This window comes from Hoeflea prorocentri, assembly GCF_027944115.1.
Lineage (GTDB): Bacteria > Pseudomonadota > Alphaproteobacteria > Rhizobiales > Rhizobiaceae > Hoeflea_A > Hoeflea_A prorocentri.
The window spans coordinates 4,526,713-4,581,098 of the sequence record NZ_JAPJZI010000001.1; the positions used below are offsets into that span (position 1 = coordinate 4,526,713).

Sequence of the window (54,386 nt, forward strand, 5' to 3'; positions counted from 1 at the left end):
TCTGGTCGTAAGCGCCCTGATCGTCCTCGAAGGTGACAAGCTGATCGGAATAGAGGGATTTGTCGGATTCTCTGCCGGTCACGATGACGTTGCCCTTGTAGAGCTTGAGCCGCACCTTGCCTTCAACGTCCTTCTGGCTGTGATCAATCGCCGCCTGGAGCATTTCGCGCTCGGGCGAGAACCAGAAACCGTTATAAATCAGCTCGGCATAGCGTGGCATCAGCTCGTCTTTCAGATGCGCTGCACCGCGATCAAGCGTCAGCGATTCCATTGCCCGGTGGGCGGCGAGCAGGATGGTGCCGCCGGGGGTCTCATAGACACCGCGCGATTTCATCCCGACAAAGCGGTTTTCGACAAGGTCCAGCCGTCCGATGCCGTTGTCGCGGCCATAATCGTTGAGGCGGGCAAAAAGCGTTGCGGGCGACAGCCGTTCGCCATTGAGGGCGATCGCATCGCCGGCGGCGAATTCAATTTCGATGTCGGTTGCGGCATCCGGTGCATCCAGCGGAGAAACGGTGCGCTGATAGACATAGGCCGGCGGTTCCTCCCAAGGGTCTTCCAGCACCTTGCCCTCGGAAGAGGAGTGCAGCATGTTGGCGTCGACCGAGAAGGGCGCTTCGCCGCGTTTGTCCTTGGGGATCGGGATCTGGTATTTCTCGGCGAATTCGATCAGATCGGTACGCGATTTGAATGACCAGTCGCGCCAGGGTGCGATGATCTTGATATCCGGATTGAGGGCGTAGGCGGCCAGTTCGAAACGAACCTGGTCGTTGCCCTTGCCGGTCGCGCCGTGGGCAATGGCATCGGCGCCGGTTTCCTTGGCGATTTCAATCAGACGTTTTGAAATCAGCGGACGGGCAATCGATGTGCCGAGCAGATAGACGCCCTCATAGGCGGCATTGGCGCGGAACATCGGGAAGACAAAATCGGCAATGAACTCTTCCCGCACATCCTCGATATAGATTTCCTTGATTCCGAGCATCTCTGCCGTTCTGCGCGCCGGCTCCAACTCATCGCCCTGGCCGAGATCGGCCGTGAAGGTGACGACCTCCGCGTTAAGTTCTGTCTGCAGCCATTTGAGGATGATGGAGGTGTCCAGCCCGCCCGAATAGGACAGGACCACCTTTTTCACATCTGTGGGAACGCTCATTGTTGTTTCCGTTTTGATAAAATTGGTGCTGGCGCCGCCAGTGCGTTCGACTATGATCGCCGCGGCTGTCGTGCGCCTCTTTACAGGGTGTACCGGCAGCAATCAATTGCGCATAGGAAATGGTTCGGCATGGATTTTATTCCCGACTTTCCCGTCATTGCCGCATTTACCGTCGCTGGCGTACTGCTGGCGATCACCCCGGGGCCGGATATGACACTGTTCCTCGGCCGGGCGCTGGCGGAAGGTCGGGGGGCCGCCATCGCGGTTATCTCGGGAACGCTGAGCGGCGTTGTGGTTCACACGGTTCTCGTCGCCTTCGGCGTTTCGGCGCTTGTGGTGGCTTCGCCGACTGCTTTTACCCTCCTGAAAACCGGCGGTGCGGCCTATCTCTTCTGGCTTGCCGTGCAGGCGATCCGGCACGGATCGGCGTTCCGCCTCGGAGAGCCGATCGATAAAAGGCGTTCGCTCCTGGCCAATTGGAGCCACGGGCTCCTGGTTAATCTGCTCAACCCGAAGATTATTATCTTCTTCATGACCTTCCTGCCGCAATTCGTCTCTGCGGACGATCCGCATATCCGCGGCAAACTTCTTTTCCTTGGCCTCTATTTCAACGTGATATCGCTGCCGCTGCTCATTGCCATGGTGTTCGCGGCGGACAGGCTGGCTCGCTGGCTGAAGGGAAACCGGCGCGTGATGCGGTCGCTGGATTATTGTTTTGCCGGCGTGTTTTCGATTTTTGCTGTCCGGATCCTGCTCACGCAAGGCCGGTAATTTACTTGCCGCCGGACATCCAGCTGCCGGCATTGCGGCCGGCGATGAGCCAATAGGTCAAGCCACCGAGCATGCCTGCCGCGATGTTCATGACAAAAAAGTCGAACCCGTCCCGGCCCGAGCCGGACCGAAGGAACATCACGACAATCGGGGCGATCGCCGCCATGGCTCCACCGCACAGGGCATAGAAGAGCCAGTCGCGGCGCTGGGTGAATTCGCTGTAGAGGATCACGGCAATAGAGGGAAAAAACGCCACATAGCCCGTCAGGCTTGCAAAGGCGAAAGCCGCCACGACGAGGCCGGCGCCCAAGCCGGCATCGGATATCCGGTTCGCCTCCTGCAGCGTGACGACGTGCGTGAGAAGCGCCAGTGCCGTGCCTGCGACCAGGCTGGCCACAATGAAGCCCGCCGTGATCATGACGAGACGCACAAACAGGAGAGTGAAACGATCCATGATCAGGCCTCGCCGTGACCGGCAATCATCATGGCTTCCAGCGCTAGGCGTTCGGTCTTGCGCAAGCGTTCGGACTCCGATTTGAGCTGTCCGCAGGCGGCGAGGATGTCGCGGCCGCGCGGGGTCCTGATCGGCGAGGCATAGCCGGCCTTGTTGATGAAATCGGCGAACCGCTCGATATGTTCCCAGTCCGAACATTCATAGGCGCTGCCCGGCCAGGGATTGAACGGGATCAAATTGATCTTTGCCGGAACGCCTTTGAGCAGCTTGACCAGATCGCGGGCATCCTCCAGCGTGTCGTTGACGCCCTTGAGCATGACATATTCGAACGTGATGCGGCGTGCATTTGAAAGCCCCGGATAGTCGCGGCAGGCCTGGATGAGTTCCTTGATGGGGTATTTCTTGTTGATCGGGACCAGTTCGTCGCGCAGATCATCGCGCACGGCATGCAGGGAAATGGCCAGCATGACGCCGATTTCCTCGCCGGTCCGGTAAATCTCCGGCACAACACCTGAGGTGGACAGGGTGATGCGCCGCTTCGACAGCGACAACCCTTCATTGTCGGAGGCGATCAGAAGCGCCTTTTTCACATTATCGAAATTATAGAGCGGCTCGCCCATTCCCATCATGACAATGTTGGAGACCTTGCGTCCCTCGGCCGGTACGATCGCGCCTTGCGGTGTATCCTTGTGCGGAAAATCGCCGAGCCGGTCGCGGGCGAGCAGGAGTTGGGACAGGATTTCCTCTGCGGTCAGGTTGCGGACCAGCTTCTGCGTTCCCGTATGGCAGAAGGAACAGGTCAGCGTGCAGCCGACCTGGCTGGAAATGCATAGCGTGCCGCGGCCTTCCTCGGGGATATAGACTGTCTCTATTTCCACCGGTTTGCCGGCTCCACGCGGCGGAAAGCGCAGGAGCCATTTGCGCGTGCCGTCCTCGGAAATCTGTTCGTCGGCAATTTCCGGGCGCGAAACAGTGTATTTTTCGGCAAGCGCAAGGCGCAGCTCTTTTGAGATATTGAGCATGTCGGCAAAATCGGAGACGCCGCGCACATAGAGCCAGTGCCAGAGCTGCTGGACGCGCATCTTGACCTGCCGATCCTTGACGCCGATGGCTAGCAGGGCCTCACCAAGTTCCTCGCGGCTCATGCCGATCAGCGGCTGCTTTAGCGCATGCGGACCGGCCGCGTGACGCGCGGAGAGCGCATCGCGGGTATCGGTGTCCTTCAAATCGATCGTTTGCGGCATGTCGCGTTTTCCGGGTTTTGGAGCGGCTGCTCGTATCATTTAACGGCGCGCACGTCACCCTTTTTACAGCAAGCCCGTAACAGCGAAAGGCCGGCATAAAGCCGGCCTCGTCGGTCCACCATCAAAGACGGTTATTTGCAGTTCTGAATTTCGTTGAGCGCTGCAGTCACGCCCGAAAGCGAAAATGTATAGGTGGTGTTGGTGCCGCGCCGCGACGTGGCCCTGACCGTCATGGACGATCCGGCGCGCATGGCGCTGACCAGAGCCGGTTCCTCGGCGGCGTTTTCGACCCACGCTGAATCACCCTTGGTGAACAGGGTGTAGTTCTTGCCGTCAACATTGACCGTAACCTTGGACTCTTCCTTCAGCGGGTAGCCCATCATTGCCTGCGGTTCGTAGCTGACATTCTGCCCCGGACGCTGGGAGATCAGGAAGAAGATGTCTCCGTGATTGACGTTTGACGGCTCCTTGCGGGTCGGCAGCGACAGGATGTAGCAGACCTTGCCGTTCGGTGCGTTGTAGGAATAAGCACCCCAGGCGTTGAACTGGCTGATGCGGGACGGCGACTGTGCCGCAGCGGCGCCGGCCATCACGATCGACAGTATGAGGGCGGGCACGAATTTCTTCAAAACCATAATAGACCTACCGGTTGTCTCCATTGCCTTCATGGAAGGCCATGCCTTGAACACGCTTGTTTGGCAACAATTTGACTCAATTTGCGCAAAATTGGGTTACCAAACCGTCAACAGGGAGCCGTAATCGACGACAAAGGTCGGCGCAGGACGAGTTACGGAACGCTCCGATACTCAACTCTTTATATACGATATCTCACGTGATGAACTAAAATTGCTGCGCTTCGGACCGTCAAGTTTTCGCACTGCCGTCTTCGTCTTCTCCCGCGAGAGCGGCGCGCGCCGCTGCATAGTGGGCCGGCGTGATGTGCGCACGCACCGTCGCAAGCACCGCCGCCAGAACCGCAACGTCGTCGGAAAAGCCCACGAAGGCCAGAAAATCGGGAATGCCGTCCAGCGGCAGAACGAAATAGGCGAGGGCCGCGAGCAGGATGCCCCGCACGCGATTGGGCGTCTTCAGGTCCAGTGCACAGAAATAGGCGGCCGCGACGTCTTCCATGAACGGGACCTGGCGTGCCGCTCGGCGGGCGGTCTTCCAGAACCGGTCGCGTACGCGGCGCTCGCGATCCTGCCTGGTATCTTCATCGCCCGGTTCAAGAATTTCGCCAATTTTGACGTAGTCCATAGGCCGCTCCTCCTGATGCGACGGTCAGGCCAAGGATATGGTCGTTCACAAGGCGTTGTTCAAGAACATTTGTCTGATTGTGATCACGCCAAAGGCCCGCCGTCGTTCGGTTTATGGCCTTTGCCGGACGGAAATCGGGCCCGGTGAGCCCGATCCGTATTTTGGCGGCGAAGGAGGATCTGAAAACCGCCTATCGGATGCTTTTCAACAGCTGCGGCGCCATTTGCGACCGCATCACCTAGACAGACTGAAGCTTTGATACAGGAATCGCACGGTCGGATGCGACATTGCCGGTCATTGTTGTCTGCGCCATGGTGATGTTGACGAGATGCACTTCATCATCGGCCACTGGCATGTGCTCGACGCCGCGCGGGACAACCAGCATCTCGCCCTCAGCCACCTTGATGTCCCGATCGCGGAAACGGACGGTCAGGGAGCCCTTGATGACGATGAAAAGCTCGTCCTCCTCGTCGTGGGCGTGCCAGACAAACTCGCCCTTCAGCTTGGCGAGGCGTATATGCTGTCCGTTCGATTGTGCGGCGATATGGGGCTGCCAGTAATCCCCTATCAGCGCGAATTTCTCTTCGAGGTTGATCTTTTCCATGTCCGGAACTCCCTTTGAGCCGGAAACGTTAGCCGCACTTGTTATTTCATGAAATCTAATTTCAGTTATATATACTATTATGTATCCTAATTTTATGCGTAATCTCGATACCCAGCTTCTGCGTACATTTGCGACGACTGCAGAAACGGGCAGCATGACCCGGACGGCGAGTCTGCTCAATCTGACGCAAGGGGCCGTCAGTCAACACATCAAGCGGCTTGAAGAGCAGTTTGGTCAGCGGCTTTTCAATCGCCGGCGCAGCGGGCTGACCCTCACGCAGGCGGGAGAGCGCCTTGCCGGCCGGGCACGCCGCTTGCTTCAAATCAATGATGAGCTCTGGGTCGATATGACCACGCCATCCTTTGCGGGCCGCGTTGTTCTGGGCGTGCCGATTGATCTGATTTCCGGGCGCCTGCCGTCGATCCTGCGGATGTTCGCCCAGGCCTATCCGGATATCGATATCGATCTTCGGTGCGGAACCTCGCCGGAATTGCGGACGCAGTTTGAAGCCGGCGACATCGATATCGCGTTAATGGAGGAGTGCGCCGTCCGGCCGTTTGGAGATCTGCTCTATCGCGACCGACTGGTTTGGGCCGGCGCCGGAGACGGGCGCGCCGCGTATGCCGATCCGCTGCCCCTGTCGCTGGTCAGCCAATCCTGCGCTTTCCGAAGACATGTGATCGATGCACTGGTCAGCTCCGGCCGCCGCTGGAAATGTGTCTATGAGAGCAACAACCTCGATGCGACGATTGCGATGATGCGCATGGATCTGGCTGTTGGAAGCTTTCTTGAGTCGTCCATGCCGGACAAACTTGCCCGCGTCGGCAAGTCCGCCGGTCTTCCCGACCTGCCGATGTTCAGTGTGACGTTGTCCGTGCGTGCTGCATCGGGCGGCCATCCGGCGGCGGCCCTTGCACGTTTTCTGCAAAAGGGACTGTCAGCCACTCACCCGAGTGCCGGGTCCGAAGGCTGAGCAGCCTCACTCATCCTTTGGAAACAGTGTGTTGGACTTGCCAACGACACCCATGGAAACGACCAGAATGCGAACGGGACCGGTTCCAAGGTTCTTGCCGTTGTGCAGCGTGCCGACTGCTTCCATGACCGCTTGCCCCTTACGGTAGGTCTTTTCGACTCCGCCCGGATAGCTGACGGTCAATTCGCCATCGAGGATGTAGCCATAGGTTGGAACGGGATGGAAATGGATGCCGGTTTCCTCGCCGGGCATCATGGTCACGATTGCGGACGTTACCTTGGCTTCGCCCTTTGGATAGGCATGGGGCTGCCCAAGAACCGTTGTGGTTGTGTCAAGCAGTGGGACAACGCGCTCATAATTGTCCTTCGCACTCGCCGGGACGGCAAGCGCCGCAGTGATTGCAAACAGGGCAATAAAGGCTCGTGCTTTGGGCCAGGCGGTCATGGTGCACTCCATCGTGAGCCGCACACCTTGGTCAGAGCATGCCTCCGGATGAGTTCGATGTCGCATGGATCGGTGCTTGCTGGGGCTGTGCGGCAATCAGCGGATAGGCTTCTTCGGTCACATAGGGGCCGCCTCCGACGGATTCGCGCGATGACAGCACGACAAAACGCGAAACCGTGAACGGATCGGTGCGGAAGTTGCTGCGGGCCGAAAGATACTCCACCACGTCGTCAACGCGTGCGCCTCTCAGGCGGGCCAGTGTGACATGCGGCGTAAATTTACGCGGATCGGCTTTGAGCCGAAGCCGCTGGCATATGCGCTCGATCTCGGCCTGAAGCGCGATCAGGTCGGGCGAGGCGGAAACGCCGGCCCAAAGTGAATGCGGCTTTCTCGAGCCGAAAGAGCCCATGCCAATCAGCGACAATGAGAACTCCGGCCTGTGGACCCGATCCAGCGCATGGACGAGTTCGTCGGCTGTCGGTGCGTCAACATCGCCGATAAAGCGCAGGGTGATGTGGTAGTTTTCTACATCGATCCATCGGGCGCCGTGCAAACCGCCACGCAGGAGCGACAAGCTGAGTGCAGCGTCACGCGGAATCTCGAGGGCAACAAACAAACGCGGCATGGTAGCCTCCCCGATTCGTATGCAGGTCCAGCGAATCACGAGTGCCGGTCAAGGGCAAGTCCCGTGATCACTTAAAGTGGATAATCCCGCAAATTGCGTCCTAAGTAACCAAAATCATTCGTGATTTGTTGTGATCGATCCGTCGTCAACTGCCGTTTTTCTCGCGGACCGCGGCGATCAGCTCTTCCGCATAAGGCAGGAAACGCGCCACCATGACATCAACGCCCTTGGCGTTCGGATGCATTCCGTCACCAATATCGAGGCCGGTTTCAGCGGCGACGCCGTCCAGAAAGAAGGGATAAAGCGGCACGCCATGCTGCCTGGACAACTCCGGATAGATGCGGTTGAAGGCCTCGGCATAATCGGCACCCATATTCGGCGGTGAAAGCATTCCGACCAGCAGCACAGCAATGCCGCGCTCCTTCAGCCTTGTAATCATCGCCTCGATATTCGCGCGGGTCTGATCGGGGCCGATGCCGCGCAGGGCGTCATTGGCGCCCAGCTCCACCAGCACCGCGTCCGTTCCATCAGGCACCGACCAGTCAAGACGCGCCAATCCGCCGCTTGAGGTGTCGCCGGAGACGCCGGCATTGGTGACGCTGATATCATAACCCTTATCGACAAGCGCCTGCTCGAGCTTTGACGGAAAGGCGTCGGCGGGCGGTAGCTCGTAGCCTGCCATGAGGCTGTCTCCGAGACCGACAATGCTGACTGTTTCAGCCCGGACCGTTGCGGATGCAAGCAGTATCATGCTGCAAAAAATCGCGAAAATTTGAACTGCCGCTTTAATTTTCATGGGACGCTTCCTATTTCCCTGTGAATGCCCGGGGAGGACCGGCTGATATACTGCTTTCCACAAATATAGCGAGCCGTTGCTTTGACAAAACCCATCATCGAACTGAAAAAGGCCGATTTGACGTTAGGCGACGGCGCATCGTCGGTCCATGTGCTCAAAGGTATCGATCTCACCGTTGGTTCAGGCGAGTCGGTTGGCATTGTCGGTCCATCCGGGTCCGGCAAGTCGACGCTGCTGATGGTTCTTGCCGGACTTGAGAAGATCGATTCGGGTGAAATTCATATCGCCGGCAACCCGATCCATTCGATGAGCGAGGATGAAGTTGCCGATTTCCGTGGCCGCAATGTGGGCATTGTGTTCCAGTCTTTCCATCTCATTCCCAACATGACGGCGCTGGAGAATGTCGCCGTGCCGCTGGAGCTTGCCGGTCGTTCCGACGCGTTTGCGATTGCCCGAGAGGAACTGGCGGCTGTCGGACTGGCGGAGCGGTTGACCCATTACCCCGGCGAGCTTTCGGGCGGCGAGCAACAGCGTGTTGCCATTGCACGGGCCCTTGCCCCGTCTCCTGCCATGCTGATTGCCGACGAGCCGACAGGCAACCTCGACACGGAAACCGGACAGCAGATCGCCGACCTTTTGTTTGCCCAGCGGGAAGAGCGTGGAATGACGCTGCTTCTGGTGACCCACGACAACAAGCTGGCGGATCGTTGCGAACGCCAGATCCGGGTGAGGTCGGGCGAAATCCTGCGCGAGGACGATCTCAGCGGACAAGAGGCGGAAGTCGCGTGAGCAACAGTCCGGCCTATCAACGCATGCACGGCGCAGATCTGAAACTGGCCCTGCGGCTGGCGCTGCGCGAAATGCGCGGCGGACTGTCCGGATTTTACATATTCCTGGCCTGTATCGCACTGGGCACGGCGGCCATTGCCGGTGTGAACTCCGTCTCACGCTCCATCACCTCGGCCATCACGGAAGAGGGGCAGGTGATCCTTGGCGCCGATATCCGGTTTGAGCTGCAAAACAGGCAGGCCAACGAGGCTGAACTGGCCTTTCTCGACGATCAGGGCGATATGACCGTCACAACCGGGCTGCGCTCCATGACGCGGCTGCCGGACGGATCGGATCAGACCCTCGTCGAGGCCAAGGCGGTCGATGGGCGTTACCCGCTCTATGGGGAATTGCAGACGACACCGCAACTCGGATTTGAAGAGCTTTACGGTGAAAGTGACGGCCGTTTTGGCGCTGCCGTCGCACCGCTTCTGCTCGAACGGCTGGAGATTTCGCTCGGCGATACAGTGCTTCTCGGCAATGCGCAGTTTGAGGTCCGTGCGGTGATTGACAGCGAACCGGACGCGCTGTCCGACGGGTTCGGTTTTGCGCCGCGCCTCATCATGTCGGATGCAGGCCTTGATGCGGCGGGCCTGATCCAGATCGGCAGCCTTGTCGAATATGCCTACAAGATCCGGCTTGAACCGGGCGCCCCGGACTCAGCCATCAGGCAGTTGCGGGCCAGTGCCGACGAGGCTTTTCCGTCCGCCGGATGGTCGGTACGCAGCAGAAGCAATGCAGCACCGGCGCTCACCGCCAATATTGTGCGGTTTTCACAATTCCTCACTTTGGTGGGCCTGACGGCGCTGATCGTCGGAGGTGTCGGCGTTGCCAATGCGGTGCGCGCCTATCTCGATTCCAAACGCGGCGTTATCGCGACCTTCAAATGTCTTGGAGCCTCCGGCGGATTTGTCTTTTCCGTCTATCTCGTTCAGATTCTCATCATAGCGACAATCGGTATCGCGGCAGGTCTGGTGCTGGGCGCTCTGATGCCGATCCTCGCCAGCGCCGCGCTTGCCGGCATATTGCCGGTGTCGTCCGATACGGTCGTTTATCCCGACGCTCTGCTGCTGGCCGCTGTTTTCGGATATCTGACGGCGCTGGCCTTTGCGCTTCTGCCGCTCGGCAGGTCGCGCGATGTCCCTGCGACGGCGCTTTTCCGTGAGCAGGGTTTCGATGCGCATGGCCTGCCGCGCAAACGCTACCTGTTGGCCGCTGCCGTGCTGATCGCCGCCCTGATGGCGCTTGCCATCGGAACGTCCTACGACCGGTTTATCGCCAGCGTTTTTCTTGGTGCCATCGCCATTGCCTTCGTCGTTTTGCGGCTGGTTTCCGGGCTGATCGAAGCGCTTGCGAGACGGGCGCCGAATGTCAAATCCACAGCCCTGCGGCTGGCTATCGGCAACATTCACCGTCCCGGCGCGCTAACGCCATCGGTTGTGCTGTCGCTGGGGCTGGGCCTTGCCTTGCTGGTTACGCTGGCGCTGATCGACGGAAATCTGCGACGTGAGATCAGCGGCAGTCTTCCGGAACGGGCGCCGAATTTCTTTTTTGTCGACATCCAGAGCACCGAAGTCGACGCGTTCAGCGATCTGGTTGAGGAGGTGGCGCCGGGTAGCAAGATCGTGCGCGTGCCGATGCTGCGCGGCCGGATCCTTGAGTTCAACGGTGTGGATGTGCGTGAAATCGATGTACCGGTGGAGGGTGCGTGGGTGCTGCGCGGCGACCGCGGCATCACCTATGCGAAAAACATTCCTGAAAGCTCAAAGCTTACGGAAGGCGAATGGTGGGCGCCGGACTATTCCGGCGAGCCGCTGGTCTCCTTCTCCGCCGAGGAGGCCGGCGAACTCGGCCTCAAACTGGGTGATCTTGTGACCGTCAATGTCCTCGGCCGTAACGTGACGGCCCGGATCGCCAATTTCCGTGACGTGGAGTGGGAATCGCTGTCGATCAACTTTGTCATGGTGTTTTCGCCCAATACTTTTGCCGGGGCGCCGCATGCGTGGCTGGCGACCCTTACCGATCCGGAGACCGGCCCCATGGATGAGGGAGAGGTTTTGCGGGCGGTCACGAACACCTTCCCGACGGTGACCAGCGTCCGCGTCAAGGATGCGCTTGATGTGGTCAACCGCATCGTCGGCCAATTGGCAACTGCTATCCGCGCTGCGGCGGCCGTGGCGCTGGTGGCGTCTGTCCTTGTCCTTGCCGGTGCGCTGGCTGCCGGCAACCGGGCCCGGGCGCATGATGCTGTGGTGCTCAAGACGCTGGGTGCGACCCGGAACACGCTGATCAGGGCTTTTTCCTACGAATACATGATCCTCGGCCTTGCGACGGCTGTGTTCGCGCTGTTCGCCGGAGGCGTTGCAGCCTGGTTTGTCGTGTCGCGAATTATGACACTGCCATCGCAGTTCCTGCCGGATGTTGCGGTCATAACGGTGGTCGCGGCGCTGATTGTGACAGTGGGCATCGGGCTTGCAGGCACGTGGCGTGTGCTTGGCCAAAAAGCCGCGCCGATATTGCGCAATCTGTAGGTTTTACCGTGCCTGTTGATGGGATTTGGCGTTAACGGATCGTTGATTGTGCGACCAAACGTCCGGAAAATCGTACACGCAGGCCTTGTCGTCGGCTCTTTGATTCATCATATTCAGTGAAACTATGCCCGTCTCGAGCTGAATCGGGCAGGCTTTTGCACGAAACGAGGCTATTCGAGAGGTAAATATGGCAGATCTTCGTGATTACCAGGTACGCGCTCAGCATGCTGGCGCGCAAGCTGGTGCTGCTATTGATGAGGGCCTGCGGTCCTACATGCTTCGGGTCTACAACCTGATGGCAATGGGTCTGGCAATTACTGGTGTTGCCGCATACGGAACGTCGATAATGGCGGTAACCGGTGGATCGCTTGCCGATGGAGGCACGCTGACGTCCTTCGGAACGGCTCTTTATGCAAGCCCGCTGAAATGGGTTGTCATGCTGGCGCCGCTTGCGATGGTCTTTTTCCTGAGCTTTCGCGTCAACAAGATGAGTGTTGGTGCTGCCCAGACCACATTCTGGGTCTTCGCTGCGTTGATGGGACTGTCCCTGTCATCGATCTTTTTGGTATTTACCGGTGAAAGCATCGTACGCACGTTCTTCATCACAGCCGCAACCTTCGGCGCGCTGTCGCTTTGGGGCTACACCACCAAACGCGACCTGTCGGGCATGGGATCGTTCCTGTTCATGGGACTGATCGGCATCATCATTGCGATGATCGTCAATATCTTCCTGGGATCGACGGCACTACAGTTCGCCATTTCCGTGATCGGCGTGCTGGTGTTTGCGGGCCTCACCGCCTACGACACGCAGCAGATCAAAGAAATGTACTATGAAGGCGACGGCACAGCGGTTGCCGGCCGCAAGGCCATCATGGGCGCGCTGCGGCTCTATCTCGACTTCATCAACCTGTTCATGTTCCTGCTCCAGTTCCTCGGGAACCGGGAATAGGATTAAAGACAGTCAAACGGAAAGGCGGTCTTCGGGCCGCCTTTTTTGTTGAAAAGGACAGCTTCCTTGTTCATAGGGAAAGCATGACCTACACGCTGCGCGATGCAACATTTTCCGACCTTGAAAACATAACCGAAATCTATCGGGACTCCGTTGAAAACGGTGTTGCCACCTATGAGTTGACGCCGCCGAACCTTGAAGAGATGACACGGCGTTTCGAGGCTCTCAAAGAGCAAGGTTACCCCTTTATCGTGGCCGATGACGGCAGGGGCGCACTGTTTGGCTATGCCTATGCGGGTGCGTACCGCACCCGGCCGGCCTACCGCTGGACCGTCGAAGACTCAATCTACCTTCCGCAATCGGCGCGGGGGCGGGGCATAGGCAAGGCTCTGCTTGGTCTACTTGTTGCCCGTTGCGAGGCCCTGGGTTTCCGGCAAATGGTTGCCATTATCGGCGGACCTGAACCGGCTTCAGTTGCCCTCCATGCATCGCTCGGTTTTGAGCATATCGGCACCATGCATGCGACGGGATATAAATTCGGCCGATGGCTGGATACCGCCATCATGCAGATCGCGCTCGGCACGGGGCAGGACACCCATCCCGATCCGGACGCATATCCCGGAACGCTGTTCGGCCCCTAGAACCTGCGCGGGCCGGGTCCCGCCTTATCTGCCGGTTTGCTTCACCTTATCTTTGATGGTTTGTTTGCGGTCATAAGAACCGGTATCGGCAAATCAGGGAGCGAGGCTTTGAGCGAACAATCGATTTGGACGCGGGCACGGCGTTTGTGGGGCTTGCCCCGCAGCAGCAATCCGGCAACCGGTGACGCCGACCACAGATTCGCCGAGGCTGCTCTGGAGCGTCACAAACGCGAGGGCATGGTGCTTGCGTTCAGAACCCGCTTCGCCGCGATGGTGCTCATCGCGGTGATGCTTCCGTTCATCAATTTCAGCATTGAAGTGATCTATTATCAGGCTCTGGCGCTGAGTTTTATACTGATCGGCTGGGCCCAGTTTCGTGTTGCCCGTGTCGGCGTTTCGCGCGCGGAGCTTCTGCTGCTTTGGTGCGACCTTATATTGATGGCGATTGTGCTGCTTGTGCCAAACCCGCTCTCGGACAATGAGTGGCCGCTCGCCATGCAGTACCGCTTCGAGGGTTTCATGTATTTCTATGTGTTGCTGGCGCTTGGCACGCTTGCCTATTCCTGGCGCACCGTGCGCGGCATCGGTGTGATGACCGCGGGCTTGTGGATGATTTCGTTTGGCATCGTCTGGCTGGTTTCGAGTGAGGACGTAGCGCTTACCGAAGCCGTCAATGGCGCGTTCCTGCCGGACGGGGAGATGGCAAGGTTGCTCAATCCCAACAATCTGCTTGCCTATATTCGCGTCCAGGAAGTCATTGTGTTCCTTATCGTGGCGGTGACGCTTTCGGTCACCGTGCGGCGCTACAGTAACCTTCTGATGGGTCATGCGGCGCTGGAACGCGAGCGGGAGAATCTTGCCCGCTATTTTTCGCCCAATGTGGTCGAAGAGCTGTCGCACAATGACGAACCGCTGAAGAAAGTTCGTACGCAGGATATTGCGGTGCTTTTTGTCGATATCGTGGGATTTACCGAATATGCCGCCGACAAAAGCTCCGAGGACGTCATCGGAACGCTGCGTGAGTTTCACCAGCGCATGGAGGAGGAGGTCTTTAGCCACAACGGGACACTGGACAAATATCTCGGCGACGGTCTGATGGCCACATTCGGCACGCCCATCGCCACCGATCGCGACGCTGTGAACGCGCTTCGGTGCGCCCGTTCCATGATGCAATCGATGGCAAGATGGAACCAGGAGCGTAGTCTTGCCGGGGAGCCACCGCTCAGAGCCAGTTTCGGCCTCCATTACGGCCCTGCCGTGCTTGGCGATATCGGCTCGAACCGGCTGGAATTCGCGGTCATCGGCAATACGGTCAACGTTGCGAGCCGGGTTGAGGCGCTGACGCGCGGGTTAACGGCGGAGCTTGCCGCTACCGACGAACTTCTGGAGCGGGTGCGTGAAGAGGATGGCGCCGATGGCGGGCTCGTCTCCGATTTTACGCGTCACGATGACGTCGCCATCAGGGGGCTTGAAAGCGGTGTAACGGTCTGGACGCTTCCGCCGAATACCAATGCGGCAGCCGGTCAGGGCGCGGCCGGCTGATACAAGGCCGGTCAACAGCAATCAGCGAACGAGCTTCGGCTTCTTGTCGAAAACCTTCAGCACCTGCGCAAGATCATGGCCGCGCTTGACGATGATACCGCTGGCGGCAATGACGCTGAACGCGCCTTGCTTGCGGGCAAGCTTGGGGTTCTTCTCGATGCGGAACAGCGGCACTTCGCTGGTGCGGCGGAACACCGAGAAAACCGCCTTGTCCTTCAGGTGATCGATGGCGTAATCACGCCACTCGCCTTCCCCGACCATGCGCGAATAGAGGCGCAGGATGGCGTCTAGCTCACGGCGATGAAATGTTATGGGAAGCTGCTCTTTGTGATTTCGGAATTCTTTAAGATCGACCAGAACCGACGCTGACACGCTCTCTGGTTCACCCGGATTTCCGTCCATGCCTAATCCTTTGTGCCTGCATGATTGCACAGCGTTCTGTGAAAGAACGGTGTCAGTTTGCCAAAAGCAGGAGGAATTGCAAGTCCGCTGCGCCTTGCGCGCCGCCGCGTATCAGGTGCTGCCGCCGTTCATCACAACCGTGGCGCCGATGATCGCTCCTGGAACACCCTTGGATTTCATCGTCTGCAGAAGGATTGCGCAGCCCTTGTAGCCACCGGCGCTCATGACGGACCGCGGAACATCCAGCTCAATGGCTTCGCCTTCCCACATGGCAACGGTCTGGATATCGCGCACGGAGTTCCAGTAGGTCAGTTGCCTGCCGCGGTTCTCGCCACGCTTGACGTCAATGGTGTTCTTCTCGTCGAAATAGACAATGACAACATTCGCCTTTCCCTGACCGGAGCCGATGCTGATCTTGATCTTGTCGCCATCCGTCGATGCCGCGACGGGAACGGTAAGACCGCGTCCGCTGTCGTCAAAGGCGGCGACCTTGTGATTGATGCCGTTTTTGTCGGAACCGTTGATATGGTCACGGCCGTTAACGATTACCTGCGGCGTGTAGACACTCTTGCGGCCGAGCGTCTTGGCATAGCCGTATTGTCTTTCGGTGCTCTGTTTCGAGCTGAGCGTGTCTTCCCAACCAAGGTAATTCCAGTAATCGACATGATAGGCGAGCGCGACAACATCGCCCTGCTCAACCAGTTCTCCCAGAACCGCGTCCGCAGGTGGACAGGAAGAGCATCCCTGGCTCGTGAAGAGTTCGACGACGCCGGCCGGTTTTGTGTCGCCGGCATTGGCAATCTGGCCGGAAAAAACCGAAATCGCGCCAACGGCCATTGCAATATGAAGAAGGGTTTTCAGGGTTTTAGCCATAATGTCGCCTGTCTGCCAATCGCTTCGCCCTTTCCGGCCACGATTGTTCCAATGCCGCTTTAAAACAAGATAGCCCCCATCACAAACTTGTAACGGTGCGGCTGATCAAGATAAAGTCACGTTCCGGTGAAACGCGGCAGACAAAAGCCGCCGGCGCCTTTCGCGTATTCCGTTTTGTCACGCATTGCGGTTGGACTTGAGATAATTGCGCGAACAGGACTGCCAGGCCAATTGAGGGACGTTGGATGCGTAGAATAGTGTTGCCGATGATTGGTCTTATAACGCTGGCAGCGTGTGGGGAAGGCGATAACAGGACGGGCGATATCGAGCCGGTCGTCAGAGGTCTCAAGACCTGTATCGTCGAAGATGTCGAAGACACAACGATCCGCCACTATCCAAGCGTCCTTCAGCCATCGTCGACGACGACGCTCTCCTTTGAGGTGACCGGCCGGCTTCTCCAGGTCAATCTCGATGTCGGCCAAAGCGTCAATGAAGGCGATGTGATTGCGGAGATCGATCCGAAGTCGTTGCAAATTCAGGTCGACAATGCCGAGGCCGCGCTGCGGCAGGCCGAATCCACCGCCCGCAATGCGGAAGAAGACTTCAACCGCAAATCCCAGCTTGTGGATCAGGGTGTGGTGACAAAGGCCGATGCGGATCAATCCCGAACGAATATGGAGACCAGCCAGGCTCAGGTGGTGCAGGCCGCCAAGCAACTTGAGACGGCGAAAGAGAACCTTGACAAATCGGTTCTGAGGGCTCCTTTCAATGGGATCATCAGTTCCGTCGATGTTCAATCCTTCACCAATGTCACTGCAGGCGCTCCGGTCGCGACCATTTATGCGGACGACCGGTTTGAATCCTCATTCACCGTGAGTTTCGATGTGGTCAATCGCATTGCCGTCGGCAAAAACGCTACGGTCCGGCTTGCGGACGATCCGGCAGTAGTCCTGCCCGGACACATCAGCGAGTTGGGTTCCCGGGCCGACAGCGTTTCGGCCTTTCCTGTTGTCGTTACGCTCGATGAGACAAATGAGTTGCTGAAGGCGGGCATGGCCGTTGAAATCACACTGGAGTTTCCGGTGCCGCGTGGCGGCGGTTTCACGCTGCCGCTGACAGTCATGCCGCTTGAAGGCGATTTCAAAGTGCCCGAAGACCCGCAGGAACCGGGTGCGCTCAAGCTCTTCGTCTATGACGATGCGAGCGGCACCGTAAAGCTCAGGGACGTGCTTATCGGCGGACTTCGTGACAATCAGCTCATCGTTGTCGACGGTTTGCAGCCCGGCGACCAGGTCGCTTGCGCCGGCGTGTCCTTCCTGCGCGACGGGATGAAGGTCAAGCCGTTGCAGGGCGACGGGGCATAGGGACCTGACATGGATTTCCTGACCCGCTTTGGCATCTCGAAATCGCGCCTGACCATTCTTGTCATGATCGCACTGATCCTGCAGGGGCTTTTGTCATATGGATCAATGCCGAAGCGCGAGAATCCCGCGATCACCATCCGCAGTGCGCTGATCAGCGCGCAGTTCCCGGGCATGTCTCCGGACCGGATGGAAAATCTCATCGTCAAGCCGATCGAACGCAAGGCGCGGGAAATCGGTGAGATCGAGGATATCAACTCGCTGATCTCCACCGGCAGCACGGTGGTTACGGTAAACATCTACGACCATGTGCCCTCCAGCCAGTTGAGTACGGTTTTTGAAGACATCCGCAACAAGATGGATGATCTCAAACCAAACCTGCCAAGCGGGACCGAAGGCCCCTTCGTCAACACCGATTACGGCGATGTGGCGATTGCCACGATTGCCGTGACCGGAGAGGGGTTTGAAAACTCCGAGTTGCGCGATTCCGCCGATGATCTGCGGGAATATCTCTACGAGGTCGACGGCATCTCCAAGGTCTCGCTCTTTGGCGTGCAGGAAGAGCGCGTCTGGCTGGAGCTCGACACCCGCAAACTGGCGGCGGTCGGCGTTCAGCTCAGTCAGGTTCTTGACGATTTGCAGTCGCAGAACGTCATCCTGCCGGCCGGCGAGATCGACGCCGACGGGGTCAATCTGATCCTTGAGGCCAATGGAGACCTCGCCTCGGTCGAGGAAATCGGCGACGTGCTGACCAAGGTGCAGGGCCTTTCCGGATTCGTGCGGCTGAAGGATCTGATGAATGTCCGGCGGGGCTATCAGGATCCGGTCAACAAACCGGTCTATTTCGACGGTCAGGAAGCCGTCATCGTCAGTGTCGAGATGACCGATACGGAGGATATCCAGAAAATCGGTGCGGCACTGAAAACGGCGGTTGCCCAGTTCGAGCAGACTCAACCGATCGGGATCACCTATAAATTCTCCACCTTCCAGGAGACCAATGTCACCACATCCATCAATGCGGCGTTGATGAATGTGCTTCAGACCTTTGCGGTCGTGCTGGTCGTGATGCTGATTTTCCTGGGCTTCCGGGGCGCCTTGATCATCGCCTGTATTGTACCGTTCACGGTGACCTTTGCACTGGTCGGGATGCGGCTGATGGAAATCGACCTGCAGCAGATTTCAATTGCGGCGGTCATTATTTCGCTCGGCCTGCTGGTCGATAACGGGCTTGTGGTGGTGGAGGACATCGAGGGCCGCATCAAGCGCGGCATGGAGCCTGAGGAAGCAGCGCTCGGCGCTGGGCGGCAGTTCTTCATTCCGCTCGCTGTTGCCTCGATCACAACGGTCTCGGCCTTTATCCCGATGCTGATCCTTGACGGTGTGGAGGGCGAGTTTGCGTTTTCGCTCGGTGCGGTCGTCGGTATCATGCTTGCCGGTTCATGGTTCACCGCGCTTTACATTCTGCCCTCCCTTTGTGTGTGGTTCGCCCGGCGAAAGAGCAAGGATGTCGCCGCCGGTCCGAACCTGATGGTGCGCAGCTACGGAGCGATCATTGGCCGAACGCTCACCTTCGGACCGTTCATCATCATTGGCTGCTATCTGGCTGTTGCGGCCTCGATCAGCCTGTTTTCCAGCGTCAAGAACGAGATGTTTCCCCTGTCCGAGCGGGCGGAATACATGATCTATCTCAATATGCCGAAGGGCACGGCCATATCGGCCACACGCGCCGAGGCGCTGCGGGTCGAGGAGTGGTTGCAGGACACGTCGCAAAACCCTGAGGTCGTTGATACGACGGTGTTTGTCGGCGATGGCGGACCGCGGTTTTATCTGGCGCTCAACCCGGCGGATACGGACCCGGCAAGCGCCTTTATCCTGATCAACACCGAAACGTTCGAGGGTGCGGTGACGGCAGCAGCCAGGGCAACCCGGCACCTGATCGAGAATCACCCGTCGGCGCGTTTCAAGGTCAAGCGGCTCTCTATGGGCGGGGGTGAATCGGGCATTGTCGAGGTCAAGCTCTCGGGCTCCGACGCCGAGAAACTGCTGATGCTTGCCGATGAGGTCGAAGTCGCCTTCGACGCGGTTCCGGGTATTTCGCAGAACGAAAACGACTGGGGCAACAAGACGCTGAAGATCGTGATCGATGTCGATCAGAGCAAGGCCCGCGAGCTTGGTGTTTCGTCGCAGGAAATCTCCGACGTGATGGATACGTTTTATTCAGGTACGTCATTTTCAACCTATCGCGAGGGCGATCAGTCGATCCCGATCGTGGTGCGGGCCGAGGAGAGTTTCCGGCGCAGCATTGAAGACCTGGCAAGCCTTTCGGTGCCGGCGGACGGGCGGCTCGTGTCGCTCGATCAGGTGGCCACATTCGATCCGCAGCTGGAGTTTTCGCAAATCCGCCGCGAGAACCAGATCAGAACGATCAAGATCTCCGGCAAGAGCGATACGCTTGCCGCCGACCGGGTTCTGAGCCTGATCCGGCCGACACTCGACCAGCTTGATCTTTCCGGCGGTTACCGCCTTGAGATCGCCGGTGAGACGGAAAACAGCGCCGAGGTCAACGCAACGCTTGCCGCCGGCATGCCCCTGGCGCTGTTGGTGATGCTGGCCGCGCTGATGTTCCAGTTCAATTCGGCGCGGCGCGTGCTGCTGACCTTCATGACGGTGCCGCTGATTATCATCGGCGCACCGCTTGCGCTGCTGATCACAGGCAAGCCGCTTTCGTTCTTCGCCATTCTCGGCATGATCTCGCTTGCCGGCATCATCATCAACAATGCGATCGTCCTGATCGATCAGATCGATATCGAGCGCAAGACGGCCGACTTGAAGGAGGCGGTTGTCGAGGCCGCGAAGAAACGGGTCACGCCGATCCTCTTGACGTCTCTGACCACGATTTTCGGCCTGATGCCCATGGCCATCAATGGCGGTGCGCTCTTTGAGCCCATGGCGACCCTGATGATCGGCGGCCTGGCCGTTGCATCGGTGCTCAGCCTGTTCTTTGTGCCGGGCGCCTACTACCTGCTCTTCGGCGGGTTGTGGAGCCGCAGCAAGACAAAGGATAACGTAGCCGCGGAATCGGCCTGAAGGCCGCTTACGGTGATGCCAGATCGCGGCTTTCCCTGCGCACGGAGACGGGCGCCTTGCCGTAGTGCTTGTTGAAGGCGCGACTCAGCGCTTCGGGGCTGCCGTAACCGAGGCGCCGGGCGACCGACTGGACACGTTCTCCGGAGGCAATGTCCTGTCGCGCCAGCGTCATGCGCCAGCGGCGCAGATAGGATTGTGGCGTCTCGCCGACTTGCTCCGCAAACTGTTCCGAAAACCGGCTGAGCGACATGCCGGCGATTTCGGCCAGTTCGCCGTTTCGCCAGTTGCGGCCGGGCTTGTCATGCATGACGACGAGGGCACGGCTCAGGCGCGGATTGGAAAGCCCGGCAAGCAAGCCCGGGTTTGTCGCACCACGCTCGATCTGCTGGCGAAGCAGGCGAATGAGCAGGACTTCGCAGAGCCGGTTGAGTGCCGAGGCCGATCCGCAGCGCGCGTCATGGGCCTCGGCGACCACCATCTGCAATAGCAGTGCTGAATTGTCGTCACCGCTCGTTTCCATGACCAGCCGTTCGGGCAGCGCCGCGACCAGCGGGTTGCTTTCCCCGCCCCAGTCGGCGCGGGCCTCGATCAGCCGCCGTTCCATCGGGATGTCACTTGGCGCGGCCCGGACCGAGGGCCAGAATTCGACCGCACATGGTGTTTTCGCGGAGCGGCCGCCATAGAAAATCAGATTGCCGGTTCCGGGCTCCGCCATCTCCACCGACATCTGGAAATGCTGCATCAGTGCCGACAGCCGGTCGTATCTGCTCATGGTTGTTCCAGTGAGATTGGGTGTTTCGATCAGATTATTCGGATTTTCCATACCATAACAATTGATATGACAAAACCAGATTTGATGAAGGAAAGAGATTGTCATGTTGATGCCAAGACAGAAAACACCCGATCTTGTGGTTCCGATGCTCTCTGGAGAGACATTCGATCTTTCGAAGGAACAGTCCGAGCGCGGGGTTGTCATCTGCTTTTACCGGGGCCTGCATTGCCCGATTTGCGCCACCTATCTCAAGGAACTCGAAAAGCTGACGCCGGCCTTTGCCGAACGCGGCGTGACGACGCTTGCGCTTAGCTCGGATGGCCGTGAACGCACCGAGGGCATGGCAGAGAAAATCGAGGCCAAGGCGCTGCGCTTCGGTTATGATCTCGATCTGGCGAAGGCCCGCGAATGGGGCCTTTACATCTCCACGTCGCGCGGCAAGACGTCGATCGGCATTGAGGAGCCGGCACTCTTTTCCGAACCCGGCCTGTTCATGGTGACGCCGGAACAGACGCTTTACTACGCCTCGGTCCAGACCATGCCGTTTGTGCGCCCGCATTTTTCCGAGCTGGTCGGCGCGCTCGATTTTGCCATTGAGAAAAACTATCCGGCCCGCGGCGAATATGCCGGCGAGGTCTGACGACCTCCGTCAGCCGCTGCGATTCCCGAGGCGCGGGATTGCCGGCGACTGATCGGGCCACCCCTGGCTTGCCTTGAAAGCTCCGCAAAACAAAAAAAGCCGCCGGGTGAAGCGTCACCCGGCGGCTTTCTTTTCTTGGACTGCCTGTCTTTAGGCGGCGAGGTCGCGCAGCACCGTCTGCAGGATGCCGCCATTGTTGACGTAGTCGACTTCATCCAGCGTATCGATGCGGCAGATGATCGGAACGTCTTTTTGCGTGCCGTCGCCATAGGTGATCTTGGCGATCTTGGTTTCCCGGGGCTTGATGTCTTCAAGACCTTCGATGGTCACCGTCTCGTCGCCCTTCAGGTTGAGGCTTTCCCAGCTTGTGCCGTCTTCGAGCACAAAGGGAATGACGCCCATGCCGACGAGGTTCGAGCGGTGGATGCGCTCATAGGACTGGGCGATCACCGCACGCACACCCAGCAGGTTGGTGCCCTTGGCCGCCCAGTCGCGTGATGAGCCGTTGCCGTATTCGACACCTGCAAAGATGACCAGCGGCACGCCTTCCTGCTTGTAGAGCATGGCGGCGTCGTAGATCGACATCTCCTCCTTCGACGGATAGTGGATTGTGTAGCCGCCCTCCTTGCCGTTCGGTCCGAGCATGTGGTTGCGGATGCGGATATTGCCGAACGTGCCGCGCATCATGACCTCATGATTGCCGCGCCGCGTGCCGTATTGGTTGAAGTCGGCGACGGCGACATCATTGTCCATGAGATACGAGCCGGCCGGCGACTGCGCCTTGATCGAGCCTGCGGGCGAGATGTGGTCGGTGGTGATCTTGTCGCCAAAGAGGCCAAGCACGCGGGCTCCGACAATATCCTTGATGCCGCCGGGCTGCTTGCCCATGCCGACAAAATAGGGCGGGTTCTGCACATAGGTCGAGGTGTCGTCCCAGGCATAGGTCTGGCCTTCCGGCACCTTGACGTTCTGCCAGTTCTCGTCGCCCTTGAAGACATCCGCATATTTGGATTCGAAGAGTTCGCGCGTGACGTTTTCGGCGATGAACTTCTGAATCTCGTGCGAAGACGGCCAGATGTCCTTCAGGAACACCGGATTGCCGTCCTGGTCCTCACCGATCGGTTCGGTGGTCAGATCCTTGGTGACGCTACCGGCGAGCGCGTAGGCAACGACCAGCGGCGGCGAGGCGAGATAGTTTGCCTGTACGTCGGGCGAGACGCGGCCTTCGAAGTTGCGGTTGCCGGAAAGCACGCCGGCGGCAATGAGGCCCTTGTCGTTGATGGTCTTGGAAATGGCCGGGGGCAGCGGTCCTGAGTTTCCGATGCAGGTCGTGCAGCCGAAGCCGACAAGGTTGAAGCCGAGCTGGTCGAGATCGTCCTGCAATCCGGCATTTTCCAGATATTCGGCAACGACCTGCGATCCGGGCGCCAGCGATGTCTTGACCCAGGGCTTGGTCTTCAGGCCCTTGGCGAGCGCGTTGCGCGCCAGAAGCCCGGCGCCGATGAGGACGGACGGGTTCGAGGTGTTGGTGCAGGAGGTGATGGCGGCAATGGCGACATCGCCATGGCCGAGATCGTAGTCCTCGCCCTCGACCTGGTAGCGAGCGTCGGCATTGGCCGTCTTATTGTATTCATCCGCCAGCGATTTGGCGAAGCCCGCGGCAATGCCTTCCAGCGGAATGCGGCCTTCCGGGCGTTTCGGACCCGCCATGGACGGAACCACGTCGCCGAGATCAAGCTCGAGCGTATCGGTGAAGACCGGATCGTCGGCGTTTTCATCACGCCACATGCCCTGTGCACGGCAATAGGCTTCGACCATGGCGATGCGGTCGCGGTCGCGGCCCGTCATCGTCATATAGCTGATGGTCTCGTCGTCAACCGGGAAGAAGCCGCAGGTCGCGCCGTATTCGGGGCCCATATTGGCGATCGTCGCGCGGTCGGCGAGGGTCATGTTGTTAAGGCCGGGGCCGAAGAACTCGACGAATTTGCCGACAACGCCCTTCTGGCGCAGCATCTGCACGACGGTCAGAACGATATCGGTAGCGGTGATGCCTTCCTTCGGCTTGCCGGTCAGGCGGAAACCGATGACTTCCGGCAGCAACATGGAAATCGGCTGGCCGAGCATCGCGGCTTCGGCCTCAATGCCGCCAACGCCCCATCCGAGGACACCCAGGCCGTTGATCATCGTGGTGTGGGAATCGGTTCCGACGCAGGTGTCGGGATAGGCGACGGTTTCGCCGTCCTCATTCTTGGTCCAGACGGCCTGGCCGAGATATTCCAGGTTGACCTGGTGGCAGATGCCGGTGCCGGGCGGCACGACGCGGAAGTTGCGGAAGGCCTGCTGGCCCCATTTGAGGAAGCGGTAACGCTCGCCGTTGCGCTGATACTCCAGCTCCACATTGCGGGCAAAGGCGGTGGGCGTTCCGAATTCGTCGACGATTACCGAGTGGTCAATGACGAGATCGACCGGCACGAGCGGGTTGATCTTTTCCGGATCGCCGCCGAGGTTCTTCATGGCGTCGCGCATGGCCGCAAGGTCGACAACGGCGGGTACGCCGGTGAAATCCTGCATCAAAACGCGGGCCGGGCGGTAGGCGATTTCCTTGCCGGCCTTGCCGCGGTCCTCAAGCCAGGCGGCGACGGCCAGGATGTCATCCTTGGTGACGGAGCGGCCGTCTTCATTGCGAAGCAGGTTCTCCAGAAGCACCTTCTTGGAAAAGGGCAGGGCGGAGATGCCGCTAAGGCCGTTCTTTTCCGCCTCCGTCAGGCTGAAATAGGTATAGTCCGCATCGCCCACTTTCAGTGTGCTGCGGCAGTTGAAGCTGTCGAGTGATTTTGTCACAGGCGGCTCTCATTCGTGTTGGTTCACCGACACTTCGAACGAACGCCTTTATACGCGCAAGAGAGCACGAGAAGCCTGCGGGTACGGTCATTTCCGCTGTCCGTCCGCGGTTTGGTCTGTTAGACCCTCTACCAGGTTCGGCGGATATATGATGTTCACGCCGACCGCTGGCGTGGTTGCAGGCCTTATAGATAATTTTATAGAACGGTTCTAGACCGTTTTCGGTCCTTATCGGAGATTTTTCCCTCATGCACGATCGCGCCGAGAAAGTGAGCTGACCCATGCGGCTTGTCGCCGACAATGTCTGCGTCGCGCGCAGCGGCCAGGTGTTCTTCTCCGGTATCAGCTTTTCGCTCAATGCGGGCGAGGCGCTGGTCGTCTCCGGGCCGAACGGTGTCGGCAAATCGACCTTTTTACGGGTGGTTGCCGGTCTTCTGCCGGATGCGGAGGGCCGCATCGAGTTGGAAGGCGGAGGCGGTGAAAACGTTGCCGAATCGGCGCATTATCTCGGCCACCGCAATGCCATGAAACGGGCCTTGAGCGTGCGCGAGAACCTGGAATTCTGGCGCGATTTCATGGGCGTGTCCGAGGCCTATCAGACCAAAGTATCATCCAATGTGGAGGAGGCGGTCGCCAAGGTCGGGCTCGACGGCATCGACCATCTGCCCTTCGGCTATCTCTCCGCCGGCCAGCAACGGCGCATCGCCATGGCCAAGCTCCTGATCGCCTACCGGCCGCTCTGGATCCTCGACGAGCCGACTGCGGCGCTGGACGTTCAGTCGCAGGACATGTTCGCGCGCCTCATCGAAGCGCATCTTGAGGGTGGCGGGCTGGTGATTGCCGCAACCCACCAGCCGCTCGGATTGACCGATGCGCGCAGCCTGGTGCTCGATCCCGGTTCGCGCGCGGCCTTTGGCGCGCGTGACCCCTTTGCCCCGGAGGATGCGGCCTGATGTGGGCATTGTTCATGCGGGATGTGCGCCTCTCGATCCGGGCCGGCGGCGGTGCGCTGATCGGCGTTCTGTTCTTCCTGGCGGTCGTGTCGGTCATTCCCTTCGGCGTCGGGCCTGACCTCAACCTGCTGGCGCGCATCGGCCCGGCGATCCTTTGGATCGGCGCGCTGCTCGCCTCACTGCTCGGCCTTGACCGCCTGTTCCAGACGGACCGCGAGGACGGCTCACTCGACCTCATGCTGATGCAGGAAACGCCGATGTTTGCAACGGTCCTCATCAAGTGCCTGGCGCACTGGACCGCGACCGGCCTGCCGCTCATCGTCGCCTCGCCCGTGCTCGGGCTTTTCCTCAATGTCGGCGAGGTGGCGACCCTCGCCATTGCCGTCACCTTGCTTGCCGGAACCCCGGCGATCACCTTCATCGGCGCGGTGGGCGCGGCTGTTTCGGTTTCTCTGCCACGCGGCGGCCTGCTTGTCTCCGTGCTTGTCCTGCCGCTGGCAATCCCCGTCCTGATCTTCGGCGTCAGCGCCGTCTACGGCGCGATCGAAGACCCGGCCCCCTTCCTGCCGCCGTTTCTGATCCTGTGTGCCATCACCCTGTTTTTCTCGGTGATCGGGCCGCTTGCTGCTGGCTCAGCGCTCCGGGCGTCTTCGGATTAGGCAGTGGATGCGTGATAGGTCGCCTTCGGCCCAAGGCAGACATTTGCACGCGCAGATCTAATGATATTGCCTGCTGCAATGCAGCGAATGGCAGGACTGAGCCCAGTCTGGACGTTCATTTTTAGAACCGCGTCATCCTCCCACCACAATCCAAGAGGAAGGAATCAAGCAATTCGGTTGGCTCTAGGATCATGATTTAATGAGAAGAATTTTTAAGATCACATCAATTGCGGTGCTACTGTTCCTCGTGGGTGTGATTGGATATGGAGCATTTGGCTATTTCGACGCGCTTTCGGATTCAGAAGAACTTGAAGCAAGAGCCGACGGCCTGATTGCAGAAGACTTGGGTGGCTCTTCTCTCGGTGAAGAGCGCTATCGTCAACTGTTAGTGGTCCAAGACCCGGCCTTTGAGCAGCACAGTGGAGTAGATATAACAACACCCGGTGCAGGTATCACGACCGTTACGCAGTCGCTCTCCAAGCGGGTTGGGTTTGAGAATTTCACCCCCGGTATCGGAAAAATCCGACAGATTGGTTATGCGCTTGGGTTAGAGAGCCGGTTGAGCAAAGAGCAGATCATGGCGCTTTGGCTCGATACACTTGAAATGGGGCGCGGGCCGGAAGGCTGGGTCACTGGATTTCATCGTATGAGCGAAGCAACTTTTGGGGCAGCGCCCGCCAAGATCGAAGACGATGAGTATCTATCCATGCTTGCGGTCCTCATTTCACCGGGCCGCTACACTCTCGGTACTGATGACCAAGCACTACTGGAAAGGACAAATCGCATCCGCCGTTTGGTTTCGGGAGATTGCGCTCCCAATGCCAATTCCGATGTTTGGCTTCAAGGTTGTAGCCAGTAAATCAAAACGGCGGCCTTTTTCGCAGAACCGCCGCGAATGCGGTGCGCAGCGACAGGCAGCAATGGGCCCTTCTCGAATTCTTTCAGCGTTGCAGCGGATGACACTTTCGGAAAACTGGGCCAGACTTTAGTTTGCATTAATATTAGTGTAAACTTATATCCTGGAAGCTTGTGAGGATACGGGCATGGAACTCGACAACGCTTTGGGTGCGACCTTTCGTGAGGTTGGCAGTGGTGAACGCGACGGAAAACCGACGCACATCGTCCGCGCAAGCCGAAGCTACGCAACAACTCCGGACGATTTGTGGCACGCGGTGACCGACGCGGAGCGCATACGGCGTTGGTTCGCGAATGTAACCGGCGACCTGAATGAGGGTGGGCGTTTCTCGATTGAAGGAAATGCGGACGGCGATATCGTTGCCTGTGAGCCGCCGAGACTCTTGGTTCTGACATGGGAGTTCGGCGGCAATACGAGTTGGGTCAAGGTGGTGATTGAACAATCCGACGACGGGGCATTGTTGACGCTTGAACATGAGCATCCGACAGACGAAAGAAGTCAGGCCCATTGGAATGCGTATGGTCCGGGTGCGACAGGCGTGGGTTGGGAACTGGCAATGCTGGGATTGGACGTGCACCTTGCAAGCGATGGCAGTTCAACCCTTGATGCCGGAATGAAATGGGCCGAGGGGCCGACGGGAAAAGCAATGTTGCGTTCGTGGGCCGAGGCATGGGGCATGGCGCACGCCGACGCAGGGACAGACCCGCAGGTCGCAATGAACAGCGCGGAAAGAACTGCCAGGTTCTACACGGGTGAAAGCCAGTGAACGCCTTCGACGTATTGTCCGATCCCGTACGCCGGCGAACTCTGGAGCTTATCTCGCAAAGGGAACACGCGTCTGGCGAAATCGTCAAGGTTGTCGAGTCGGAATTCGGTATCTCTCAATCGGCTGTCTCCCAGCATCTGCGCGTCCTGCGCGAAACGGGTTTTGCAATTGTACGGAAAGAAGGCGCCAAACGCTGTTACGAAATCAATCCTGCGGGTTTTGCCGATGTGGACGCCTGGCTGGATCAGCTTCGGTTTTTTTGGGCCTCAAGAATGGAGGCTCTTGCCACCGAGGTGGAACGCGGCAAGCGATCTGACAGGGGCGCAGGCTGAATTCATCGCGGCTTCTGGAACGCCGCTTCGAGCCCAACTTGACCATTGCCGCACACTGCATAAGTGTCAGGTGGAGAAATTGAATGAAGCTGCCCAAACATGCCGCAAACCATCGAAACAGACCGCTTGCTTCTTTCGGCCCCCAAACTGTCTGAAGTGCCGGCGCTTTTCAGTTTCCTGGGTAACAAAGTCGCCATGAAACACACCCATTGCGATGCCAGTCTTAAGGAATGTCGGCGCAGAATTGCCGTTCATGAGTGGAGGAGACGCCATGACGGATTTGCTCCCTGGACAGTTCGTATCAAACAAACAAGAGTACTGATCGGTTGGGGCGGGCTATATGACGATCCGTTTGATCCGGGCTGGGGTATTGAACTGGCTTACTATTTTGATCCATCCGCTTGGGGAAACGGCTATGCAACAGAGCTTTGTCATGCGGCGCTGGAGTTTTCCGATCAAAGATTGGAGCTTGAGAAAGTCTCTGCATTCGCTCCTCCAGATAACTCCGCATCAAATGCGCTGCTTAAGAAGATGGGATTCGAATACGAGCGATTTGTAATTGAAATGGAACGCAACCTTTACACTCGCCGAAGACAGGCTTAGCGCAATATCTTCATCAAAACGGTCATTCGTTCAATCGCGGCAACCGGTCGATCCGAGCCCAATATTGCTCTGGGCTTGATTGTCAGCTCTTGTTTACTCACCAAAACTCGCCCGAAACATCTGATCGCCAGCCTGCTTGAAATCATTCGACCAATCAGGTTTGCTATCGCTTGAAATTCCGATCTGGGGGCAGACAACTGAAAGCGATCGACAAATTTCTTCCCAAGGGACTTCTTGTGCTCTCGGCTGTCCTGCTGATATGGGGCTTATCGGGACTTCTGGAATACGCCTTTTCCGGTGTGAATCTGGGCTTGCAAAACAGCAACTTTCCACCTGGTCTTCAATTCATTCATTTTTTTGCGATTTCGCTGACCGGGGCAATTTTCGTTTTTGGTTACCTTAGTCGCTGGCCCCAAACACCCTATGCCACAATGACTATGTATGCCGTGCTGGCGGCTTTGTGCTTTGTCGAGACGATCGATTTTCAAGCCTTTGGCGGCGGGGCCGGAGGCGTTGCAATCATGCTGCTGGAGTTCACCCTTTATATCGGGCTTTCAGTTTACCTTCTTCGCTCAACATACATCCGGGAACACTTTCGCCTGGCTTTGCCGCGGAGCGATACCCAGACCTGACCAGCCCGCCGAGCGCACACAAATCCTGCGCTATCACCTCTTCTGCTCCATCATCGGCCCGCTTCCCGCCTGCTCGGTGCTGATTGCCCTTGCGTGGATTGTGACGGCAGCTAAATTCTCACCGTTGCACCGGCAGAAGAAAGGCAGAGCGGATGCTGTGTAAGATCGGCGAGGTTGAAGTCTGGAGAATCCTTGAAATCAACGGCCCGTTCCTGACGCCGGAGGAGCTTTTTCCGACGGCGGGGCCGGATGTCAGGCGGATCGTCGAGGAGCATGTGGAGGGCGGCGTTTGCGTCCGGTCGGGGCGGCTGATTCTGCCGGTTCAGGGATTTCTTCTGAAAACGCCGTCTCACACGATCCTGGTGGACAGCTGTGTGGGCAATGACAAGACCGTGCCCGGCACGCCCGATTGGCATAAACGCTCGGACACGCGGTTCATGGCGGCCCTGACCGCTGCCGGCGTTGGCACGGACGATATCGACTATGTGCTGTGTACCCACCTGCACCCGGATCACGTCGGCTGGAATACCAGGCTTGAAGACGGGCGCTGGGTGCCGACATTCCCGAATGCCCGTTATCTGCTGCCCGCCGCCGACGAGGACGTGCAGCGCGCGCGCCACGCGGACCTCTATGTTGAAAGCGTGTTGCCGGTCATTGAGGCCGGGCAGGCCGAGCTGGTTGAGGCCGGGCATATGCTGGGTGATCACGTGACCCTGGTCCCGACACCTGGCCACACGCATGGCCATGTCTCCGTGAAGGTGAAAAGCGGCAATCATGAAGCCCTGATCACCGGCGATGCCATGCACTCTACCGTGCAATGCCGGTATCCGGACTGGCACTTCATATACGATGCCGATGCGGAGATGGCCGTCGCCTCGCGCAGACGATTGCTGGAACAGGCCTCCGAAACAGGCTGCGTTGTTTTAGGAAGCCATTTCGCACTGCCCTCATTTGGGCATGTCAGGTCCGACAGGGACGCCTTTTTGTGGGAAGACCGGCTTTGGCGCAAAAGCTGATCTCGCGCGGCGCTGATCCCTTGGCCAATATTCCCTGGAACGAGACGCCGGCATCACAGGGATGCAGCCCGGGCGGCCCGGCGCTCTGATCCCGAAATCGGCGGTTTGAATGCACCCATGGTCAGTTCAACCAGGAGCGGGATAACGTTCAGCTGGCCGATGAACATTTCCTTGTGCTCGAGCGTGACGAATTCGGGGTTGAGGTGTCCGCTTGGCACCGACGCTTCAGCAAGTGCCAGAAGCTCGGGCATCATCGGAACAAGGAACACAAAGGCGTTGGTTGCCAACACGGCGGCGGCCAGAAACTTGATCCTCATCCACCATGCACGTTCCCGGCAGAAGAAGAACAGAACCAAATCACAAAGGATCTTCAGCGTCAGACCGGGTAAAATGAGGATGTAGGCGCTTTGAAGCTTGTATGTGTAGACCGTCACCATCGTGTCCGGTGCCGCATTGGCAAAGAGCACACCAATGACGATGTGTGACAGTATGCCCCCAACATAGAGGATGTTGCCGATCTCGTGAGCGAATTCTACGAGTTTTCGGGGCATGTGCGATGGTATCATCTCAGACGCCGCCAACAACCGCCAGGTAAGCGAATAAAATGAATATTGCCCCTGCAATAAGGGTGCGGGGCAGATGAAGCCTTCCCCAGCGGCCAAGGTCGTCTGACATCTGATCCGAGTGAATATCCGCCCCTTCGGCCATGATGCGCCGGTTGACCGGCATCAGCACGATGATCGTGTAGGGTCCGCTGACCTGCAGGATGACGGCTCCGGTGAACCACCACCAGTTCCGCGACAGATAGGAAACCGCGAGACTGACCAGCAGGACGGCGATCGAAAGGCCCAGCTGAAGATGATTGGACTTGTGGAAGAACGGTTTGAAGTAGCCGACGGCGGTTTCGCGCGAACTTGCCATCATCGCCGGATAGGAAACGGCTGATGCCGACATGCCGTAGCCGAATACCATCGCCATGAGAGTCAAATCGAGTATGACAAGCGCGTCCAACATTTTTGCTTTGCTCCTGTTTCAGTGATGCAACGCTTGCGCTTCGGCAGGCTCATCGGAACTCAAAGGCTTCGGTATGAATCCGTGTCCGGCCAACCCCTTCAGCCTTGAGGTTCTTCATCAAAGCGTTGACCATCGGCCTGGGTCCGCATAGGAAATAGTCGTAGCTGTCAAGCGGGTCGGGCAGCTTGGTTTTCATGATGTCGACCCGGGCGAAATTGCCCTCGTCCGAGAACAATGGCACGAGCGTCACGTTGCCGAGTTCGGCGGCGCGTTTATCCAGTTCATCGAGGAAAATTGCATCGTCGCTGTTGCGCGCGGCGTAGACGAGGTGGATTTCCCGGCCATCGCCCGGTTTCATCTCACGGACGGCCGACAGGAACGGCGTCAATCCAATGCCGCCGGCGAGCCAGATCTGTTTTCTCCCCGCCGATGCCATATCGAAGCGGCCATAGGGTCCGTGCACATGGACAGTGGCGCCGGCCTTCAGTTCTTCACGAACCTTTCGCGTCCAGTCTCCGAGCACCTTCATGGTAAAGCGCAGGCGATCTTCTCCCGGGGCGCTGGAAATCGTGAAAGGATGCGGCTCGTCCCAGCCCTTGCCCTGCACTTCCACAAAAGCAAACTGTCCGGATTTGTGTTGCAGATTGTCGCCGACCGGCTTGAGAACGATTTCAGTCGCCCGCTCCAGAGCGTTTACGCTTTCGATCGTGTATTCCAGAGCTAATCTGCGGTTCTTTCCCGCAATGCTGTAAAGATAGGAAAGAATGCCGATAACAGCCGTGCAGATCAGCAATATCCCGGACGGGCCGAAGCGCTCGAAGAAAATTGGCGGCGCCAACAAAAAATGACCGACAACCAGAAGGTAAACAAGACCCATGGCTTTGTGCGGTAGCCGCCAGCGGTGATAGGGGATCTTCCGGTTGAGCGTCAGCGCCAGCGAAATGACGAGCAGGATCAGGGCGACCATTCCCATGGGTGCCGAGGGAACCAACGACATTTCGAGTTCGCTGACGCCGGCGGGCAACGCCTTCGGCACGCCCAGAAAATGCAGCAGCACCAGTAGCCCTGCGATGACACCGCAATATTTGTGGACCTGATACATACGGTCCAGCCCGCCGAACAAGGCTTCGGCGGCTCTCAGCCGGGTCGACAGAACAATCGCCACCGTCATTAACAAAAACGCAAAACCGCCCAGCAAAGTGGTCATGGTGGTTCTGCCGTCATGGCCTTCGGGAGCGAAGCCGATATGCAGTCCGGCGAAGACCGCCAGAAGAGCGATGATCAGGTAGATGCCGTTACGATTTAACATGGAAACGCCCCGCCTTCGGATTGTCGATGCCTATTCAGGCTTGAGTGCGGCCCGGATGGCGACGAGCACGGAAAAGCCGCCCAGAAACTCTGATTTTTCGAGGATGGCGTTTCCGTTCACATCGGCGCGGTCAAAATCGGCAAGCAGGGATCTGCGGTGTTCCGACTGGGTGATTTTGCCGTCACCGTTGCGGTCCCAGAAACTGAAAACAACTTTCAGCGCCGTGTCATAGGCCAGTTTCCTGTTTTCATCTTCGGCGATGTTCTGGAAACCAAAACCCCAGCCCAGAAACTCCGCAAGTTCCATGCCGCCATTGTCGTTGGCGTCGATGGATTCGAATATGTCGGCCCTGATAGCCTCCATATCACCCTGGTGCAGGTAACCCTTGCCGTGACGGTCGGCCGACTCGAATGTGAGTTCGGCCAGCAGCCTGCCTTCCGGTTGTTCCTCGGCCGCCGCCGGTGCGATCAATGTTGCAACAAGGGCGGTGCAAGCCAGCATCTGTTTCATTTTTTTCTCCATGCCTGTTGTGAAGCCTTGGACGCTCATATAATTTGCGAATGCAATACATGCAAATGCAACACTTGTAAATACAATTGTTGCCAGTGGAGGCGAATCTGTGAAAGTCAGGGGGATCAATGGGCAGGGATGAGTTTTTGATGACCCAAATCTCCGAGGCGCAGCGCAGGCGACAATCCAGTTTGGGATTTTTGATTCAGATACTCGCTCGCCGCATTGATCAGGAGATGAAGCAACGTCTGGCTGAAATCGGAATCGATACGAAGATTTTCGCGAACCTCATGCTATTGAGCGAGGGTGACGGCATCACGCAGCGGGAGCTGGGCAGAATGCTGGAGTTTCCGGAGTATTATACGAGCAGAACCGTTGATATCCTGGTTGCAAAGGGACTGGCCGAAAGACGCCCGGACCCGGACAGTCGCCGGTCGGTGCTGATATTCCTGACCAGCAAGGGTCGCGAAAAAACCAAGGCCCTGCCATCAATCATCTCAGCGGTAAACTCTGAGTATCTTGGACCCCTGAACGCGAAAGATCGGCAGCAACTGGTCAAGCTTTTGCAGCGCGTTGCGCGTATCGATGAGCATGGCGACCCCAATCTTTAAGGCAGCCAAGGCCAAGCGTTCGCTGAGCATTATGCATGAGGCGGGCGTCCTCAAGGCTGGCGCAATTTGACCGGATGCGGCACCACCGCGATACTGTGACGTTTGTCGGGGCTCGGGGACAGCCCTGCGGCGAGACTGATGTGTCGGGGGGTGCACTTTGAATTCCATCTTGAGAAAACTGCGCTGGCTGTTGTGCCTGGCGATCATGCCAACGGGAACTCTGGCGCAGGATGCCGCTCCACCGGATCTGCTTTCCTTTGCTCAGGGCGCGGTGCCTGTCGCGGTGACAAGCGCGCCCTCCGATCTGCGGGTCGGAATTGATCAGGCCATCGGCGTCATTGACGGCAATTGGGCCGGCTTTGGTATTTTGCGCAAGCCGGCGGTGGCCGGGGATGTGGTCGAGATGACCTTTTCCTTGCCGGCGCCAACGCGGTTCGACAGGTTTGCGGTGCCAAATGTGTTTGAAACGCGGAGCCCATCGCAGACCTTCGTGAAAACGGTTGAGGTGCTTGGGGCGACGGATTCCGTCGACGGGCCCTATCTGCCCCTGGCGCGGGCCGAGCTGACCACGCATGAATCAGACGGTGAGCAGACAGCTCTTGTCTTGTCTGACGATCAGCCGGAGGTGCGCTGGGTCCGTCTGCGCCTTTCCGGTGGTATCGATGTGCAGACGGACAAGAGCTTTCTGGAGTTTTCAGAGCTGATTGGCACGGGTGTCCAACAGGAGCCGCCATTGTCCGAAGCCTTTGCAGGTGTGTGGTCCGGGCGCGGTGTGAAGCTGGAGCTGGAGCAGAAGGGGCCGGTTGTCACAGGTTGTTATGACGGAAATTCCGAGCTTAAGGGCACCGTTCGCGGCAATATTCTGCGTGCCCTCGGTGCGGATCCGGCTGGCGTGCCGTCGCAATTCATCCTGATCGCGGGAGACGATGGCGCCATTCAGGGTCTTCGCTCCTCCAATGGAGCACCGTTCAAGCCGTATAATGGTGATCGTTCCGACAAGCCGGCAACCTGTCTGCAGCCTGAGCCGCCAAAGCTCGGCTGCGGCTCCATCGTGCATGGGATCGGCTTCGACTTCGACAGCGACCGGATAAGGCCCGCCTCGCAAGGCGTAGTCGAAGAACTCTATGCCGGGCTCAGTGCGGATGCCGGCACGGGGATCCGGATCATCGGGCATTCTTCGAGCGAGGGTGCGGAAGATTATAATCGCGACCTTTCCGAACGGCGTGCCCGATCGGTTGTTGCGGCTCTGGTGGATCTCGGGATCGACCCCGCCGACATTTCGGCTGCGGGCCGTGGCGAGGCCGAGCCGATCGCCAGCAATGACGATGAAGCCGGCCGGTCGCTCAATCGCAGGGTAGAGGTGACATGCTCCGGATGATCCGCGCCGGATTGCCGCTCCGGGGCGGTATTGCCGAGCCCGTCGACTGGGCATCGATGCACGTTTGAGGGGGATGATGGGGTCATGCGACGGGCTGATATTGTCTATGCACTGATCGTTGTCTGGGCGCTGGCGATTGGCTGGTCATTGTGGGGCGCTGCCGCGGTCGAAGGGCCTCGAAACCTTGATACGGGCTTCAAGAAGCTCGATGTGTTTTTCAAGGGCCAGCTTCTTGCATTTGGTGTTGCCCTGGTCACCGCGGCTGCCGGTTTTGCGTTTGCCGGTGCGGCCCGCCGGATACGCCTGATCGGCCTCATTCCGATTGGTCTGACGGTGTTGGTGCTCGCCGGGTCAACTGCGGCGTTTCTTCTGTTCAACGAGGCGGACCCAACACCGTCCACGCAAACACGCATGCCGACTGCCCCGGCAGACGGGGCCGTCGACTAGCCGCCCGCACTCGTCGGTTTCGGCTTATAGCTCATAATTCGATGGTTCTGTCCGGGGCGAGCGATGTGAGAAACGGCCGGTCATGGCTGACCACCAGAATGGCGCCATTATAGGCCGCCAGCGCGGTTTCGAGCGCTGCGATGCCGTCGAGATCGAGATGGTTGGTCGGTTCGTCGAGGATGAGGAGCATGGGTGGATGGGCGGAGCCAAGGGCGCAGGCAAGGCCGGCGCGCAGCCGTTCACCGCCGCTCAGATCGCCTGCCTTGCGCATGGCGTCCGCAGCGCGGAAACCGAAGCGGGCGAGCGCCGCATGGGCCATATTGGCATCCGCCGATGGATTGAGGCGCTGGTAATTTTCCCGCAGTGCCCGTGCCGGGTCCAGCAGCGCCAGATGCTGATCCAGCATGGCAAAGGAAACCATCAGGTCCACGGTGCCGCTTTGAGGCGCGACCTGACCGGCGATCAATTTCAGAAGCGTTGTCTTGCCGCTCCCGTTCGGCCCCGCAATCAAAACGCGCTCCGGGCCGCTTACGGTGAGCGACAGATCACGGATCAACGGGCGGTCCGGATCATAGCCGCCGGTCACGCCATTCAATCGCAGCACCAGCTTGCCGGGCGGCAGGCCCGTCGGGGGAATGCTCATCTCGATGGGCTGCAGGATCTCGATCTTTTCGCGTGCGGCGGTCAGCGCTTCATCCGCCGCCTCCCGGCGCGCGTCCCTCAGGCGCGTGCCGGTTCCGTCCGACGCCTCTGCCCGCTCCTTGGCCTTGTCCATCAGGATCTTGGGCTGATCGCCCCTGGCGCGCGCTTTGCGCCCGGCCCTGTCCGTGCGCGCCTTGCGTTCGCCGGCCAATTGCGCGCGCTGTGCCGTTTCGGTACGGATCTTTTCCGCATGGGCAAGGGCGCGCTGTGCTGCGTCGAGCTCGGTCTCCTTGCGTTGCCGGAAGGCGGTGTAGTTTCCGCCATAGCGGGTCGCGCCGAGTGAGGTCAGCTCCACGATTGCGTCCATTTCTTCCAGCAATTCCCGATCGTGGCTGACGATGATCGCCCCACCTTTCCAGCCGCGGATAAGCTCGATCACGGCTTTGCGTCCTGCCCGGTCGAGATTGTTTGTCGGCTCGTCCAACAACAGGAAATCCGGCTTGGCAAAGATCAGCGCGGCAAGGGCGGCGCGGGTGCGCTGACCGCCCGAAAGCGCGGCCAACGGGGTCTGGAGATCAGCCGTAAGATCGCAACGCGACAGTGCGGCTTCAACCCGTGAGGGCAGGGTCCAGTCCGCATCGCCGAGTTCTTCGACGCAGGCCGACCCCTCTTCCGCCCGATCAAGCAGCGTGAGTGCTCGCCGGACGCCGAAGAGGTCGGCGATGGTATCGCCGGGACGCTGCATTGCGTCCTGCCGCATCATGGCGCATGTGCCCGATACCTGCACATGGCCAGCTGCGGGCAGCAGATCGCCGCAGATCAGGAGCAGGAGCGTGCTCTTGCCCGTCCCGTTACGCCCGACGATGCCGGTGCGCTCGGGCGCAAAAGCCAGATTGAGGTCGGAAAAAAGTGGCGTGCCGTCAGGCGTGGACCAGGAAAGACTGGATAGGGACACTGATGCGGGCATGGGGAAGAACGTCTCGTTGCAAAACCGGAAGGGCGAAAGCAGCGAAAGTCTGATCCATGACCCGGGTGTCTCCTCTTGTGTGACCGTCTCGAAGATAGGAACTGCAGCAACGGCCGGCAAGACCTGATGTGATTGGCGCTCAGTATTTAACGCGCCCAACCCGGCAGCGCTTGCCCGCCCAATCGCCCGAAAAGAAACATATGGCCCTTTGCCATTGGCCGCGACTCATTCATACTGATCCGCAGGCCATGGCCCTTGCCTCCCCCCTCCAGCCGGGAAAGCACGCAACATGCGGGGCCGTCCAACCCATCGAACCGACTGTTCGAGCACCACGCATGAGGAGGGATTGCGGTTTCCGCTCGCATCAGGAGGTTTTCCATGAAACTGTCTGCACCGATCCACCATCTTAAACGCCGGGCGAAAGCCATGGCGCGCAAGGAGCGTATCGCCTTGCACGAAGCGCTTGACCGTGTCGCGAGAATAGAGGGCTTTTCTCGCTGGAGCCTGCTTGCAGCACAGATATCCAAGGGTACGTCGGCAAGCGAACTGCTCGCGAAGCTCCGGCCGGGCGATATGCTGCTTTTGGGTGCGCGGCCCGGCCATGGCAAAACACTGATGGGCATGGAGCTGATCGCCGAAGCGATGAAATCCGGCCGTCAGGGCGTTTTTCTCAGCCTTGAATGTGTCGAATCCGATGTCCTGGACTATCTCAACGCCATAGGCGGCGATGCTGCGCGTTTCAACGAGCGGTTCACCTTCGACAATTCCGATGCCATCAGCTCCGACTATATTGTCGAGCAGCTTTCTGCGTCGCCCCGGGGCACCGTTGCCGTCATCGACTATCTGCAACTGCTCGATCAGCGGCGCGAGAATCCGGTGCTGGCCGAGCAGGTCCGGGCACTGAAGTCGTTTGCCGAAGACAAGGGCCTGATCTTTGTGTTCATCTCGCAGATCGACCGGTCCTATCTTCTGTCGGCGCGGCCCTGCCCCGATATGCGGGATGTGCGCCTGCCGAATCCGGTGGACCTCAAGCTCTTCGACCTGGCCTGTTTTCTGCAGGATGGACGGGCGCACATTGCATCGAACGGGGTGTGATCCGAGGGCTCATTGGCCGGAATGCGGAGCTGTCTGACCCATCGAACCGGCTGCTCCGGCACATGTGTGTGCAATGGCTGCGAAACGGGACGCGGGTGTTGACGACCTGCGGCCCGTAGATTGGGATGTTCCTTAGTCGTGCGGCGGATTACGGGTGTCCTGGATGTCCTGTATGCGTTGCGGCCATGTGGACCGGATATAGGACAGCACATCCCAGATATCGTCGTCTGACATCGCATCGCCGAAACCGGGCATGCCGCTTTCGAAATCCTTGATGCCGCGCGCCGTCAGCAATTCCGCGCCGCCAAGCCGCGTGTATTCGAACAGGAGCCAGTTGTCGTGATGCCATGTGTGCCCGGATTCATCGTGTGGCGGCGCCGGCAAAATGCCGTTTTCATCCGGCCTTTGCCAGTCCGGTTGTCCTTCGAGGTTGGCGCCGTGGCAGGACGCGCAATGCTCGGTATAAAGCGTGCGCCCGTTGAGCAGGTCCCGGTTATCCAGTTCGTGACCGGCGATTGCGTGCGTGGCGGTGCCGCAGGCGAGGATTGTCAGAATCCACCTCATATGACGTCCACCCACGTCTTCATGCCGGCCGCCTGGTGACCAAGCATATGACAGTGCAGCAACCATTTTCCGGGATTGTCGAACACACAGGCAATTTCGCGGGTCCCGCCCGCTTCGACCAGCGTTGTGTCCCTGAAATCACCCGGAGTATCGCCTGCCCCGATTTCAAAGAAATGATGTCCATGCAGATGGATACCGTGCGGGAAACGGGTATCGTTTATCAGCTTGATACGGGCTGTTTGCCCGCGGGCGAACCGGTGAAAGGGCCTGTCCGTTACCCCGGATTGCCCGTTAAAAGCCCAGATCGCGTCCCGTCGGCCCATCATTCCGCGCATCATACGCCGGCTCATGGCGCCTCCTTCCATGGAAAGTGTCAGCGAGACAGCTTTGTCCATGTCGGGCTGTGCGACGGCATTGGGCACAAGGGCGGGCACTTGCGAGGGGACCCGGACGGCATTTTCTCCATCCATCGGGATTTCGCCGAGCAGGTAAGAGCCTTCCCGGGTCTGAAAGATGAATGCCAAGTGATCGGATGAGGTGACGTCCGCAATGATATCGGCGCGTTGGGCCGGGGCGAGCACCAGATCGGACATCGGCCGGGGATTGGGCAGGGGCATGCCGTCCAGGGCAACGACCATGCCGTCTGCGCCTTCAATTATGACCGGGAATATCCGGTCGGTCGCGACATTGATCAGACGCAGCCTTACCCGGTCACCGCGCTGTACCTGCTTGACCGGTTCGACGAGCGCGCGCGCGTAATTGCCAAGGCGTCCGTCATGCGCCTGATCGTGCATGTTGTCGAAATCGTCCGCGAGCGTGCCGGCTTCTGTCATGCGCCAATCATCGATCATCACGACCAGATCGTGATCGACATCCGGCGGCGCGGATTCTTCGACGATCAGCGGGCCGTAAAGCCCCTTGGCGACCTGCTCCAACGAGCGGTTGTGGGAGTGATACCAGAACGTGCCCGCATCGGGCGCGTGGAAACGATAAGCAAATTCCGCCCCCGGTTTCACGACCTCCTGGGTGAGGCCCGGCACGCCGTCCATTGCATTGTCGGTCCTCAGCCCATGCCAGTGAATTGCGGAATCCTCGTCAAGCCGGTTCATGAACCGGATGTCGAACATGCCGCCCTGTTGCATTTTAAGGACTGGTCCGGGCGTGCCGCCGTTGAAGCCCAGCATCGCAGTTGCAGGATGCCCCTCCGGCAATATTTGCGCCCTGACAGGCTGTGCCATCAACTGCGTTTGAGTTGAAGCAAATGCAATATGTGGAGTAAGCGCTGCGGCGCCGGCGACAATCAAGAAATCTCGTCTGTTCATGATAACCTCAATTCGAAGGGGTCAAAGCACGCTTGCCGTTTCCGAGCGAAGAACAACGTGTGCTGACATGGCTGAGACCGCGCTCGCGTCAATCGATAGATGTGTCCGGTAGATGGACTGGTCCTAACCCTGTGAAGTCGGATTGGGCCGCGGTGTCCCACGGCCGGCAGAGCCACAAATCGCATAAGCGACCCGCGGAACGTGTCTGCTTCAAGGGTTCGGCGGTCTGTCCGGATTGTCCGGGCCGGTCTGTGCGGGGAGGTGTTCGGTCCGCCACTCGACGATGCGTTGAACATCGCCAAACGAGGTGCGCGGATGCTGGTGAACAACCGCCAGGGCATGACAAAGATAGGGACTGCACCCGGCAAAACCCTTGTCTGCGTTCCCGTCTGAAACGGGATCAATCTGTTCATTCAATACATGAACGAGATGAGGTGATTCGACCGATGCCGAGATGGTGTTGTTGCAGTGACTGCCAACAAAGTTTGCCGAAGATGCATGCCCGGAGCCGGTCAGGCCGGTTACGAGAACCGGGAGCGTCATAAGCAAAGCCGCGATTATGTGCAAATAGAACCTCACCACCAATACCTAATGCACATCGCAGCGCAAGACAACGCTATGAGGGTCGTGCTTTCCGGAACCCAATTACACACCGTTCCGCTGAGATTTCCATTCCGGCACTACGTCATCAGCGCCCAGCCGAGGCATGTTGCGCAGTTTTTTCCCAATTTCGCTTGAGGTTCCACCAACTGGAAGCGCTAGCGTCATGTTTGGAGGAAGAATTATGATGCACAACTACTGGAATGGCGGTTTTTTGGACATGGGTTTTGGCATGCTGTCGGTGATCGCAATCATTCTTCTGATCGGGATAATGATTGGATATGTTCTTGGACGAGTACGCTGAAGAGTGGCATCGACCGACCGGAAACAGGAGCAGTTGCTGCAATCGGGAGATCGATGTTGGATCGTAAAAAGCCGATCTCAGCGGGCATCATCGTTGTCCTCATGCTGGGCATGATTGCGTGGAATGTCCTTGGCGGACCGGATCACAATTCTGACGCCAAAGCCGGTGTTCCGATGGTCCAGGTCGCGGTGCCGGCCATTGAGGGGCAGGCCAGGCTGGGCGAGAGTGTTTTCAACGAGCATTGCGCGGTCTGCCACGGCAACAATGCCGCTGGCCAGGAAGGCATCGCACCGCCGCTCGTTCACATCATCTACGAGCCAAGCCATCATTCCGACACGTCGTTTTTTCTTGCAGTGCGAAATGGCGTACGCGCGCATCACTGGCGGTTCGGTGACATGCCGGCAGTGCAAGGGGTTTCAGAGGCCGAGATTGAGCAGATAGTGACCTATATCCGTACTCTGCAGCGGGCGAATGGAATCAATTGAGGGATTTGGATGGGTAGAATTACAGGACTTTGGGCCGCATCGGCGTTTGTCATTTCAGCTTTCGGCGGACTGGCGCTGGCTCATTCCGGCGCGACCGGCGTTGTCAAGGAACGCATGGAAGCGATGAAATATATCGCGGCGCAGATGAAGCAGATCGGTGTGATGGTAAAGGGCGAACAAGCCTATTCCGCCGATGTTGCGGCCGCAGCCGCCGCGGTTATAGCTGAACACGCAGAAACTATGCCCTCGCTGTTTCCGGAGGGCTCCAACAGCATGCCGAGTGAAGCGCTCGCCACGATCTGGTCGGACTGGGGCCGTTTTGCACGATCGGCCGAGGAGCTTTCAATCACCGCCACAACACTGTCGGAGGTTGCCGGCAGCGCGACAAGCGCTGATGAGATCAGGGTTCAATTCGCGGCCGTCGGCAAGACATGTTCCGCCTGTCATGAAGGGTTTCGCAAGGCCAATTAACCGTCACGCCCAAGGGCCTTCAGCGGGGTCAAAGGGCCGGTACCGGAGCCCCGGGGCTGCTTTCAATTGCCGGAATGCAGGGCATCAATGACACGGCTCATGTAACCGAGAAATGCGGCGCGTTCGTGTACATCAAGGCCGGACAGAGCCTTGGCGTTGACCTGTCCGGCCGCGGCGTAGGCATCCTCGCGGATTTTCTTTGCCTTCGGTGTCAGCCAGATTTGCTGCGCGCGGGCGTCGGAGGGGTGTCTGGTGCGCCGGATGAGACCGTCGCGCTCCATGCGCGTCAGCGTGTTGGCTATGGTGGCCTGTTCGATATCGAGGCCGGAGACGAGCTCCTTTTGCGTTACGCCGTCCCGCTCCCACAAGGAAAGCAATGCTGGGAATTGGCCGGGTACGATGCCGAGGGGTGCGATGCGCTCGTGAAGATGCTGGGCGAAAAGCCGCGCCATCCGGTTGGCAAGATATCCAGCCGATTCGTCCTTTTTGAAAGTCATATGTCATATTCCACTTGAATAGCATGCTATGCAATATTATATAGCATACTATGTAAATAAACGCCTGAATATTGAGGGTCGCGGATATGAGGCTTAAAAGCACGTCTACCCAATACGGTGTTGTCGCTGTTTCCATTCACTGGATCAGTGCTGCCCTGATCCTAGCGTTGATCGCATCGGGTTTTGTCGCGGAGGCGACGCAGCCAAATCCGACCGTGCTGCGGATACATATCGGTCTTGGCGGCGCGATTTTGATGCTGACGGTCTTGCGGCTTGCATGGTGGCTGTTTGCCGATAGTAAGCCGGCAAATATTCCGGGGTCCGGTTGGCAGGTGCGGCTCTCGGGTCTGGTGCATATCCTCTTTTATGTCGTGATTTTCGGCATGGCCGCGAGCGGCATCGGCATGCTCGTCCTGTCAAACGCCCTGCCGGTGCTGATCGACGGCACATCGGCAACGCTTCCGGATTTCGACACGCTTGCCCCACGTCGTGCGCACGGTTTCGGAGCCCGGCTGATGATCGCGCTTCTGATCCTGCACACGGGCGCAGCGCTTTATCACCATGTCTTCAAACGGGACGGAACCCTGCAACGCATGTGGTTCGCAAGGAGCTAGGCCATGAAAACCAGAATCCACGCCATCGCCGGATTTGTCGCATTCATCATGATCGCACTCTTCTGGACATCCACCGTCCTTGTCGAAATCCTCGGCACTTATGAAGCGGTGGCCACGGTCAAATCGCTGATCCTTCTGGGTATGATCGTGCTCATCCCGGCCATGGCGATTGTCGGCGCAACGGGCATGTCGCTCGGCGCAGGCCGCCGCGACCGACTGACAAAGGCCAAGAAAACGCGCATGCCGCTGATTGCCGGTAACGGCATTCTCATTCTGGTGCCGGCGGCGTTCTTCCTGGCCGCTAGGGCCAATGCGGGTGTGTTCGATACCTGGTTCTATGCGGTTCAGGCGCTGGAACTTGTTGCCGGTACGGCGAATATCACAATGATGGGACTGAATATCCGTGACGGTCTGATGATGACCCGGCGTATACGCCGGGCCGCCTGACCGTCAGCTCAGCGTCGAGTAGCTCTCGGGCCACGGGTCGCACCAGGCGTCGAGCTCCATCATCTTGTCGGACCAGCGGCGGATTTCGGCGAAATCGTCCAGCGGAAGCTCGGCCTGGTCCGCCAATGGCATAAAGGTCGCGACACCAAAATCGGCAATTGTCAGCCCGTCCCCGGCAATTTGGTCCCGGTCCTTCAGGTGATTGTCGAGAACGGCGGCGAACTGCAGAAAATAGCCGGTCGCTTCCTCGATCTCGGCCATGTCCGGTTCGCCAATGCCAAAGAAAAACTCTATGCCGAGACGCTGATCTCTTACGCCAGCTGCCGCCAGGCGGACAGCGACAGGTGCGAGGCAATGGGGCCGGAAGCGGCTATTGATCTTATCAACCGGTATATCTCGCGGGAGCATCTGGACGATATCGATGCCAATTGTCCGCTGATGGCCCTGCCAACCGATATTGCCCATGCCGGACCCGCCGCGCGGGATGCCTATCGGCAAGTGCTTGAGACGATGGTCGGATTCTTCGAGGCCAATCTTCAGCGGCAATCGCATATGATGTCGCGCCAGCGGGCGCTGGCTTTGTCCGCGATCTGCGTCGGGGCCATGGTGCTGGCCCGCACGATCGACGACGAAGCTCTGAAGGATGAGATTTGCGAGGCGGCACGCGCCTTTGCCAACAGCGCCATTGCTGAGGAACGATAGGAGTGCAGGGCTTTCAGTGATTGGTCACGGGCAACGTTCCATTATATCAATTCTGCAAAAAATCACCGATTGCCGCCACGGCGCGGTGCCATGCTGTTTCCTGTGGGAGAACCAGGTGATTGGCGCTGTCCAGCGGCACGACGGTGGCGTCCGGTATCTTTGCCGCCATTTGCCGGGCTTCCGATATTGGGGCCACCTCTTCCCGTTCCGAATGCAATATTAATGTGGGCGCCTTTACCAAAGCGAGCCTGTCGGAGACGTCGATGTCGTCAATGGTGTCACGCAGACGTATTGCATTTTCAGGTGTTGTCGCGATCCTCTGCAGCTCCGTCCACCAACGGATCTGTTCCTCATTGGCCTCGGGAAGGTAGAGGGCGGAAAACATTTGACGGAAGGTGGAAGAGTCCTTCCCCCATCCGTATCGCATGAGAGTCCTGAAGGCCTGTGCTTTCTCTTCATCCTGTTTGTTTCCGCGACGTTTTCGTCCGCGCGCATAGCCGCCCCACAGCAAGAGGTGGGAGACGCGCTGTGGGTATCGCGCGGCATAGTCGATGGCCAATGCGGCGCCTTGGGAGATGCCGAGAAGCGCGAACTTTTCCAGCCCGGATGCGTCAATCGCAGTCTCAAGATCGCTTGCCAGCGCTTCAAAGGAGAAGTCATCGGGGTGTTTGTCTGACAGGCCGGCACCTCTTGAATCGTAGCGGAGCAGAGTGTGTTCTTGCGTCAGCTTTTGGAAGAGATCACTGAATACGGGACTCTCCCAGTCGAATTCCAGATGATTGAGCCAGCTCATCGTCTTGACCAGTGCTGGCCCCTTGCCGGTAATGGAATAGGCAAGCTGGACCCCGTCCGGAGCGACGCAGTAGCGTATCAGCCGATCCTGTGATCGTCCGTTTCGCTCGAGAGGGGTCGCAGTCTGGTTTTCGCTGACTTCGACCTCAGCCACGAACCGATAGCCGTTTCTTGCAATTGTTCGAATAGAGTGTTGCCGTGTGCCACTATCGCCCATCGCCCGTCGCGCTGAACTAATGCGACTGCTGAGGGTAGCATCCGAAATGATACGGCCGCCCCAGACTGCGTTGATCAGGTCATCTTTCGTTACCAGGCGGTCGCGGTTCTCGATGAGGTGCAGAAGAAGGCGGAACACCTGGGGTTCGACCGGCTGCTGTTCTCCGCCGAGCCGCAACTCCATGCGGTCCAGATCGAGTTCGATATTCCCAATTCTATAAATCACCAGCTTGTGCCTTCAGTCCTCAGGAATATCTCAAGACAAAATCCCCGAAACCTGCAAGCAAAGCAATCCCCTTGCTCCTAGGCTTCACGCGATGCGGGGATGTTCAGTCCGCGCAGATCAAGGGAGTCAGCGATGTTCGAGATTGTCGAATTTCGGTCCGGTCAGGCGCTGCTGCGCGGGCGGATGTATTGCCATAGTCGAAATCACACACCCTGCGTTGTCATGACCCACGGGACATCCGCCACGATCAGTATGGTGGCGGATGCCTATGCAGAAGCGATCCATTTCGCGGGGTTTGATGTTCTTCTCTTTGACCACGCCAACTTCGGGATCAGTGGAGGAGAACCAAGGCAGGAGATCAATCCCTGGATACAGGCACGCGGGTATCGCGATGCTGTCCGGCATTTGCGATTGCAACCCGGTTGCGGCGACATTGCCCTTTGGGGTGACAGCTATTCAGCCATGGTCGCACTGGTGGCCGGGTCGATGATTCCGGATGTGAGGGCAATTGTGGCCCAGATCCCGGCATGCGGGATCGAGCTTCCGGGTATCGAGCCCAACAAGGCGCGGTTTCTCGAAATGCAGGCAATCTTTGAAAGCGGTGATGTGGGCGGAGGACCGGAGCATGTGCAAGGCCCGTTGCCGGTTGTGTCTGCCGACCAGATCAATGCGCCTTCAATCCTGGCGCCCATTCAGGCGTTCCGGTGGTTCTTGCACTTTGGAGGGCGCTACGGAACAGGCTGGGAGAACAGGGTGACACGCGTCACACCGCCGACAGCCGTGCCGTTCAGCCCGTATCTCGCCGCTCCGTTCGTGACCGCCCGTGTCTTGATGATGGTTGGCAGGAACGATGAGATGGTGCATTGCAACCCGCAGGTTCAGCGAGCGGTCTACGAGAAAATCGAGGCCCAAAAGGAATTCTGTGAAGTGGACGGCGGGCATTTCGGTCTACTCTGGCATCCGGGTCAAATATTTGACAAAGCGGTTGCGCGGCAGATCGACTTCCTGAAAAGCAGTTTGGACGACGGTTAGCGGTTGTCATAGGGTGGGCAAGAACTTATCTCGCTGGAAAGCCCGCTCAAAAAAGAGTTTTGCCGATGCCTCTCCCCGAACTTCTCGATCATTTGAAGAAAACCGCCGCGCTCAGCCAGGTTGCCGGTCTCATCTCCTGGGACCAGGAGGCCATGATGCCGAAGGCGGGCGCCGCGCAGCGCGCTGAGCAGGCCGGCGCACTGGCCTCGGTCATTCATGCTCGCAATGCCGACCCGCGCATCGGCGAATGGGTTCACGGTATTGATCAAAGCCAACTCTCGGATTTCGACCGGCGCAATGTCAACGAAGCAAAGCGCAGCTATGACCGGGCGACAAAAATCCCGCCACGGCTGGCGGAGGAAAGCGCAAGGGCAAGCTCCGAAGGCCAAAGAATATGGGCGCAGGCCCGGGCAGAAAAGAAGTTTGCCGGCTTTGTACCGGCGCTGAAGCGTAATATCGCGCTGAAGCGTGAGGCGGCGGCATGCCTCGCTGAGGACGGCGCGGACCTCTACGATTGCCTGCTCGATGAATATGAGCCGGGTGCGAAGTCAGCGGATCTCTTCCCGCTGCTTGAAAGCTTGCGCCCACCCCTGGTCGCGTTGCGCGAAAAGATAGCCGGCAAAGCAAAGCCGACGCCCCTCACCGGACACTTTCCCGCGGACCAGCAGCTTGCGCTGGCCAAGAGGATCGCTGCACGCATCGGGTATGATTTCGACGCCGGGCGGATCGACACCGTGGTCCACCCGTTCTGTTCGGGCAATGGCGGCGACGTGCGCATCACCACGCGGACGGACGAGGCCGATCCGCTCAACTGCCTTTATTCGACCATTCACGAGGTCGGGCATGCGCTTTATGCCCAGGGCGCGCCGGACCCTTATCTTCCGGCTGCAGATTATTGCTCCATGGGTGTGCATGAGAGCCAGTCGCGCTTCTGGGAAAACCAGATCGCCCGGTCGCGGCTCTTTGCCGACTGGCTCTTCCCGGCGATGAAGGAAGCCTTCAGCGATATGAACCTCGATGGGCCGGATGCGCTTTTTGCCGCCGTCAACCGTGTAGAAACAGGCTTTATTCGCACCGAGGCTGACGAGGTGCACTATAACCTTCATATCCTTTTGCGCTTTGAACTGGAGCGCGAGCTGATTGCGGGCGGGTTGGAGGCGCAAGACCTTGAAGAGGCCTGGAACCAGCGCTTCGAGCGCGATTTCGGCATTGCGGTTCCCGATGCCAGCCTTGGTGTTCTGCAGGATGTGCACTGGTCGCTCGGCCTGTTCGGCTATTTCCCCACCTACAGTCTCGGCAATATCTACGCCGCGTGCCTCGACCGGGCGATGTTGAAGGACCTGCCGGGGCGCGACGACATGGTGCGCATGGCCGAGACGCAGCCGATCCTCGACTGGATGCGCGAGAAGATCCATATCCGCGGCCGGGTTCTTTCCGCGCCGGCGCTGATCGAGGAGGCGACCGGTGAAAAACCGACGGCCGCACCGCTTGTCTCCTATCTGGAGGCCAAATTCGGCGCTCTTTATGACATCTGAGCTTTTGTATTTCACCGTAGCCAATTGTGAGATCGTCGGCATACCCGCGCCATAAGAGACAACTAAACGGCATTGTGCAGCAATCCGAAGCCGGGCGACGATGGAGGAATGATCATGAAGAAGGCTGTTGTCGCCCTTTTGGCGTGTTTTGCCCTTTGGAGCACGCTTCTCGGTGCCGCCCATGCACAGGCTCAATACAAGCCGGAACTTGTCGGGCTCTGGAAGGGAAATCTGGAACACGGAGCGCGCGTTCTCCCGTCCGATCCGACCCCGACCTACTACAATGCCATTGATCCGCCGCCTGAAATTACCATGACGATCATAGGACAGGACGATCGGTCATTTCACGGACTCATGGGCAATCAGGAGGAGCGGAACTATGTTGTCGGCGTGGTGCGTGCCGACGGCAAATCGCTGTTGATGTCGGACGATGGCGGATACAAGAGCGCGACCATGCTGACGCCGACCCGAATGGAATACTGTGTTCAGGTTGCTTCGGGCGATCACATGGTCGCGGCCTGCGGCATTCTGGAAAAGCAGGTCAATAACGAGTAGGCGGCTTGGGCAGTGCGTCTTTTAGCCAGCGCTTGAAGGCAGCGACGCCCGCATTCGCCGACGGGTGTTCGGCTTCGACAATCCAGTAGGCGAAATCCGTCGGATAGCGGTCGGGGAAGGGCGTGACAAGCTGTCCGGCTTCCAATGCGTCCGTCACCGCCGGTTCCCACGCCAGGAATATGCCAAGCCCGGCGATCGCGGCATCAATACAAAGCGATGCGTTTGTGAAAACCGGTCCGTCACCAAGAACACCCGTCGACAGGCCGTTCGGGCCGAGCCACGCGTCCCATTCAAACATGCCGTCCGGGTCGGTGATGATCGGATAGTCGGCGAGATCAGCCGGGTGGGTGAGGTTTTTTGCGAGACCGGGGCTGCAGACCGGGAAAACACACTGGTCGATCAGTTTTTCCAGCCGTACGCCGCTCCATTCGCCTCGCCCCACCCGGATGCACAGATCGACATCCGAGCGGTTGGGATCAATCAGCGTCACCGATGCGTCGAGGCGTACCCGGATATGACTGTTCTGCCGGTGAAAGCCGCTCAATCGCTTGACGAGCCATTTTTCCGCCAGGACCGGCGGAATGGATACGGTCAGGGTGTCATTGCGATCCGTATCCGCCAGATCGACGGCGGCAGAAAGCTCCGTCATGGCAACGGTCAGGCGGCGGACAATCTCTTCTCCAAGCGGTGTCTTGCGCAGGCCGCCCGGGCGCCGTTCGAACAAAGTGCGCCCGAGCTGCCGCTCGGTCTTTTGCAGTTGCTGACTGACGGCGCCAATGGTCACACCAAGCTCCGAAGCGGCTTCCTTCAGGCTGCCCAGACGACCGACGGCTTCGACGGCCCTGAGACCGGAAAGATGAACCTTGTTGAGGTTTTTCATTTAGTTTTTCTAAAGTGATATTGAGCAGAAATCGATAAGTTATGTTGATTTTAGCTGATATCGTTCAGAAATGCTAAAACAACTGAACATCTGGAGCCTTTGGCCGATACGCGCGGCGACGGGCGGTACAAACAGCCGAAGCGATTGCGATCACCAGGATTGGCGGAGCGATCCGCTGTCTCATCCGGAGGTCGCGCGCATGACGCAAAGGGAGCTTGCGGATCTTCCCTTTCAATCCCATTGGCTGCGTCCGGGGCGTGAAGATCAATAGCCGCTTCTATTTGACATGATCGCGCATTAGCATGTGATTTGACCCGTTGTGTCACAGGAGACCCGCATGCTTTCCCGATCCGTGCCAACCGTTGCGCTTTTTCTCGCCGTGCTTTTGTTTCCCGCGCTCGCCATGGCTCAGGGCCTGAAAAAGGTCGCCATCGGCGTCGACTGGTTCATCAATCCCAATCACGGCCCGCTGGTGGTCGCCCTGGAGCGCGGCTATTTCAAGGAGGCCGGATTGGACGTGAGCATCGTGACGCCGGAGAAGACCACCGACAACGTTACCATGGTCCTCGATGGGCGGGTCGCCATCGGGATGTCCGACCAGCCGCGCACACAGATTGAAATTGCCAATGGCAGCACGCTCTCAGTCGTCGGAACGCTCATTCCCGTGCCGCTGAATGCGGTGCTGACCATTGAAGGCGGGCCGATCAAGACCGTCGAGGATATACGCGGCAAGCGCGTCGGCTTTGCTGACAGCGAAAAAACGGAACGCGATCTTCTCATGATTGCGCTGGCTGCGCAGGGTATAAACGGTCAGGACATCACCCTCGTCGATGTCGAGTTTGACATGGTTTCGGCGCTGCTGGACGGCAAGGTCGATGCGCTGACGGATGTCTATCGGAATTTCGAACCGATCCGGCTGCAGCTTGCCGGTGCGACGCCGAAAGTGTTCGACGTGGAGGCAGGCACGATGCCGATCTACAGCGAGCTGGTCTATATCGCCAACAATACGTTGATTGAACCGGATGTCGTGGACAAGTTCCTGGTTGCCGTCGAGCGTGGCGTCAAGGCCATCGTCGACGACCCCGATGCCGGATGGGAAACCTTCATCAAATATGATCCAAAACTCGACACCGAACTGAACAGGCTGTCGTGGGAGGCAACGGTGCCTTTGTATTCGACCCGGCCGGCAACAGTCGATGAAGCGGCCTTTGCACGGTTCGCGACCTTCCTGGTCGCCAACCAGCTTGTCGCCAGAATGCCGGCGCTCAACACCTATATTTATGGCTTGCAGCCCTGAAGGCTTTCAGCGACGCACCGCCTGCGCAACGACGATGGCGACGATAACGAGCGATGCTCCCGCCACCTGATGCAGGGAAAAGTCTTCCGACAGCAGGAAGACCGCAAGGGCTATGGTCAGAACGGGTTCCAGGTTCATGATCATCGCGGCGCGCGAGGGGCCGATCAGCCGGACACTGGCGAACATGCCGAAAAACGCCCCGGCGAATGTCAGGGCGGTCGCTGCGATGATGAGCAGTGAAACCGTATCGACCGGTGGCGGTGTCCAGCGGCCGGTGACTGCGGTCGCACCCAGGACCAGAATAAGCCCCGTCCCTGCCATATAGAAGGTTGAGACAGTCGACTGGACGTTGCTCAGTTTGCGCCCGCTCCACAGGAACGACACGCTGATCCCGCATGCCGCGACGATGGCGAAAAGGAGCCCGGGCGTGTTCAGCGCTTCGAGCCCGACACCCAGACACAGGACCAGACCAGCGAGCGCGGCAATGAAACAGATGATTTCAACCCATGACGGTGGGCGGCGGTCAATCAGGCTTTCACCCAGCCTCGTGATGAGTGGGAACATGTAGAAGATCAGTATGGCGAGGCTGACCGGCATGAAGAAAAACGAAGCGATCAGTCCGCCGGAGCCGATCATGTAGGCGGTTCCCGCGCCAAGGCAATGCAGCAACTGACGCCGCCCCAGCCGGAAGGGCACGCCCTGAACCCGGAGCCAAAAGGCGCACAGCGACAGAAAGCAGACGAGACGCAGGACCAGCAGCGTTTCGATGCTCGTGCCGAGCGCGTAGACCATCGGCGTCAGGATGTTTGAAAAGCTGATGCTGACCGTAGCCGCGAGAACAAGCGACAGGCCGAGCGCAGGGGCGCTGCTATCGGTTTCCAGCGCTTTGCTCATTGACCTTCGCCCCGGTTCATGGCGACAGTCATAAGGTGTTCGCATCCGGCTGTAAATTGTTGGTTGATGCATGCGATCACGGGTTTTTGTGCGTCATATGGCGCATGGCAAATGCCGGCCGCATTGTCTATATATCGCCCGAAGGTTAAACAGTTGCCATCATGATCACGAGTACTGTCAATTTCGTCTCCGGGCTGGCCAACCCAACCCGTTACCTGACCGTAGCAGGCAAGATGCTTCCCTGGATGACGGGTATTACCGGCGTTCTCTTCGCCGTCGGGCTTTATATGAGCTTCCAGGCTCCCGAAGACTATCAGCAGGGTATGACGGTGCGCATCATGTTCATTCATGTACCGGCAGCTTGGCTGGCGATGATGTGTTACACGGTGATGGCAATCTCGGCGGTCGGTACACTGGTCTGGAAGCATCCGCTGGCGGACGTATCGGCCAAGGCGGCCGCTCCGATCGGCGCCGCATTCACCTTTCTGGCCCTCATCACCGGTTCCTTGTGGGGCAAGCCCATGTGGGGCACATGGTGGGTCTGGGATGCGCGGCTGACCTCGGTTTTTGTGCTGTTCCTGATGTATCTCGGCCTTATGGCGCTCAATCGTGCGATGGACGATCCCGGACGGGCCGCCCGGCTGTCGGCAATCATCATTCTTGTCGGCTATATCAATATTCCGATCATCAAATTCTCCGTGGACTGGTGGAACACGCTGCATCAGCCAGCAAGCGTGATCCGGCTCGACGGGCCGACAATCCATTCGTCCATGCTTTATCCCCTGCTGGTCATGGCGTTGGCCTTCTCCATGCTGTTCTTCACGCTGCACCTGATGGCGATGCGTAACGAGATCTGGCGCCGTCGCGTTTCATCGCTCCGCCGCCAAGCGGCGCGATCGATGGTTTGACGGTGACCGGGAGCCGATTGCGATGAGCCATCTTGCCTTTGTCATGCTGTCCTATGGGATCACTGCGCTCACCGTGGCGGCGTTGATCGTTTGGGTGCTGCTTGACCAGCGCGGGCGCCAGGCGGAGCTGGCGGAACTGGAAGCGCGGGGTGTGCGGCGGCGATCGGCAGCACCGGCGGGGGCGAGCGATGACCAGCAGTAGCGAACAGACAGACACCGGATCACAAAAGGGCCGTCGCCGATTTGCCGCGTTCCTTCCGCTGATTGCCTTTATGGCGCTGGTGGCGATCTTTTTTGGTCAGCTCATCTCGGGCGAGGATGTCTCCGAGGTTCCATCCGTTCTCATCGGCACCGAGGCACCGGCGCTTGACCTGCCGGCCCTTGAGGGATTGAAGCGCTCAGGTCAGACCGTGCCGGCGCTGACCGATGCTGCCGTCGACGGCAAGCTGACCCTGGTCAATGTGTGGGCGAGCTGGTGTGTGCCATGCCGCACCGAGCATCCGCTGTTGATGGCGCTTGCACAGGATGAGCGCATCAACATTGTCGGCATCAACTACAAGGACAAGTCGGAAAATGCGCTGCGTTTTCTGGGCGAGCTTGGCAACCCCTATACGGCTGTCGGTGTCGACCCGAACGGTGTCGCCGCCATCGACTGGGGTGTCTACGGCATTCCCGAATCCTTCCTGGTCGATGCAAACGGCACCATCGTTTACAAACAGATCGGCCCGTTCTCGCCCGATACCGTACGCGGCGAGCTGCTGCCGGCGGTGGAAAAGGCCTTGGCGGGGTTATAGTTTTTTTGCTGGCGCGCCGTACCGATCATCTATGATGATCTGGCGCCGCACAGGCGGCGACGGCCGGTCGGCCTTGTGAAGCTCCGCAAGTTTCGGACCGTTTTCTCTTTCGGGGTTTCATGGAAAAGGAACCCTGTGCGTAAGCACCGCAAGCGCGACAGCGCATCGGGCCTTATGGCCCGCCTCGTCCGGAGTTTGGCGGCGAAACCGCGCTCAACCGCGAGGACATGCGAAACGAGCCCATCAGCGAAAACTGACAGTCACCAAGCGCTGTGCGCTCAGGAGCTTTCTTCTTCCTCACCCTCTTCCGGGAGCGTATGACGCATGACCATGGGCATCTGGCTCATGGTGAAGATGATGGTGATCGGCATAATGCCCCAGACCTTGAAGGCGACCCAGAAATCGGTCGAAAAGCTGCGCCAGACGATCTCGTTGACCAGGGCGAGAAATACGAAGAACAGGCCCCAGCGCAGGGTCAGTTTGCGCCAGCCTTCCGCATCAAGCCGGAAAGCGCTTTCGAAGACATAACCGAGCAGTGATTTGCCGAAGAGCAGGCCGCCCAGCAGCGTTGCAGCGAACAGGCCGTTGACGATGGTCGGCTTCATCTTGATGAAGG

The 54,386-nt window shown here is 58.8% G+C and carries 61 protein-coding genes (2 of these 61 only partly in view); 34 read left to right on the top strand and 27 right to left on the bottom strand.

The features are described from left to right. On the bottom strand, window positions 1-1,150 hold the 5' portion of the coding sequence (locus tag OQ273_RS21275) for an argininosuccinate synthase (protein WP_267992928.1). Its footprint begins 68 nt before the window's first position; only the first 1,150 of its 1,218 coding nucleotides appear in the window; it begins with the start codon at window positions 1,148-1,150; its stop codon lies beyond the left edge, outside the window. A gap of 129 nt (window positions 1,151-1,279) precedes the next feature. Here OQ273_RS21275 and OQ273_RS21280 point away from each other — a divergent pair, with 129 nt between their 5' ends. Continuing rightward, a complete protein-coding gene (locus tag OQ273_RS21280) occupies window positions 1,280-1,921 on the top strand; it encodes a LysE family translocator (RefSeq protein ID WP_267992929.1) in 642 nt (213 codons plus the stop codon). A gap of 1 nt (window position 1,922) precedes the next feature. On the opposite strand, the gene OQ273_RS21285 is transcribed toward OQ273_RS21280, so the two are convergent. The 5 genes from OQ273_RS21285 to OQ273_RS21305 form a co-directional block, all read right to left on the bottom strand. Beyond that, window positions 1,923-2,375, bottom strand: a complete 453-nt coding sequence (locus OQ273_RS21285; RefSeq protein WP_267992930.1) for a hypothetical protein — start codon at window positions 2,373-2,375, stop codon at window positions 1,923-1,925. Between the two features lie 2 nt (window positions 2,376-2,377). Then, window positions 2,378-3,619 carry a dual-specificity RNA methyltransferase RlmN gene (gene rlmN / locus OQ273_RS21290; RefSeq protein ID WP_267992931.1) on the bottom strand — a complete coding sequence of 414 codons (1,242 nt, stop codon included), beginning with the start codon at window positions 3,617-3,619 and terminating at the stop codon, window positions 2,378-2,380. 131 nt (window positions 3,620-3,750) lie between these two features. Next, window positions 3,751-4,254, bottom strand: coding sequence for an invasion associated locus B family protein (locus tag OQ273_RS21295; protein ID WP_267992932.1), 504 nt, complete (start codon window positions 4,252-4,254; stop codon window positions 3,751-3,753). Between the two features lie 229 nt (window positions 4,255-4,483). Continuing rightward, window positions 4,484-4,876, bottom strand: a complete 393-nt coding sequence (locus tag OQ273_RS21300) for a YkvA family protein (protein WP_267992933.1) — start codon at window positions 4,874-4,876, stop codon at window positions 4,484-4,486. Between the two features lie 238 nt (window positions 4,877-5,114). Further along, complete coding sequence (locus OQ273_RS21305; protein ID WP_267992934.1) at window positions 5,115-5,480, bottom strand: cupin domain-containing protein; 366 nt, start codon at window positions 5,478-5,480, stop codon at window positions 5,115-5,117. Between the two features lie 94 nt (window positions 5,481-5,574). Here OQ273_RS21305 and OQ273_RS21310 point away from each other — a divergent pair, with 94 nt between their 5' ends. Beyond that, window positions 5,575-6,453, top strand: coding sequence for a LysR family transcriptional regulator (locus tag OQ273_RS21310; RefSeq protein WP_267992935.1), 879 nt, complete (start codon window positions 5,575-5,577; stop codon window positions 6,451-6,453). A 6-nt stretch (window positions 6,454-6,459) separates the two neighbouring features. Here the strand turns inward: OQ273_RS21310 and OQ273_RS21315 are convergent, their stop codons facing one another. The 3 genes from OQ273_RS21315 to OQ273_RS21325 all read right to left on the bottom strand — a co-directional run bounded on the left by OQ273_RS21315 (window position 6,460) and on the right by OQ273_RS21325 (window position 8,318). After that, a complete protein-coding gene (locus OQ273_RS21315; RefSeq protein ID WP_267992936.1) occupies window positions 6,460-6,897 on the bottom strand; it encodes a cupin domain-containing protein in 438 nt (145 codons plus the stop codon). A 31-nt stretch (window positions 6,898-6,928) separates the two neighbouring features. After that, entirely contained in the window at window positions 6,929-7,522 is a 594-nt protein-coding gene (thpR, locus tag OQ273_RS21320; protein ID WP_267992937.1) for an RNA 2',3'-cyclic phosphodiesterase, read from the bottom strand. Window positions 7,523-7,667: 145 nt separating this feature from the next. Then, on the bottom strand, window positions 7,668-8,318 hold the full coding sequence (locus OQ273_RS21325) for an arylesterase (RefSeq protein ID WP_267992938.1): 651 nt from the start codon (window positions 8,316-8,318) through the stop codon (window positions 7,668-7,670). Window positions 8,319-8,399: 81 nt separating this feature from the next. On the opposite strand from OQ273_RS21325, the gene OQ273_RS21330 reads away from it, so the two are divergent. From OQ273_RS21330 to OQ273_RS21350, 5 genes are all read left to right on the top strand, one after another. Next, window positions 8,400-9,107: an ABC transporter ATP-binding protein gene (locus OQ273_RS21330; RefSeq protein WP_267992939.1), complete on the top strand. Its 708-nt coding sequence runs from the start codon at window positions 8,400-8,402 to the stop codon at window positions 9,105-9,107. 23 nt (window positions 9,108-9,130) lie between these two features. Beyond that, window positions 9,131-11,677 carry an ABC transporter permease gene (locus OQ273_RS21335; RefSeq protein WP_267993174.1) on the top strand — a complete coding sequence of 849 codons (2,547 nt, stop codon included), beginning with the start codon at window positions 9,131-9,133 and terminating at the stop codon, window positions 11,675-11,677. Window positions 11,678-11,864: 187 nt separating this feature from the next. After that, window positions 11,865-12,626, top strand: coding sequence for a Bax inhibitor-1/YccA family protein (locus OQ273_RS21340; protein ID WP_267992940.1), 762 nt, complete (start codon window positions 11,865-11,867; stop codon window positions 12,624-12,626). An 83-nt stretch (window positions 12,627-12,709) separates the two neighbouring features. Beyond that, window positions 12,710-13,267, top strand: a complete 558-nt coding sequence (locus OQ273_RS21345; protein ID WP_267992941.1) for a GNAT family N-acetyltransferase — start codon at window positions 12,710-12,712, stop codon at window positions 13,265-13,267. Window positions 13,268-13,375: 108 nt separating this feature from the next. Continuing rightward, the gene (locus OQ273_RS21350; protein ID WP_267992942.1) at window positions 13,376-14,809 is read left to right on the top strand and encodes an adenylate/guanylate cyclase domain-containing protein; all 1,434 of its coding nucleotides are present in this window, start codon (window positions 13,376-13,378) and stop codon (window positions 14,807-14,809) included. Between the two features lie 21 nt (window positions 14,810-14,830). Here OQ273_RS21350 and OQ273_RS21355 read toward each other — a convergent pair whose 3' ends face one another. Both OQ273_RS21355 and OQ273_RS21360 read right to left on the bottom strand, forming a co-directional pair. Next, window positions 14,831-15,211 carry a DUF2794 domain-containing protein gene (locus tag OQ273_RS21355; RefSeq protein ID WP_267992943.1) on the bottom strand — a complete coding sequence of 127 codons (381 nt, stop codon included), beginning with the start codon at window positions 15,209-15,211 and terminating at the stop codon, window positions 14,831-14,833. Between the two features lie 111 nt (window positions 15,212-15,322). Continuing rightward, complete coding sequence (locus OQ273_RS21360) at window positions 15,323-16,084, bottom strand: DUF1223 domain-containing protein (protein ID WP_267992944.1); 762 nt, start codon at window positions 16,082-16,084, stop codon at window positions 15,323-15,325. A gap of 245 nt (window positions 16,085-16,329) precedes the next feature. Between OQ273_RS21360 and OQ273_RS21365 the strand changes: the two genes are divergently transcribed. Next, window positions 16,330-17,448: an efflux RND transporter periplasmic adaptor subunit gene (locus tag OQ273_RS21365; protein ID WP_267992945.1), complete on the top strand. Its 1,119-nt coding sequence runs from the start codon at window positions 16,330-16,332 to the stop codon at window positions 17,446-17,448. Between the two features lie 9 nt (window positions 17,449-17,457). Next, entirely contained in the window at window positions 17,458-20,532 is a 3,075-nt protein-coding gene (locus tag OQ273_RS21370; protein WP_267992946.1) for an efflux RND transporter permease subunit, read from the top strand. A 7-nt stretch (window positions 20,533-20,539) separates the two neighbouring features. On the opposite strand, the gene OQ273_RS21375 is transcribed toward OQ273_RS21370, so the two are convergent. Further along, the gene (locus OQ273_RS21375; RefSeq protein ID WP_267992947.1) at window positions 20,540-21,304 is read right to left on the bottom strand and encodes an AraC family transcriptional regulator; all 765 of its coding nucleotides are present in this window, start codon (window positions 21,302-21,304) and stop codon (window positions 20,540-20,542) included. Window positions 21,305-21,407: 103 nt separating this feature from the next. Between OQ273_RS21375 and OQ273_RS21380 the strand changes: the two genes are divergently transcribed. Then, window positions 21,408-21,944, top strand: coding sequence for a peroxiredoxin-like family protein (locus OQ273_RS21380; protein ID WP_267992948.1), 537 nt, complete (start codon window positions 21,408-21,410; stop codon window positions 21,942-21,944). 150 nt (window positions 21,945-22,094) lie between these two features. Here the strand turns inward: OQ273_RS21380 and acnA are convergent, their stop codons facing one another. Next, entirely contained in the window at window positions 22,095-24,785 is a 2,691-nt protein-coding gene (gene acnA, locus OQ273_RS21385; RefSeq protein WP_267992949.1) for an aconitate hydratase AcnA, read from the bottom strand. Between the two features lie 281 nt (window positions 24,786-25,066). Between acnA and ccmA the strand changes: the two genes are divergently transcribed. From ccmA to OQ273_RS21425, 8 genes are all read left to right on the top strand, one after another. After that, on the top strand, window positions 25,067-25,738 hold the full coding sequence (gene ccmA / locus OQ273_RS21390) for a heme ABC exporter ATP-binding protein CcmA (protein ID WP_267992950.1): 672 nt from the start codon (window positions 25,067-25,069) through the stop codon (window positions 25,736-25,738). Further along, complete coding sequence (gene ccmB / locus OQ273_RS21395) at window positions 25,738-26,397, top strand: heme exporter protein CcmB (RefSeq protein WP_267992951.1); 660 nt, start codon at window positions 25,738-25,740, stop codon at window positions 26,395-26,397. The genes ccmA and ccmB overlap by 1 nt, the downstream gene beginning before the upstream one ends. Window positions 26,398-26,596: 199 nt before the next feature. After that, a complete protein-coding gene (locus tag OQ273_RS21400; protein ID WP_267992952.1) occupies window positions 26,597-27,256 on the top strand; it encodes a transglycosylase domain-containing protein in 660 nt (219 codons plus the stop codon). Window positions 27,257-27,440: 184 nt separating this feature from the next. Next, window positions 27,441-28,079 (top strand): SRPBCC family protein, encoded by a 639-nt coding sequence (locus OQ273_RS21405; protein WP_267992953.1) that lies wholly within the window; start codon window positions 27,441-27,443, stop codon window positions 28,077-28,079. Further along, window positions 28,076-28,411: an ArsR/SmtB family transcription factor gene (locus tag OQ273_RS21410; protein WP_267992954.1), complete on the top strand. Its 336-nt coding sequence runs from the start codon at window positions 28,076-28,078 to the stop codon at window positions 28,409-28,411. Before OQ273_RS21405 ends, OQ273_RS21410 begins: the two co-directional genes overlap by 4 nt. A gap of 99 nt (window positions 28,412-28,510) precedes the next feature. After that, the gene (locus tag OQ273_RS21415) at window positions 28,511-29,014 is read left to right on the top strand and encodes a GNAT family N-acetyltransferase (protein WP_267992955.1); all 504 of its coding nucleotides are present in this window, start codon (window positions 28,511-28,513) and stop codon (window positions 29,012-29,014) included. A 236-nt stretch (window positions 29,015-29,250) separates the two neighbouring features. Beyond that, window positions 29,251-29,646: a hypothetical protein gene (locus OQ273_RS21420; protein ID WP_267992956.1), complete on the top strand. Its 396-nt coding sequence runs from the start codon at window positions 29,251-29,253 to the stop codon at window positions 29,644-29,646. Between the two features lie 152 nt (window positions 29,647-29,798). Then, entirely contained in the window at window positions 29,799-30,662 is an 864-nt protein-coding gene (locus OQ273_RS21425) for an MBL fold metallo-hydrolase (RefSeq protein ID WP_267992957.1), read from the top strand. Between the two features lie 53 nt (window positions 30,663-30,715). Here OQ273_RS21425 and OQ273_RS21430 read toward each other — a convergent pair whose 3' ends face one another. Genes OQ273_RS21430 through OQ273_RS21445 form a run of 4 tightly spaced genes read right to left on the bottom strand, consistent with a single transcriptional unit; the run spans window position 30,716 to window position 33,495 of the window. Then, window positions 30,716-31,213, bottom strand: coding sequence for a hypothetical protein (locus OQ273_RS21430; RefSeq protein ID WP_267992958.1), 498 nt, complete (start codon window positions 31,211-31,213; stop codon window positions 30,716-30,718). Window positions 31,214-31,229: 16 nt separating this feature from the next. After that, a complete protein-coding gene (locus tag OQ273_RS21435; protein WP_267992959.1) occupies window positions 31,230-31,676 on the bottom strand; it encodes an anthrone oxygenase family protein in 447 nt (148 codons plus the stop codon). Between the two features lie 49 nt (window positions 31,677-31,725). Next, window positions 31,726-32,985 (bottom strand): ferredoxin reductase family protein, encoded by a 1,260-nt coding sequence (locus OQ273_RS21440; protein WP_267992960.1) that lies wholly within the window; start codon window positions 32,983-32,985, stop codon window positions 31,726-31,728. Window positions 32,986-33,015: 30 nt separating this feature from the next. Further along, window positions 33,016-33,495, bottom strand: coding sequence for an EF-hand domain-containing protein (locus OQ273_RS21445; protein ID WP_267992961.1), 480 nt, complete (start codon window positions 33,493-33,495; stop codon window positions 33,016-33,018). Window positions 33,496-33,644: 149 nt separating this feature from the next. Between OQ273_RS21445 and OQ273_RS21450 the strand changes: the two genes are divergently transcribed. From OQ273_RS21450 to OQ273_RS21460, 3 genes are all read left to right on the top strand, one after another. Then, window positions 33,645-34,106: a MarR family winged helix-turn-helix transcriptional regulator gene (locus OQ273_RS21450; RefSeq protein WP_267992962.1), complete on the top strand. Its 462-nt coding sequence runs from the start codon at window positions 33,645-33,647 to the stop codon at window positions 34,104-34,106. A 169-nt stretch (window positions 34,107-34,275) separates the two neighbouring features. Next, a complete protein-coding gene (locus tag OQ273_RS21455; RefSeq protein ID WP_267992963.1) occupies window positions 34,276-35,484 on the top strand; it encodes an OmpA family protein in 1,209 nt (402 codons plus the stop codon). 84 nt (window positions 35,485-35,568) lie between these two features. Continuing rightward, window positions 35,569-35,931 carry a hypothetical protein gene (locus OQ273_RS21460; RefSeq protein ID WP_267992964.1) on the top strand — a complete coding sequence of 121 codons (363 nt, stop codon included), beginning with the start codon at window positions 35,569-35,571 and terminating at the stop codon, window positions 35,929-35,931. A 31-nt stretch (window positions 35,932-35,962) separates the two neighbouring features. Here the strand turns inward: OQ273_RS21460 and OQ273_RS21465 are convergent, their stop codons facing one another. Beyond that, window positions 35,963-37,540 carry an ABC-F family ATP-binding cassette domain-containing protein gene (locus OQ273_RS21465; RefSeq protein WP_267992965.1) on the bottom strand — a complete coding sequence of 526 codons (1,578 nt, stop codon included), beginning with the start codon at window positions 37,538-37,540 and terminating at the stop codon, window positions 35,963-35,965. A 378-nt stretch (window positions 37,541-37,918) separates the two neighbouring features. Between OQ273_RS21465 and OQ273_RS21470 the strand changes: the two genes are divergently transcribed. Then, entirely contained in the window at window positions 37,919-38,635 is a 717-nt protein-coding gene (locus tag OQ273_RS21470; protein ID WP_267992966.1) for a DNA helicase, read from the top strand. Window positions 38,636-38,767: 132 nt separating this feature from the next. On the opposite strand, the gene OQ273_RS21475 is transcribed toward OQ273_RS21470, so the two are convergent. The 3 genes from OQ273_RS21475 to OQ273_RS21485 all read right to left on the bottom strand — a co-directional run bounded on the left by OQ273_RS21475 (window position 38,768) and on the right by OQ273_RS21485 (window position 41,064). Next, complete coding sequence (locus OQ273_RS21475) at window positions 38,768-39,199, bottom strand: c-type cytochrome (RefSeq protein ID WP_267992967.1); 432 nt, start codon at window positions 39,197-39,199, stop codon at window positions 38,768-38,770. Further along, a complete protein-coding gene (locus OQ273_RS21480) occupies window positions 39,196-40,521 on the bottom strand; it encodes a multicopper oxidase family protein (RefSeq protein ID WP_267992968.1) in 1,326 nt (441 codons plus the stop codon). The genes OQ273_RS21475 and OQ273_RS21480 overlap by 4 nt, the downstream gene beginning before the upstream one ends. 210 nt (window positions 40,522-40,731) lie before the next feature. Continuing rightward, window positions 40,732-41,064 carry an HMG-box domain-containing protein gene (locus OQ273_RS21485; RefSeq protein WP_267992969.1) on the bottom strand — a complete coding sequence of 111 codons (333 nt, stop codon included), beginning with the start codon at window positions 41,062-41,064 and terminating at the stop codon, window positions 40,732-40,734. 414 nt (window positions 41,065-41,478) lie between these two features. Here OQ273_RS21485 and OQ273_RS21490 point away from each other — a divergent pair, with 414 nt between their 5' ends. Together OQ273_RS21490 and OQ273_RS21495 are read left to right on the top strand one after the other, a co-directional pair. After that, window positions 41,479-41,910: a c-type cytochrome gene (locus tag OQ273_RS21490; protein ID WP_267992970.1), complete on the top strand. Its 432-nt coding sequence runs from the start codon at window positions 41,479-41,481 to the stop codon at window positions 41,908-41,910. A gap of 9 nt (window positions 41,911-41,919) precedes the next feature. Next, window positions 41,920-42,381: a c-type cytochrome gene (locus OQ273_RS21495; protein ID WP_267992971.1), complete on the top strand. Its 462-nt coding sequence runs from the start codon at window positions 41,920-41,922 to the stop codon at window positions 42,379-42,381. Window positions 42,382-42,443: 62 nt separating this feature from the next. Here the strand turns inward: OQ273_RS21495 and OQ273_RS21500 are convergent, their stop codons facing one another. Next, window positions 42,444-42,878, bottom strand: coding sequence for a MarR family winged helix-turn-helix transcriptional regulator (locus tag OQ273_RS21500; protein WP_267992972.1), 435 nt, complete (start codon window positions 42,876-42,878; stop codon window positions 42,444-42,446). 86 nt (window positions 42,879-42,964) lie between these two features. Between OQ273_RS21500 and OQ273_RS21505 the strand changes: the two genes are divergently transcribed. Then, window positions 42,965-43,492: a cytochrome b gene (locus tag OQ273_RS21505; RefSeq protein WP_267992973.1), complete on the top strand. Its 528-nt coding sequence runs from the start codon at window positions 42,965-42,967 to the stop codon at window positions 43,490-43,492. 3 nt (window positions 43,493-43,495) lie between these two features. Continuing rightward, window positions 43,496-43,939: a hypothetical protein gene (locus OQ273_RS21510; protein WP_267992974.1), complete on the top strand. Its 444-nt coding sequence runs from the start codon at window positions 43,496-43,498 to the stop codon at window positions 43,937-43,939. A 3-nt stretch (window positions 43,940-43,942) separates the two neighbouring features. On the opposite strand, the gene OQ273_RS23700 is transcribed toward OQ273_RS21510, so the two are convergent. Further along, window positions 43,943-44,200, bottom strand: coding sequence for a glutathione S-transferase family protein (locus OQ273_RS23700; RefSeq protein WP_333781701.1), 258 nt, complete (start codon window positions 44,198-44,200; stop codon window positions 43,943-43,945). 93 nt (window positions 44,201-44,293) lie between these two features. Between OQ273_RS23700 and OQ273_RS21520 the strand changes: the two genes are divergently transcribed. Further along, window positions 44,294-44,641, top strand: a complete 348-nt coding sequence (locus OQ273_RS21520; RefSeq protein WP_267993177.1) for a hypothetical protein — start codon at window positions 44,294-44,296, stop codon at window positions 44,639-44,641. Between the two features lie 46 nt (window positions 44,642-44,687). Here the strand turns inward: OQ273_RS21520 and OQ273_RS21525 are convergent, their stop codons facing one another. Beyond that, complete coding sequence (locus OQ273_RS21525) at window positions 44,688-45,875, bottom strand: alpha/beta hydrolase (RefSeq protein WP_267992975.1); 1,188 nt, start codon at window positions 45,873-45,875, stop codon at window positions 44,688-44,690. A 132-nt stretch (window positions 45,876-46,007) separates the two neighbouring features. Here OQ273_RS21525 and OQ273_RS21530 point away from each other — a divergent pair, with 132 nt between their 5' ends. The 3 genes from OQ273_RS21530 to OQ273_RS21540 all read left to right on the top strand — a co-directional run bounded on the left by OQ273_RS21530 (window position 46,008) and on the right by OQ273_RS21540 (window position 48,997). Next, entirely contained in the window at window positions 46,008-46,907 is a 900-nt protein-coding gene (locus OQ273_RS21530) for an alpha/beta hydrolase (RefSeq protein ID WP_267992976.1), read from the top strand. Window positions 46,908-46,972: 65 nt separating this feature from the next. Continuing rightward, window positions 46,973-48,442, top strand: coding sequence for a carboxypeptidase M32 (locus tag OQ273_RS21535; RefSeq protein ID WP_267992977.1), 1,470 nt, complete (start codon window positions 46,973-46,975; stop codon window positions 48,440-48,442). A 114-nt stretch (window positions 48,443-48,556) separates the two neighbouring features. Further along, window positions 48,557-48,997, top strand: coding sequence for a hypothetical protein (locus tag OQ273_RS21540; RefSeq protein WP_267992978.1), 441 nt, complete (start codon window positions 48,557-48,559; stop codon window positions 48,995-48,997). Here the strand turns inward: OQ273_RS21540 and OQ273_RS21545 are convergent. Further along, window positions 48,984-49,877 (bottom strand): LysR substrate-binding domain-containing protein, encoded by an 894-nt coding sequence (locus tag OQ273_RS21545; RefSeq protein ID WP_267992979.1) that lies wholly within the window; start codon window positions 49,875-49,877, stop codon window positions 48,984-48,986. The two genes, OQ273_RS21540 and OQ273_RS21545, sit on opposite strands and share 14 nt — an antisense overlap. A gap of 337 nt (window positions 49,878-50,214) precedes the next feature. Between OQ273_RS21545 and OQ273_RS21550 the strand changes: the two genes are divergently transcribed. Then, a complete protein-coding gene (locus OQ273_RS21550) occupies window positions 50,215-51,174 on the top strand; it encodes an ABC transporter substrate-binding protein (protein ID WP_267992980.1) in 960 nt (319 codons plus the stop codon). Window positions 51,175-51,180: 6 nt separating this feature from the next. Here the strand turns inward: OQ273_RS21550 and OQ273_RS21555 are convergent, their stop codons facing one another. Beyond that, the gene (locus tag OQ273_RS21555) at window positions 51,181-52,068 is read right to left on the bottom strand and encodes a DMT family transporter (RefSeq protein ID WP_267992981.1); all 888 of its coding nucleotides are present in this window, start codon (window positions 52,066-52,068) and stop codon (window positions 51,181-51,183) included. A gap of 161 nt (window positions 52,069-52,229) precedes the next feature. On the opposite strand from OQ273_RS21555, the gene OQ273_RS21560 reads away from it, so the two are divergent. The 3 genes from OQ273_RS21560 to OQ273_RS21570 are packed head-to-tail and all read left to right on the top strand — an operon-like array spanning window position 52,230 to window position 53,770. Next, complete coding sequence (locus OQ273_RS21560; protein ID WP_267992982.1) at window positions 52,230-52,976, top strand: heme ABC transporter permease; 747 nt, start codon at window positions 52,230-52,232, stop codon at window positions 52,974-52,976. A 22-nt stretch (window positions 52,977-52,998) separates the two neighbouring features. Next, window positions 52,999-53,178 (top strand): heme exporter protein CcmD, encoded by a 180-nt coding sequence (ccmD, locus tag OQ273_RS21565; protein WP_267992983.1) that lies wholly within the window; start codon window positions 52,999-53,001, stop codon window positions 53,176-53,178. Further along, the gene (locus OQ273_RS21570; protein ID WP_267992984.1) at window positions 53,165-53,770 is read left to right on the top strand and encodes a DsbE family thiol:disulfide interchange protein; all 606 of its coding nucleotides are present in this window, start codon (window positions 53,165-53,167) and stop codon (window positions 53,768-53,770) included. Before ccmD ends, OQ273_RS21570 begins: the two co-directional genes overlap by 14 nt. Window positions 53,771-54,048: 278 nt before the next feature. On the opposite strand, the gene OQ273_RS21575 is transcribed toward OQ273_RS21570, so the two are convergent. Then, a protein-coding gene (locus OQ273_RS21575; RefSeq protein WP_267992985.1) for a septation protein A crosses the window boundary here: on the bottom strand, window positions 54,049-54,386 show its 3' portion. Its footprint extends 322 nt past the window's final position; the window shows 338 of its 660 coding nt (coding positions 323-660); its start codon lies off the right edge, out of view — the gene reads right to left on this strand; the stop codon is at window positions 54,049-54,051.

Coding starts and splice junctions, on each gene's coding strand:
- OQ273_RS21280 (WP_267992929.1), top strand. CDS start 1,280: ATGGATTTTATTCCCGACTTTCCCGTCATTGCCGCATTTACCGTCGCT.
- OQ273_RS21285 (WP_267992930.1), bottom strand. CDS start 2,375: ATGGATCGTTTCACTCTCCTGTTTGTGCGTCTCGTCATGATCACGGCG.
- rlmN (WP_267992931.1), bottom strand. CDS start 3,619: ATGCCGCAAACGATCGATTTGAAGGACACCGATACCCGCGATGCGCTC.
- OQ273_RS21295 (WP_267992932.1), bottom strand. CDS start 4,254: ATGGTTTTGAAGAAATTCGTGCCCGCCCTCATACTGTCGATCGTGATG.
- OQ273_RS21300 (WP_267992933.1), bottom strand. CDS start 4,876: ATGGACTACGTCAAAATTGGCGAAATTCTTGAACCGGGCGATGAAGAT.
- OQ273_RS21305 (WP_267992934.1), bottom strand. CDS start 5,480: ATGGAAAAGATCAACCTCGAAGAGAAATTCGCGCTGATAGGGGATTAC.
- OQ273_RS21310 (WP_267992935.1), top strand. CDS start 5,575: ATGCGTAATCTCGATACCCAGCTTCTGCGTACATTTGCGACGACTGCA.
- OQ273_RS21315 (WP_267992936.1), bottom strand. CDS start 6,897: ATGACCGCCTGGCCCAAAGCACGAGCCTTTATTGCCCTGTTTGCAATC.
- thpR (WP_267992937.1), bottom strand. CDS start 7,522: ATGCCGCGTTTGTTTGTTGCCCTCGAGATTCCGCGTGACGCTGCACTC.
- OQ273_RS21325 (WP_267992938.1), bottom strand. CDS start 8,318: ATGAAAATTAAAGCGGCAGTTCAAATTTTCGCGATTTTTTGCAGCATG.
- OQ273_RS21335 (WP_267993174.1), top strand. CDS start 9,131: ATGCACGGCGCAGATCTGAAACTGGCCCTGCGGCTGGCGCTGCGCGAA.
- OQ273_RS21340 (WP_267992940.1), top strand. CDS start 11,865: ATGGCAGATCTTCGTGATTACCAGGTACGCGCTCAGCATGCTGGCGCG.
- OQ273_RS21345 (WP_267992941.1), top strand. CDS start 12,710: ATGACCTACACGCTGCGCGATGCAACATTTTCCGACCTTGAAAACATA.
- OQ273_RS21355 (WP_267992943.1), bottom strand. CDS start 15,211: ATGGACGGAAATCCGGGTGAACCAGAGAGCGTGTCAGCGTCGGTTCTG.
- OQ273_RS21360 (WP_267992944.1), bottom strand. CDS start 16,084: ATGGCTAAAACCCTGAAAACCCTTCTTCATATTGCAATGGCCGTTGGC.
- OQ273_RS21365 (WP_267992945.1), top strand. CDS start 16,330: ATGCGTAGAATAGTGTTGCCGATGATTGGTCTTATAACGCTGGCAGCG.
- OQ273_RS21370 (WP_267992946.1), top strand. CDS start 17,458: ATGGATTTCCTGACCCGCTTTGGCATCTCGAAATCGCGCCTGACCATT.
- OQ273_RS21375 (WP_267992947.1), bottom strand. CDS start 21,304: ATGAGCAGATACGACCGGCTGTCGGCACTGATGCAGCATTTCCAGATG.
- OQ273_RS21380 (WP_267992948.1), top strand. CDS start 21,408: ATGTTGATGCCAAGACAGAAAACACCCGATCTTGTGGTTCCGATGCTC.
- ccmA (WP_267992950.1), top strand. CDS start 25,067: ATGCGGCTTGTCGCCGACAATGTCTGCGTCGCGCGCAGCGGCCAGGTG.
- ccmB (WP_267992951.1), top strand. CDS start 25,738: ATGTGGGCATTGTTCATGCGGGATGTGCGCCTCTCGATCCGGGCCGGC.
- OQ273_RS21400 (WP_267992952.1), top strand. CDS start 26,597: ATGAGAAGAATTTTTAAGATCACATCAATTGCGGTGCTACTGTTCCTC.
- OQ273_RS21405 (WP_267992953.1), top strand. CDS start 27,441: ATGGAACTCGACAACGCTTTGGGTGCGACCTTTCGTGAGGTTGGCAGT.
- OQ273_RS21415 (WP_267992955.1), top strand. CDS start 28,511: ATGCCGCAAACCATCGAAACAGACCGCTTGCTTCTTTCGGCCCCCAAA.
- OQ273_RS21425 (WP_267992957.1), top strand. CDS start 29,799: ATGCTGTGTAAGATCGGCGAGGTTGAAGTCTGGAGAATCCTTGAAATC.
- OQ273_RS21430 (WP_267992958.1), bottom strand. CDS start 31,213: ATGCCCCGAAAACTCGTAGAATTCGCTCACGAGATCGGCAACATCCTC.
- OQ273_RS21435 (WP_267992959.1), bottom strand. CDS start 31,676: ATGTTGGACGCGCTTGTCATACTCGATTTGACTCTCATGGCGATGGTA.
- OQ273_RS21440 (WP_267992960.1), bottom strand. CDS start 32,985: ATGTTAAATCGTAACGGCATCTACCTGATCATCGCTCTTCTGGCGGTC.
- OQ273_RS21445 (WP_267992961.1), bottom strand. CDS start 33,495: ATGAAACAGATGCTGGCTTGCACCGCCCTTGTTGCAACATTGATCGCA.
- OQ273_RS21450 (WP_267992962.1), top strand. CDS start 33,645: ATGACCCAAATCTCCGAGGCGCAGCGCAGGCGACAATCCAGTTTGGGA.
- OQ273_RS21460 (WP_267992964.1), top strand. CDS start 35,569: ATGCGACGGGCTGATATTGTCTATGCACTGATCGTTGTCTGGGCGCTG.
- OQ273_RS21465 (WP_267992965.1), bottom strand. CDS start 37,540: ATGCCCGCATCAGTGTCCCTATCCAGTCTTTCCTGGTCCACGCCTGAC.
- OQ273_RS21470 (WP_267992966.1), top strand. CDS start 37,919: ATGAAACTGTCTGCACCGATCCACCATCTTAAACGCCGGGCGAAAGCC.
- OQ273_RS21475 (WP_267992967.1), bottom strand. CDS start 39,199: ATGAGGTGGATTCTGACAATCCTCGCCTGCGGCACCGCCACGCACGCA.
- OQ273_RS21480 (WP_267992968.1), bottom strand. CDS start 40,521: ATGAACAGACGAGATTTCTTGATTGTCGCCGGCGCCGCAGCGCTTACT.
- OQ273_RS21485 (WP_267992969.1), bottom strand. CDS start 41,064: ATGACGCTCCCGGTTCTCGTAACCGGCCTGACCGGCTCCGGGCATGCA.
- OQ273_RS21490 (WP_267992970.1), top strand. CDS start 41,479: ATGTTGGATCGTAAAAAGCCGATCTCAGCGGGCATCATCGTTGTCCTC.
- OQ273_RS21495 (WP_267992971.1), top strand. CDS start 41,920: ATGGGTAGAATTACAGGACTTTGGGCCGCATCGGCGTTTGTCATTTCA.
- OQ273_RS21500 (WP_267992972.1), bottom strand. CDS start 42,878: ATGACTTTCAAAAAGGACGAATCGGCTGGATATCTTGCCAACCGGATG.
- OQ273_RS21505 (WP_267992973.1), top strand. CDS start 42,965: ATGAGGCTTAAAAGCACGTCTACCCAATACGGTGTTGTCGCTGTTTCC.
- OQ273_RS21510 (WP_267992974.1), top strand. CDS start 43,496: ATGAAAACCAGAATCCACGCCATCGCCGGATTTGTCGCATTCATCATG.
- OQ273_RS23700 (WP_333781701.1), bottom strand. CDS start 44,200: ATGGCCGAGATCGAGGAAGCGACCGGCTATTTTCTGCAGTTCGCCGCC.
- OQ273_RS21520 (WP_267993177.1), top strand. CDS start 44,294: ATGGGGCCGGAAGCGGCTATTGATCTTATCAACCGGTATATCTCGCGG.
- OQ273_RS21530 (WP_267992976.1), top strand. CDS start 46,008: ATGTTCGAGATTGTCGAATTTCGGTCCGGTCAGGCGCTGCTGCGCGGG.
- OQ273_RS21535 (WP_267992977.1), top strand. CDS start 46,973: ATGCCTCTCCCCGAACTTCTCGATCATTTGAAGAAAACCGCCGCGCTC.
- OQ273_RS21540 (WP_267992978.1), top strand. CDS start 48,557: ATGAAGAAGGCTGTTGTCGCCCTTTTGGCGTGTTTTGCCCTTTGGAGC.
- OQ273_RS21545 (WP_267992979.1), bottom strand. CDS start 49,877: ATGAAAAACCTCAACAAGGTTCATCTTTCCGGTCTCAGGGCCGTCGAA.
- OQ273_RS21550 (WP_267992980.1), top strand. CDS start 50,215: ATGCTTTCCCGATCCGTGCCAACCGTTGCGCTTTTTCTCGCCGTGCTT.
- OQ273_RS21555 (WP_267992981.1), bottom strand. CDS start 52,068: ATGAGCAAAGCGCTGGAAACCGATAGCAGCGCCCCTGCGCTCGGCCTG.
- OQ273_RS21560 (WP_267992982.1), top strand. CDS start 52,230: ATGATCACGAGTACTGTCAATTTCGTCTCCGGGCTGGCCAACCCAACC.
- ccmD (WP_267992983.1), top strand. CDS start 52,999: ATGAGCCATCTTGCCTTTGTCATGCTGTCCTATGGGATCACTGCGCTC.
- OQ273_RS21570 (WP_267992984.1), top strand. CDS start 53,165: ATGACCAGCAGTAGCGAACAGACAGACACCGGATCACAAAAGGGCCGT.